General features: G+C 61.0%; 40 protein-coding genes (2 of these 40 only partly in view). 29 read left to right on the top strand and 11 right to left on the bottom strand.

From position 1 onward, the window contains the following. The 14 genes from glgA to ACA055_RS13930 form a co-directional block, all read left to right on the top strand. A protein-coding gene (gene glgA, locus ACA055_RS13995; RefSeq protein ID WP_497684178.1) for a glycogen synthase GlgA crosses the window boundary here: on the top strand, positions 1–1,468 show its 3' portion. Its footprint begins 119 nt before the window's first position; only the last 1,468 of its 1,587 coding nucleotides appear in the window; its start codon lies beyond the left edge, outside the window; its stop codon occupies positions 1,466–1,468. A gap of 20 nt (positions 1,469–1,488) precedes the next feature. Next, positions 1,489–3,285, top strand: a complete 1,797-nt coding sequence (gene treZ / locus ACA055_RS13990; protein ID WP_497684177.1) for a malto-oligosyltrehalose trehalohydrolase — start codon at positions 1,489–1,491, stop codon at positions 3,283–3,285. Beyond that, positions 3,282–5,360 carry a 4-alpha-glucanotransferase gene (gene malQ, locus ACA055_RS13985; protein WP_497684176.1) on the top strand — a complete coding sequence of 693 codons (2,079 nt, stop codon included), beginning with the start codon at positions 3,282–3,284 and terminating at the stop codon, positions 5,358–5,360. Before treZ ends, malQ begins: the two co-directional genes overlap by 4 nt. Then, positions 5,357–8,152: a malto-oligosyltrehalose synthase gene (locus ACA055_RS13980; protein WP_497684175.1), complete on the top strand. Its 2,796-nt coding sequence runs from the start codon at positions 5,357–5,359 to the stop codon at positions 8,150–8,152. The genes malQ and ACA055_RS13980 overlap by 4 nt, the downstream gene beginning before the upstream one ends. A 21-nt stretch (positions 8,153–8,173) precedes the next feature. Continuing rightward, positions 8,174–8,521 carry a DUF2934 domain-containing protein gene (locus tag ACA055_RS13975; RefSeq protein WP_497684174.1) on the top strand — a complete coding sequence of 116 codons (348 nt, stop codon included), beginning with the start codon at positions 8,174–8,176 and terminating at the stop codon, positions 8,519–8,521. Between the two features lie 115 nt (positions 8,522–8,636). Continuing rightward, on the top strand, positions 8,637–10,796 hold the full coding sequence (gene glgX / locus ACA055_RS13970; RefSeq protein ID WP_497684173.1) for a glycogen debranching protein GlgX: 2,160 nt from the start codon (positions 8,637–8,639) through the stop codon (positions 10,794–10,796). Between the two features lies 1 nt (position 10,797). Then, complete coding sequence (locus ACA055_RS13965) at positions 10,798–11,787, top strand: acyl-CoA dehydrogenase family protein (protein WP_497684172.1); 990 nt, start codon at positions 10,798–10,800, stop codon at positions 11,785–11,787. Further along, positions 11,784–12,542, top strand: a complete 759-nt coding sequence (locus ACA055_RS13960; RefSeq protein ID WP_497684171.1) for a PIG-L deacetylase family protein — start codon at positions 11,784–11,786, stop codon at positions 12,540–12,542. The genes ACA055_RS13965 and ACA055_RS13960 overlap by 4 nt, the downstream gene beginning before the upstream one ends. After that, positions 12,539–13,138, top strand: coding sequence for an SAM-dependent methyltransferase (locus ACA055_RS13955; protein WP_497684170.1), 600 nt, complete (start codon positions 12,539–12,541; stop codon positions 13,136–13,138). Before ACA055_RS13960 ends, ACA055_RS13955 begins: the two co-directional genes overlap by 4 nt. Continuing rightward, positions 13,135–13,794 carry a glycosyltransferase family 2 protein gene (locus ACA055_RS13950; protein WP_497684169.1) on the top strand — a complete coding sequence of 220 codons (660 nt, stop codon included), beginning with the start codon at positions 13,135–13,137 and terminating at the stop codon, positions 13,792–13,794. The genes ACA055_RS13955 and ACA055_RS13950 overlap by 4 nt, the downstream gene beginning before the upstream one ends. A 122-nt stretch (positions 13,795–13,916) precedes the next feature. Continuing rightward, positions 13,917–14,675 carry a PIG-L deacetylase family protein gene (locus ACA055_RS13945; RefSeq protein WP_497684168.1) on the top strand — a complete coding sequence of 253 codons (759 nt, stop codon included), beginning with the start codon at positions 13,917–13,919 and terminating at the stop codon, positions 14,673–14,675. Positions 14,676–14,863: 188 nt separating this feature from the next. Further along, positions 14,864–15,664, top strand: a complete 801-nt coding sequence (locus ACA055_RS13940) for an endonuclease/exonuclease/phosphatase family protein (protein WP_497684167.1) — start codon at positions 14,864–14,866, stop codon at positions 15,662–15,664. A gap of 241 nt (positions 15,665–15,905) precedes the next feature. Then, on the top strand, positions 15,906–18,455 hold the full coding sequence (locus ACA055_RS13935) for an autotransporter family protein (protein WP_497684166.1): 2,550 nt from the start codon (positions 15,906–15,908) through the stop codon (positions 18,453–18,455). 323 nt (positions 18,456–18,778) lie between these two features. Continuing rightward, a complete protein-coding gene (locus tag ACA055_RS13930) occupies positions 18,779–19,852 on the top strand; it encodes an autotransporter domain-containing protein (RefSeq protein WP_497684165.1) in 1,074 nt (357 codons plus the stop codon). A 126-nt stretch (positions 19,853–19,978) separates the two neighbouring features. Here the strand turns inward: ACA055_RS13930 and glgB are convergent, their stop codons facing one another. The 3 genes from glgB to ACA055_RS13915 all read right to left on the bottom strand — a co-directional run bounded on the left by glgB (position 19,979) and on the right by ACA055_RS13915 (position 27,714). Continuing rightward, positions 19,979–22,210 (bottom strand): 1,4-alpha-glucan branching protein GlgB, encoded by a 2,232-nt coding sequence (gene glgB / locus ACA055_RS13925; protein WP_497684164.1) that lies wholly within the window; start codon positions 22,208–22,210, stop codon positions 19,979–19,981. Positions 22,211–22,212: 2 nt separating this feature from the next. Continuing rightward, positions 22,213–25,554: a maltose alpha-D-glucosyltransferase gene (gene treS, locus ACA055_RS13920; protein WP_497684163.1), complete on the bottom strand. Its 3,342-nt coding sequence runs from the start codon at positions 25,552–25,554 to the stop codon at positions 22,213–22,215. A gap of 165 nt (positions 25,555–25,719) precedes the next feature. Further along, the gene (locus ACA055_RS13915; RefSeq protein ID WP_497684162.1) at positions 25,720–27,714 is read right to left on the bottom strand and encodes an alpha-1,4-glucan--maltose-1-phosphate maltosyltransferase; all 1,995 of its coding nucleotides are present in this window, start codon (positions 27,712–27,714) and stop codon (positions 25,720–25,722) included. Positions 27,715–27,931: 217 nt separating this feature from the next. Between ACA055_RS13915 and ACA055_RS13910 the strand changes: the two genes are divergently transcribed. After that, positions 27,932–28,099: a hypothetical protein gene (locus tag ACA055_RS13910; protein ID WP_497684161.1), complete on the top strand. Its 168-nt coding sequence runs from the start codon at positions 27,932–27,934 to the stop codon at positions 28,097–28,099. A gap of 44 nt (positions 28,100–28,143) precedes the next feature. Here the strand turns inward: ACA055_RS13910 and ACA055_RS13905 are convergent, their stop codons facing one another. Next, positions 28,144–28,677, bottom strand: a complete 534-nt coding sequence (locus tag ACA055_RS13905) for an MgtC/SapB family protein (protein ID WP_497684160.1) — start codon at positions 28,675–28,677, stop codon at positions 28,144–28,146. Between the two features lie 124 nt (positions 28,678–28,801). On the opposite strand from ACA055_RS13905, the gene ACA055_RS13900 reads away from it, so the two are divergent. From ACA055_RS13900 to mapR, 3 genes are all read left to right on the top strand, one after another. Continuing rightward, on the top strand, positions 28,802–29,035 hold the full coding sequence (locus ACA055_RS13900; RefSeq protein WP_497684159.1) for a DUF3203 family protein: 234 nt from the start codon (positions 28,802–28,804) through the stop codon (positions 29,033–29,035). A gap of 195 nt (positions 29,036–29,230) precedes the next feature. Next, a complete protein-coding gene (ccoG, locus tag ACA055_RS13895; protein WP_497684158.1) occupies positions 29,231–30,661 on the top strand; it encodes a cytochrome c oxidase accessory protein CcoG in 1,431 nt (476 codons plus the stop codon). Positions 30,662–30,792: 131 nt separating this feature from the next. Further along, complete coding sequence (gene mapR / locus ACA055_RS13890) at positions 30,793–32,202, top strand: GntR family transcriptional regulator MpaR (protein WP_497684157.1); 1,410 nt, start codon at positions 30,793–30,795, stop codon at positions 32,200–32,202. Between the two features lie 132 nt (positions 32,203–32,334). Here mapR and ACA055_RS13885 read toward each other — a convergent pair whose 3' ends face one another. The 7 genes from ACA055_RS13885 to tpx form a co-directional block, all read right to left on the bottom strand. Continuing rightward, positions 32,335–33,081: an SDR family oxidoreductase gene (locus tag ACA055_RS13885; protein ID WP_497684156.1), complete on the bottom strand. Its 747-nt coding sequence runs from the start codon at positions 33,079–33,081 to the stop codon at positions 32,335–32,337. A 177-nt stretch (positions 33,082–33,258) separates the two neighbouring features. Next, the gene (locus tag ACA055_RS13880) at positions 33,259–35,340 is read right to left on the bottom strand and encodes a putative bifunctional diguanylate cyclase/phosphodiesterase (RefSeq protein ID WP_497684155.1); all 2,082 of its coding nucleotides are present in this window, start codon (positions 35,338–35,340) and stop codon (positions 33,259–33,261) included. Positions 35,341–35,505: 165 nt separating this feature from the next. Beyond that, the gene (locus tag ACA055_RS13875) at positions 35,506–36,987 is read right to left on the bottom strand and encodes an efflux transporter outer membrane subunit (protein ID WP_497684154.1); all 1,482 of its coding nucleotides are present in this window, start codon (positions 36,985–36,987) and stop codon (positions 35,506–35,508) included. Beyond that, the gene (locus ACA055_RS13870; protein ID WP_497684153.1) at positions 36,984–40,091 is read right to left on the bottom strand and encodes an efflux RND transporter permease subunit; all 3,108 of its coding nucleotides are present in this window, start codon (positions 40,089–40,091) and stop codon (positions 36,984–36,986) included. Before ACA055_RS13870 ends, ACA055_RS13875 begins: the two co-directional genes overlap by 4 nt. Beyond that, positions 40,088–43,192, bottom strand: coding sequence for an MdtB/MuxB family multidrug efflux RND transporter permease subunit (locus tag ACA055_RS13865; protein ID WP_497684152.1), 3,105 nt, complete (start codon positions 43,190–43,192; stop codon positions 40,088–40,090). Before ACA055_RS13865 ends, ACA055_RS13870 begins: the two co-directional genes overlap by 4 nt. Then, on the bottom strand, positions 43,189–44,505 hold the full coding sequence (locus tag ACA055_RS13860) for an MdtA/MuxA family multidrug efflux RND transporter periplasmic adaptor subunit (RefSeq protein ID WP_497684151.1): 1,317 nt from the start codon (positions 44,503–44,505) through the stop codon (positions 43,189–43,191). Before ACA055_RS13860 ends, ACA055_RS13865 begins: the two co-directional genes overlap by 4 nt. Positions 44,506–44,946: 441 nt before the next feature. Beyond that, positions 44,947–45,447 carry a thiol peroxidase gene (gene tpx, locus ACA055_RS13855; protein WP_497684150.1) on the bottom strand — a complete coding sequence of 167 codons (501 nt, stop codon included), beginning with the start codon at positions 45,445–45,447 and terminating at the stop codon, positions 44,947–44,949. Between the two features lie 327 nt (positions 45,448–45,774). Here tpx and ACA055_RS13850 point away from each other — a divergent pair, with 327 nt between their 5' ends. The 11 genes from ACA055_RS13850 to ACA055_RS13800 form a co-directional block, all read left to right on the top strand. Next, positions 45,775–46,200: a YciI family protein gene (locus tag ACA055_RS13850; RefSeq protein WP_497684149.1), complete on the top strand. Its 426-nt coding sequence runs from the start codon at positions 45,775–45,777 to the stop codon at positions 46,198–46,200. A 406-nt stretch (positions 46,201–46,606) separates the two neighbouring features. After that, the gene (locus tag ACA055_RS13845) at positions 46,607–47,398 is read left to right on the top strand and encodes a hypothetical protein (RefSeq protein ID WP_497684148.1); all 792 of its coding nucleotides are present in this window, start codon (positions 46,607–46,609) and stop codon (positions 47,396–47,398) included. Positions 47,399–47,408: 10 nt separating this feature from the next. Continuing rightward, positions 47,409–48,860 carry a DUF1254 domain-containing protein gene (locus ACA055_RS13840; RefSeq protein WP_497684147.1) on the top strand — a complete coding sequence of 484 codons (1,452 nt, stop codon included), beginning with the start codon at positions 47,409–47,411 and terminating at the stop codon, positions 48,858–48,860. 26 nt (positions 48,861–48,886) lie between these two features. Then, the gene (locus ACA055_RS13835; RefSeq protein ID WP_497684146.1) at positions 48,887–50,284 is read left to right on the top strand and encodes a DUF1254 domain-containing protein; all 1,398 of its coding nucleotides are present in this window, start codon (positions 48,887–48,889) and stop codon (positions 50,282–50,284) included. 31 nt (positions 50,285–50,315) lie between these two features. Beyond that, a complete protein-coding gene (locus ACA055_RS13830; protein ID WP_497684145.1) occupies positions 50,316–51,224 on the top strand; it encodes a transporter in 909 nt (302 codons plus the stop codon). A 140-nt stretch (positions 51,225–51,364) separates the two neighbouring features. Then, positions 51,365–52,345: an AAA family ATPase gene (locus ACA055_RS13825; RefSeq protein ID WP_497684144.1), complete on the top strand. Its 981-nt coding sequence runs from the start codon at positions 51,365–51,367 to the stop codon at positions 52,343–52,345. Between the two features lie 8 nt (positions 52,346–52,353). Further along, entirely contained in the window at positions 52,354–53,292 is a 939-nt protein-coding gene (locus ACA055_RS13820) for a DUF58 domain-containing protein (protein ID WP_497684143.1), read from the top strand. Continuing rightward, complete coding sequence (locus ACA055_RS13815) at positions 53,289–53,870, top strand: DUF4381 domain-containing protein (RefSeq protein ID WP_497684142.1); 582 nt, start codon at positions 53,289–53,291, stop codon at positions 53,868–53,870. The genes ACA055_RS13820 and ACA055_RS13815 overlap by 4 nt, the downstream gene beginning before the upstream one ends. Next, positions 53,857–54,849 (top strand): vWA domain-containing protein, encoded by a 993-nt coding sequence (locus tag ACA055_RS13810; protein ID WP_497684141.1) that lies wholly within the window; start codon positions 53,857–53,859, stop codon positions 54,847–54,849. The genes ACA055_RS13815 and ACA055_RS13810 overlap by 14 nt, the downstream gene beginning before the upstream one ends. A gap of 1 nt (position 54,850) precedes the next feature. Beyond that, positions 54,851–56,431 carry a VWA domain-containing protein gene (locus ACA055_RS13805; protein ID WP_497684140.1) on the top strand — a complete coding sequence of 527 codons (1,581 nt, stop codon included), beginning with the start codon at positions 54,851–54,853 and terminating at the stop codon, positions 56,429–56,431. Then, positions 56,428–57,671, top strand: partial view of a BatD family protein gene (locus tag ACA055_RS13800; RefSeq protein WP_497684139.1) — the 5' portion only. The gene runs 184 nt beyond the window's last position; the window shows 1,244 of its 1,428 coding nt (coding positions 1–1,244); its start codon is at positions 56,428–56,430; its stop codon lies beyond the right edge, outside the window. Before ACA055_RS13805 ends, ACA055_RS13800 begins: the two co-directional genes overlap by 4 nt.

Below are 57,671 nucleotides of genomic sequence, written 5' to 3'. Positions count from 1 at the left end.
ACCGGTAGCCAGTCAGAATCCCAACAGAAAGAAAGTGTTGTTCGTCACCTCCGAGATTGCAGACCTGGTGAAGACCGGCGGGCTGGGCGACGTCTCAGCGGCGCTGCCCCGGGCCATGGCTCAACTGCACGATGTCCGTGTGCTGATTCCCGGTTACCCGCAAGTGCTGCACAGCGAAAATCCGATTCATATTATTGGCGAGCTGGGCGGTCACGCCGCATTGCCGCCCTGCAAGGTCGGGCGCATGGACATGCCCGACGGCCTGGTCATTTACGTGTTGATCTGCCCTGAACTTTACGAGCGCGAAGGTTCGCCTTACGGCGCCAACAACGGCCGCGACTGGCCGGACAACCACATTCGTTTCGCCCGACTGGGCCTGGCGGCCGCCGATATCGCCGCCAACCTCGCACAAATTCACTGGTGCCCGGACCTGGTGCACGCCCATGACTGGCCTGCCGGTCTGGCGCCTGCCTACATGCACTGGCGTGGACAACGCACCCCGACGCTGTTCACCATCCATAACCTGGCCTACCAGGGCGTCACCAGCCTGGGCTCATGCCCGGAGCTAGGCATTCCCACTCACGCCCTGCAACAGGATGGCATGGAGTTCTACGGCAAGATGTCGTTCCTCAAGGCTGGCATGGCTTATTCGAGCCATATCACCACGGTCAGCGCGACGTACGCCCAGGAAATCACCACCCCGGCCTTCGGCTGCGGCCTCGACGGTTTTCTTGCCGCCAAGACCCAGCAAGGTCTGCTTAGCGGCATTCCCAACGGCATCGATGAAAGCTGGGACGCGGCCACTGATCCACACCTGTTCTGCCCCTTCACCATCGGCGATTGGGAGGGCAAAGCGGTCAACGCGGCCCACGTGCGTGATCTGTTCGGCCTGGAAGACTCCGAAGGCCCGCTGTTCGCGGTGGTCTCGCGGCTGGTCTATCAAAAAGGCCTGGACCTGACCGAAGCCGTTTCCGAATACATCGTCAATTCTGGCGGCCAGATCGCGATCATCGGTCGCGGTGAGCCGGAAGAAGAACAAGCCATGCGCGAGTTGGCCCTGCGCTTCCCTGGGAAGATCGGCGTGCGCATCGGCTTCAATGAAACCGACGCCCGTCGCATGTTCGCCGGCAGTGATTTCCTGCTGATGCCTTCGCGTTACGAGCCTTGCGGCCTGAGCCAGATGTACGCCCAGCGTTTCGGCTCATTGCCGGTGGCTCGCAATACCGGTGGCCTGGCCGACACCATTGAAAACGGCGTAACCGGTTTCCTGTTCGACGAATCAACGGAGGAGAGTTATCAGGAAGCGCTGAGCCGTGCGTTCAAGGTTTTTGCCTTCCCCGGCCTGCTCAATGCCATGCGTTGCCGCGCCATGGCGGCACCGTTCAACTGGTGCAAGGCGGTCGAACCCTACGCCGAACTCTACGAACAACTCGTGACCAAAGCCCTGGGCAAATCGGGCCATAAATAAAAAGTAAGAGGTTTTCAACGATGCCGTTACGGACCCTTGAGACCTGGCCCCACGGCGCAATCATGCTGGACGCAGAACACACGCGTTTTGCCTTGTGGGCGCCAGATGCGTTTTACGTCAGTGTCGAACTGGACGATGGAAAATCCTTGCCACTGTTGCCTCAGGCCGATGGCTGGTTCGTGATCAACACCCGCTGCCCTGCCGGTACGCGTTACCGCTACAACATTGATGGCGAGCTGGAGGTGCCCGACCCGGCCTCCCGCGCGCAGGCCGGTGATATCCACCTGCACAGTGTGGTGGTCGATCCCCTCGCCTATCAGTGGCAACATAGCACTTGGCTGGGCCGGCCATGGAATGAGGCGGTGATCTACGAATTGCATGTCGGTGCGCTTGGCGGCTTCAGTGAAGTCGAGCAGCACTTGGCGCGCCTCGTCGAGCTGGGCATCACCGCGATCGAACTGATGCCACTGGCGCAGTTCCCCGGCGACCGCAATTGGGGCTACGACGGGGTTCTGCCCTACGCGCCCCAGGCCTCCTACGGCACGCCCGAACAACTCAAGCACCTGATCGACACCGCCCACGGCCATGGCCTGGCGGTGATTCTCGACGTGGTCTACAACCACTTCGGCCCGGATGGCAATTACCTGCATCGTTACGCCAAGGGTTTCTTCCGCGAGGACAAGCACACCCCTTGGGGCGCGGCGATCGACTTTCGGCGTCGCGAGGTGCGGGACTTCTTCATCGAAAACGCGCTGATGTGGTTGCTGGAGTATCGTTTCGATGGTTTGCGCCTGGATGCCGTGCATGCCATCGAAAGCCCGGACTTTCTCCAAGAGCTGGCGCAAAGGGTTCGGCAACAGACCGACCCGGCGCGACATGTCTGGCTTAACCTAGAAAACGAGCACAATCAGGCCAGCCTGCTCGAAGAAGGGTTCGACGCGCAGTGGAACGACGACGGCCACAATGCCCTGCACGTACTGCTGACCGGCGAAACCGACGCCTATTACGCGGACTATGCCGATAACCCCACCGAACAACTGGCCCGATGCTTGAGCCAGGGTTTCGTGTTTCAGGGGCACATCACCCGGCATGGCGAGCACCGGGGCGAGCCCAGCGCTCACTTGCCGCCGAGCGCGTTCGTGCTGTTCCTGCAAAACCACGACCAGATCGGCAACCGCGCCTTTGGCGAGCGCCTGCACCAACTGGCCCACCCCGACGCCTTGAAAGCCGCCACGGCGCTGTTGCTGCTGTCACCGATGATCCCGCTGATGTTCATGGGCGACGAATTCGCTGCCGAAGAACCGTTCCTGTTCTTCACCAGCCATCACGGCGAACTGGCAGAGTTGGTGCGCGAAGGACGGCGTAACGAATTTGCCGCGTTCAGTGCGTTTGCTGATCCCCACAAACGCGAACAGATTCCCGACCCGAACGCGCAACAGACCTTTGAAGCGTCCCGCCCCAAACTGACCGCCACAAGGCAATCGGCCATGCAGGGCCTGTATCACCAACTGTTGCGGATTCGCCACAAGCACATCATTCCCAATGTGCCCGGCACTTTTGCCTTGGGGGCCGAGGTGCTGGCCGAAGGCGCAGTGTCGGCGCGCTGGCAGTTGGGCGATGGTAGTCAACTGCGCATTGACCTGAACCTCAGCGACACCCCTGTGGTCCACACCCCACAGGCCGACGCTTTGTTGTTGTTCGAAACCCCGCCACATTCGGCCGGCCTGTTGGAACAGGGCACGCTTGCCCCGTATTGCGCGCTAGTCAGCCTCAAGGCCGCAGCCACTTTGCTACCCCCGGATGGAGAGCGCCAATGAGCGATGCGCAATTGGAAATACTGGCCAGCCGAGCTGGCCTGGCTGTCGACTGGATCGACGCCAACGGTCGCCCACAGAAAGTCGCTCCATCAGTGTTACGCGCGGTCCTCACCGGACTCGGCCACCCGGCCGGCAGCGCTCAGGAAATCGACGCCAGCCTGCACGAATTGCAGCAGGTGCAACAGACCCGGCACCTGCCGCCGCTGCTGACCGCAGACTTCGGCGTCGGCCTCGACCTGGCCCATTACTTCGAACCGGAAACACCCTGCGAGATCCACCTCGAAGATGGCTCACGGCTCAACCTGAAGCTGGATGCCAAAGGGATTCTTCCCGGTCTGATACCGGTCGGTTATCAGCACGTCAGCATCGACGGACAATCCTTCACGTTGGCCGTTGCACCGTCGCGCTGCTACAGCGTCGGCGATGCGGTCAACAGCCCGATCCCCCGCGCCTGGGGCCTGAGTGTGCAGCTGTATTCGCTGCGCCGCCCCGGCGATGGCGGTTTCGGCGACACCCAGGCACTGGAGGACCTCGTCCGGGTAGCGGGTGAACGCGGCGCCGAAGCGCTGGCGATCAGCCCGTTGCATGCGATGTTTGCCAGCGACACCGGCCGCTACAGCCCCTATTCACCGTCCAGCCGTTTGTTCCTCAACAGCCTGTACGCCGCGCCGGGCGCCATTCTTGGCGAGCGCGCCATGCGGACTGCGATTGATGCCACCGGCCTGGCCGCGGAACTCAAGCATCTGGAAGAACAGACCTTGATTGACTGGCCGGTGGCGGCCGAAGCCAAACACCGTCTGTTGCAAGCACTGTACGAAGGGTTTGTGCTGGGCGAACACCCACTGCATGCCGACTTCAGCAGTTTTCGGCACGCCGGTGGCGAAGCCCTGGAAAACCACTGTCGCTTCGAAGCCATTCAGGAAGCCCGCGCCGCCAAGGGTGAAAGCCTCGACTGGCGCGAGTGGCCCGAGCAATGGCGCGATCCGCGCAGCGCGGCGCTGGCCGAATTCGCCGAAGAGAACGCCGGTCGCATCGGCTTCTTCGCCTTCTGCCAATGGTTGATCACACGCTGCCTGGAACGCGCACAAACCGCCGCCCGCAGCAGCGGCATGAGCATCGGTCTGATCGCCGATCTGGCGGTGGGTGCCGATGGTGGTGGCAGCCAGGCCTGGAGTCGACAGGACGAATTGCTTGCCTCACTGACCGTGGGCGCGCCACCGGACATTCTCAACCGCACGGGTCAGGGGTGGGGGATTTCCGCGTTCTCGCCCGAAGGGCTGGTACGCCACGGTTTTCGCGCCTTCATTGAAATGCTCCGGGACAACTTCGCTCACGCCGGCGGCTTGCGCATCGACCACGTCATGGGCCTGCAACGGCTTTGGGTAATCCCCAATGGCGCACCACCGGCCGACGGTGCCTACCTCTATTACCCGATCGACGACATGCTGCGGTTGCTGACCCTGGAATCCCATCGTCACCAGGCCATCGTCCTGGGCGAAGACCTCGGCACAGTGCCGGACGGCCTGCGGGAAAAACTGATCGCCCGCTCGATCCTCGGCATGCGCGTGCTGCTGTTCGAACAAGACAACGCGCGCTTCAAAACGATTCTCGACTGGTCGGACAACGCCCTGGCGACCACCAGCACCCATGACCTGCCGACCCTCAATGGCTGGTGGCATGGCCGCGATATCGACTGGAATGCGCGACTTGGTCTGGTCGACGCCACGGGCGAAATCGAATGGCGCCAGCATCGCGAACGTGAGCGCGAAGGCTTGCGCCGCGTGCTGAGTGAGGACCCGCAAAACTTCCGCGAAGAGTCCCACGAGACCGATCAAGTGTTGGATGCCGCCACGCGCTTCCTCGGCCACACCCGTGCACCGCTGGTGTTGCTGCCGCTGGAAGATGCCTTGGGTATCGAACAGCAGGCCAACCTGCCCGGCACCACGGACGCTCACCCCAACTGGTCCCGACGCCTGCCCGGCTATAGCGAAGCTTTGCTCGATGATCCCGACGCCGCCCGGCGCCTGGAACTGCTCGCCTGTGCGCGACTTCAGGCGGCCGAGCGTGACCAATGAATCAGCCGCTTATCCAACCGCTGCGGGCGACCCTGCGGCTGCAGTTTCATAAAGGTTTCACCCTGGACGATGCGGTGCCGCTGGTGCCGTATTTCGCCGGCCTCGGCATCAGCCATGTCTACGCCTCGCCGCTGCTGAGCGCTCGCGCCGGCTCCATGCACGGCTACGACGTGGTGGACCCGACCACGGTCAACCCGGAACTGGGTGGCGAAGCCGCACTGCGTCGTTTGGTCGGCGCCTTGCGCGAGCAACAGATGGGCCTGATCCTCGACATCGTCTCCAACCACATGGCGGTTGGCGGTGGCGACAATCCGTGGTGGCTGGACTTGCTGGAATGGGGACGCCTGAGCCCTTACGGCGAGTTCTTCGATATTCAGTGGCACTCGCCCGATCCGTTGATGGAAGGCCAACTGCTGCTGCCGTTCCTCGGCAGTGACTACGGCATTGCCTTGCAGGACGGCACGCTGGCCTTGCACTTCGATGCCCGGCACGGCGCGTTTTATGTCGAGCACTACGAGCATCATTTCCCGATTTGCCCGATGAGCTACGGTGAATTGCTCAAGGTGGACGACACGCTGAATGCCGATCAGGCCGAGCAGCTCAAATCACTGGCCGACCGTTTCAGCACCTTGAGCTACCAGACCGACGCACACAGCCTGGCGATGCCGCTCAAGGAAGCGCTGCGCGAGCTGACCAGCGATCCGGCGATTGTTCAAACCATTGAACAGAACCTGAAAAGTTACGACTCGCTCACCCCGGAAGGCTTTCAGCGCCTGCACAACCTGCTGGAGCGCCAGAGCTATCGCCTCGCCAGTTGGCGCACGGCGGCGGATGACATCAACTGGCGGCGCTTTTTCGACGTCAATGAACTCGGTGGCCTGCGGGTCGAACGCCCGGCGGTGTTCGAAGCGACCCACGCAAAGATCTTCGAACTGGTGGCCGAGGGGCTGGTCGACGGACTGCGCATCGACCACATCGACGGCCTTGCCGACCCTCGGGGTTATTGCCGCAAGCTGCGCCGTCGCGTCGACAGTCTGTCCCCGGAGCGGCACTTGCCGATCTACGTCGAGAAGATCCTTGGCGAAGGCGAAACCCTGCACCAGGACTGGTCGGTGGATGGCACCACCGGTTACGAATTCATGAACCAGTTGTCGCTGCTGCAACACGATCCGCAAGGCGCCCAAGCCTTGGGCGAACTCTGGAACCGACACAGCGAACGCCCCGCGGATTTCCGCCAGGAAGCGCAACTGGCCCGCCAGCAGATTCTCAACGGTTCCCTCGCCGGGGATTTCGAAAGTGTCGCCCAGGCCTTGTTGCAAGTGGCCCGGGATGACCTGATGACCCGCGACCTGACCCTCGGCGCTATTCGCCGGGCGTTGCAGGAACTGATTGTGCATTTTCCGGTGTACCGCACCTATATCAGTCCCCGTGGCCGCTCTGCCGCAGACGATGTGTTTTTCCAGCAAGCCATGGACGGCGCCAGGCAAACCCTCAGCGAAGCCGACTGGCCGGTACTCGATTGCCTGGCCGGCTGGCTGGGGGGGGAACCTTGGCGCAAACGCCCGGTGGGTCGCCCGCGCAAGATGCTCAAGCATGCCTGCGTGCGCTTTCAGCAACTGACCTCACCGGCCGCTGCCAAGGCCGTCGAGGACACCGCGTTCTATCGCTCGGCGGTGTTGCTGTCGCGCAATGATGTGGGTTTCAGCACCGAACAGTTCAGCGCGCCGGTCGCCGACTTCCACGGGGCGTGCATCAATCGCCTGGAAGAATTTCCGGACAATTTGCTGGCCACGGCTACCCACGACCACAAACGCGGCGAAGACACTCGCGCCCGCTTGGCGGTGTTGAGCGAGCGCAGCGCGTGGTATGCCGAGCAAGTTCCGTTGTGGAGGACCCTCGCCCGCCCTTTGCGCGATGACGACCAGATGCCGACGGCGGGCGATGAGTTGATCTTGTATCAAGCGATCCTCGGCAGCTGGCCGCTCGACTTGCGCAGTGACGATCAAGCGGCGCTCGAGAATTACACTCAACGAGTGTGGCAGTGGCAACAAAAGGCGTTGCGCGAAGCCAAGCTGCAAAGCAGCTGGAGCGCGCCCAACGACGCTTATGAACAAGCGGTTCAGCAATTTTTGCAACGTCTGCTGTTGGGCCCCGAAGGTGAACTGTTGCGCGCAGCCCTTGGCAAAGCGGCCACGTCCATCGCCGCACCCGGCGCTCTTAACGGATTGGCGCAAACCTTGCTGCGCATGACTGTGCCGGGCGTGCCGGACCTCTATCAGGGCAATGACTACTGGGATTTCACCCTGGTCGATCCGGACAACCGCCGGCCAGTGGATTACGCCAGCCGCCAACAGGCCCTGCGGATCTCATCGGATCTGCCCGATCTTTTGGCGAACTGGCGTGACGGGCGCATCAAGCAAACCTTGATTGCACGCACGTTGCACCTGCGAGCGGAGCATGCCGAGCTGTTTCGGCGAGGGACTTACCAGGCCCTTGAAGTCGTCGGCAGCCAGGCTCATCGCGTGCTTGGGTTTGTGCGCACACTGGCGGGCAAACGCGCCATCGTGATCGTACCGATCCGGTGTGCGGAATTGCTGAAAAACAGTGCCCAACCACAGATTGACGCGCCGCTGTGGGGCGATACGAGGGTCAAGTTACCGTTCACGACCTCCGAGGAAAATCTGAAGGGACTTTTTTCCACCGTTGCAGTCACAACCCACAGGGAGCTGTTGATCAGCGCCGCGCTGGGGGACTTCCCGGTCAATCTCTTTATCCAAACTACCGACACTTGAGTTCAGTTCAGGAGCATTGCGATGAGTACCGACGATAAACGCGTTCGCGAATTTGCCTATCAGATCTGGGAGTCAGAAGGAAAGCCTGAAGGTCAGGAAGCGCGCCATTGGGAGATGGCTCGCAAACTGGCTGAAGCTGAAGCCCTGGCGCCGAAAAAATCGCCGAAAGCAGCGGGTAGCAAAACCGCCGCAGCCAAATCTCCAGCCAGTAAGAGCGATGCCAAACCCAACGGTAAGCTTGCTGGCGAGGCTGGCGAGCCGAAAACCAAGGCCAAAGCCAAGCCAGCCGCGGCCTCAAAGGTAATTCCGCCCGGCGAAAAAGCCACCGAGAAAAAACCTCGGGCAGCGCGCAAACCGCCCACTGCCTGACGCTTCACCTCTTTGCCCTGAACGACTTTGTGGCGAGCCCCCTCGCCACCGAGGGCTCGCTCGCCCTCGAAAAAAGCCAGAGCCAAGTCATTGTCCCCCATTTGCAGGAGCATCTATGAGCAGTCCAAAGAAAGCCGCGCCAGAACCTCACGTCGAGGCCTCGCGAATCCGTGAAGGCCTGCCCTTCCCGCTGGGCGCGACCTGGGATGGCCTGGGGGTGAACTTCGCCTTGTTTTCCGCCAATGCCACCAAGGTTGAACTGTGCATCTTCGATGATGCCGGCGAGGTCGAGCTGGAGCGCATCGAGTTGCCGGAATACACCGACGAGATCTATCACGGCTATCTGCCCGACGCCCATCCAGGGCTGATCTACGGCTACCGTGTCTACGGGCCTTATGACCCGGCCAATGGTCATCGCTTCAACCACCACAAACTGCTGATCGACCCCTATGCCAAACAATTGGTTGGCCAGTTGAAGTGGTCCGAAGCTCTGTTCGGCTACACCATCGGCCACCCCGACGCCGATCTCAGTTTCGATAAACGCGACAGCGCACCGTTCGTGCCCAAATGCAAAGTGATTGACCCGGCCCACACCTGGGGCCACGACCATCGCGTCAGCGTCCCGTGGGACAAGACGATCATTTATGAGACCCACGTGCGCGGCATCAGCATGCGTCACCCTTCCGTCCCCGAGAACGTGCGCGGCACCTTCGCCGGGTTGATGGTCGATGACGTGCTCGAACATATCCGCAAGCTCGGCGTGTCGACCGTGGAATTGCTGCCCATCCACGCCTTCGTCAATGACCAGCATCTGCTGCACAAAGGCATGACCAATTATTGGGGCTACAACAGCATCGCGTTCTTTGCCCCGGACCCGCGCTACCTGGCCAGTGGCAAGATCGCCGAATTCAAAGAAATGGTCGCGCACCTGCACGAAGCCAATCTTGAAGTGATCCTCGACGTGGTCTACAACCACACCGCCGAGGGCAATGAACAAGGCCCGACCCTGTCCATGCGCGGCATCGACAACGCCTCCTACTACCGTTTGATGCCCGACGACAAGCGCTTCTACATCAACGATTCCGGCACCGGCAACACCCTGGACCTGAGTCACCCGTGCGTGCTGCAAATGGTCACCGACTCCCTGCGCTACTGGGCTTCGGAGATGCACGTGGACGGTTTCCGCTTCGACCTGGCGACCATTCTCGGGCGCTACCACGATGGTTTCGACGAACGTCACAGCTTTCTTGTGGCCTGCCGTCAGGACCCGGTGCTGCGCCAGGTGAAGATGATTGCAGAAGCCTGGGATTGCGGCCCCGGTGGCTATCAGGTCGGTAAATTTCCGCCCGGCTGGGTCGAGTGGAATGACAAGTTCCGCGACACCGTGCGTGCGTTCTGGAAAGGTGACGATGGCCAACTGGCGGACTTCGCCAGTCGCATGACCGCCTCCGGCGAGATGTTCAATCAGCGTGGCCGGCGACCGTACGCCTCGGTGAACTTCGTCACCGCCCACGACGGTTTCACCCTGAACGACCTGGTGTCGTACAACGACAAACACAACGAAGCCAACGACGAGAACAATCAGGACGGCAGCAACAACAACCTGTCCTGGAACCATGGCGTCGAAGGCCCGACCGACGATCCTGAGATCAATGAGCTGCGTCAGCGCCAGATGCGCAATTTCTTTGCCACGCTGCTGCTGTCCCAAGGCACGCCGATGCTGGTGGCCGGCGACGAATTCGCCCGCACACAGGAGGGCAACAACAACGCCTATTGCCAGGACAGCGACATCGGTTGGGTCAACTGGGACCTGAGCGACGACGGCAAGGCCCTGCTCAAGTTCGTCAAACGCTTGATCAAGTTGCGCCTGGCCTACCCAATCCTGCGTCGTGGACGGTTCCTGGTCGGTAATTACAACGAGGACATTGGCGTCAAGGACGTCACCTGGCTCGCGCCGGATGGCAGCGAAATGACCATCGAACAATGGGAAGAAGGCCATGGCCGTTGCCTGGGCATGCTGCTCGATGGCCGCGCCCAGGAAACCGGCATCCGCCGTAAAGGTGCCGACGCGACCCTGCTGTTGGTGGTCAACGCCCACCACGACATCGTCAACTTCCTGCTGCCGGAAGTCCCCGATGGCGGTTTCTGGACCTGCATGATCGACACCAATCAACCGTCGATCCGAGGTCAGGAGCGCTTCGAGTTCGGTCACGAATATTCCGTCACCGGCCGTTCGCTGCTGCTGTTCGAATTGCAGCATGAGGAAGAAGAGTGAAATGGACTTTCAGGGATTTCTCCAGGGCCAGACAGCGGACTACGCCGACACACAGGCGTTAGGCCGCTGCCTGCGGGCACTGGTGGAAGCGGGTCTCGATCAGCTTCCGCTGCCCGGCGGTGGCCAGACGCTGGAGCGTTTTCAGCGGCTGGCCGAGGTCGGTGGGCATGACTTGGGGTTGTGCAAACTGTACGAGGGCCACACCGATGCGCTGGCGATTATCCAGCAACTCGGTGGGTCGCCGACGCCCGCCAGCACCTGGGGCATGTGGGCCGCCGAACCACCCCAGGCACGAGTGCGCGTCAGCCCGCAAGGTCAGTTGGTAGCGCTCAACGGGCGCAAGGCCTGGTGCTCCGGTGCGGCGGTGTTGAGTCATGCCTTGCTTACCGCTTGGGATGAACAGGACCGGCAACAGTTGGTGGCGGTGGCACTGGATCAGCCCGGCGTGACTATCACCGATCAAGGCTGGCAAGCGGTGGGCATGGAGGCCACTGGGAGCGTCGAGGTGCTGTTCGAAGGCGCCGAGGCGCAAGCCATCGGCAACCCCGGTGACTACCTGCAGCGCCCAGGCTTCTGGCAAGGCGGGATCGGCATTGCCGCCTGCTGGTACGGCGCCGCGCAGAGTATCTCCGAGCGCCTGCGCACCCATTGCGCACACTGCGAAGAACCCCACGCCCTCGCCCACCTTGGCGCGGTAGACAGTGCGCTGCAAGCCGCTGCCGACGTGCTACGGGTCAGCGCACTGACTATCGACGCCGCACCACTGGACGATGCAGAACTGCTGGCCCGGCGTGTCCGGGCAGTCGTCGAACACTGCGCTGAACAGGTCATCCAGCACGTCGGCCATGCATTGGGTGCCGGTCCCTACTGTAGGGATCGGCAGTTCGCCCGACTGATCGCCGACCTGCCGGTGTTCCTGCGTCAAAGTCACGCCGAGCGGGACCTTGCAGCCCTCGGGCAACAGGTTCTCAGAGGGACATGGACGTTATGAAAACCAATCCGATTGTCGGCCAGGGAACGCCCCTGCACTTATGGCAAACCTCAAGCCATCTGGCGCAATTATCGGCGATCGACATCCTGACCCTGGTGCCGGAAGGCGCCCGGGCAGTGATCATCGCCCCGCACCCGGACGACGAAGTGTTGGGCTGCGGCGGCTTCCTGCAATTGCTGGCCGCCGCTGGCCGACCGCTGCAACTGATCTCGGTTACCGATGGCAGCGCCAGCCACCCCGGTTCCAGGCGCTGGCCGGTGGAACGGCTTAGCGCAGTCCGTCCACAGGAATCGGTGGAAGCCTTGCGTCGTCTCGGCCTGCCGCTGCACAGCCTGAAATGGCTGCGCGGCGGTTTTGCCGACAGTCAGGTCGCCGCACGGGAGGGTGAATTGAGCGCGTTCATCGAACGTCATCTGCGCCCCGACGATGTGGTCTTCACCACCTGGCGCGAGGACGGTCATTGCGATCACGAGGCCGTGGGCCGTGCCAGTGCCGAGGCGGTGAAACGCGTCGGGGCAACCCTGCATGAATTGCCCGTGTGGACCTGGCACTGGGCGACCCCCGAGGACAGTCAGGTGCCCTGGCACCGGGCGCGAAAGATTCTGCTGGCACCCGCGCTGGTCGCCCGCAAGCGTCATGCGATCCACGCCTTCGCCAGTCAGCTCGAGGGCGATCCGCACGTCGGCTTGCCGCCGGTGCTGGCAGGCTATGTGCTGGAGCGTTTGCTGCAACCGTTCGAAGTGGTGTTTCTATGAGCGTCGAGGATCGCTATTTCGACGGAATGTTCGCGGGCAACGATGACCCTTGGGCCTTCCGTGATCGTTGGTATGAACAACGCAAACGCGCCATCACCCTGGCCGCGTTGCCCCGCCCCCACTACCGCGCCATCTTCGAGCCCGGCTGCGCCAACGGTGAACTCAGCTTCAATCTGGCCACCCGCTGCGACCGCCTGTTGTGCTGCGACACCGCAGCCGCCGCGGTGGCATTGGCCCGCACCCGCCTGAGCCCCTTCGATCACGTCGAAGTTCGCCAAAGCCGTTTACCGGGGGATTGGCCGAACGAACAGTTCGACCTGATCATCCTCAGCGAACTCGGCTATTACCTGGACGCCGAAGACCTCAAACGCCTGATCGAGCAGGCCGCACAGTCGCTGACCGCCGACGGCCAGCTCCTGGCCTGCCACTGGCGCCCTCCGATCGATGGCTGCCCATTGAATGCCCGACAGGTCCATGACCTGCTGCACGAGCATTTGCACTTGCCGCGCCTGGTCCTGCATCAGGAGGCCGATTTCCTGTTGGAACTCTGGAGCCGCGAACCGCGCTCCGTGGCCGCGCTGGAGGGGTTGCGATGATCGGCATTTTGATCCCGGCGCATAACGAAGAAGACTTGCTCGAAGAGTGCCTGCAAGCCGCTCTGCTCGCGGCGCAACATGATTTGCTGAACGGTGAATCCGTCGAGGTACTGGTGGTGCTCGACAGTTGCACCGATCGCTCGTCAGAGATCGTTGGCGCCTACCCGGTGCACAGCCTGGCCATAGAGGCGCGTAACGTCGGCCAGGCGCGCGCCACCGGTGCGCGGTTTCTGCTGGAGCGAGGGGTGCGCTGGATTTCCTGTTCCGATGCCGATAGCCGCGTGGCGCACGATTGGCTGGTGGCGCAACTGGCCCTCGGTGCCGACGCCGTCTGCGGCACTGTCACCGTGGACGCGTGGCACGAGTCATTCGACGCGTCGGCACAGATTCGCTACCACCAGCGTTATCAGGCCCGCGAAGGTCACCGGCATATCCACGGCGCCAACCTGGGGATCAGCGCTGAGGCTTACCGGCGCGCCGGTGGTTTCAAACCGCTGGCCTGCGATGAAGACGTGCAACTGGTGCGGCAACTCGAACGCTGCGGTGCGACGATCGCCTGGAGTCAACGGCCGCAGGTAGTCACCAGCGCCCGACTGGACAGCCGCGCCCGGGGAGGTTTTGGTGACTTTCTGCGGGACATGGCACAGAACGGATAAAAAAACGGACCAGATGGAACATCAACGCGACGAATAGCATTACATGAGCAATACTCTTGCTCGCGGCAATCCAGGGTTTGGAGCGCAGCACATTGCTATCACGAGAACAAGGACGTAGACCTATGAAACCAGTCACCCTCAGCGAAAGCAGCCTGCCAGCACAGATCTGGAACAGCGCCCCGCAACTGGACAACATCCCCGTCATCAGCACTCAGACACTGGTCCCCACCGGCGCACGCGCCGTGGTGATCGCCCCGCATCCCGGCGATGAGGTCGTGACCTGCGGCGGCCTGCTGCAGTTGCTCAGCGCCCAGGGCCACCCCCTGCAATTGATCTCGATTACCGACGGCAGCGCCAGCCATCCGGGGTCGCAACAGTGGTCGGAGAAACGCCTGAGTGTGTTTCGCCCCCAGGAAAGCGTCGAAGCCTTGCGCCGGCTCGGGTTGCCCATGCACAGTCTGAAATGGATTCGCGGAGGCTTCACCGACAACGCCCTGGCTGAACGGGAGCTTCAATTGACGCAATTCATTGCCCGGTATTTGCGCCCCGGCGATGTGGTGTTCAGCACCTGGTGCGAGGACGGTAACGTCGACCACGACACCGTCGGCCGGGCCAGCGCCAAGGCCGCGGTCATGGTGGGCGCAGCATTCAACGAAATGCCGGTCTGGGCGTGGCATTGGCCGACGCGGGATAGAGGACTGATCCCGTGGCATCGTGCGCGCAAGGTGCGCCTCGACACCTGGACTGTCGCGCGCAAAAGCCATGCGACCCACGCCTATGCCAGCCAGCTCGACGGCGAACCGGCCATCGGCCTCGCCCCGCTGCTGCCACCGGTGCTGCTGGAGCGGATGCGGTTGCCGTATGAAGTTGTATTTGTCTGAACCCGACACGGACTCAGTGTGGGAGCGGGCTTGCTCGCGAAAGCGGTAGTACATTCAACCTGTATGTTGACTGACACACCGCCTTCGCGAGCAAGCCCGCTCCCACAATGGATTGAAGGCGTTCGGACTGAACTGCCCGCCCCCGCATCAGTCGCATACATAAGCAGCCCTGATCCAGAGGAGTGAAAGTGACCAGCGATTCCAAGCAGCAAGCTGTCGAGTCAGTCCCCTTGAACACGCCCCCGGCGATTCATCGACTCAGAGTGCTGACGGTCAACACCCACAAGGGTTTCACCGCACTCAACCGACGCTTCATTCTCCCGGAACTGCGCGAGGCGGTGCGCAGTACCTCGGCAGAACTGGTGTTTCTGCAAGAAGTGGTCGGGGAACACGAGCGCCATTCGTCTCGTTACAACGATTGGCCACAGACTTCGCAATACGAGTTCCTGGCCGACAGCATGTGGAGCGATTTCGCCTACGGCCGCAACGCGGTCTACCCCAACGGTCATCACGGCAATGCCTTGCTGTCGAAATACCCGATCCGCGAATACCGCAATCTCGATGTTTCCATCACCGGTCCTGAACGACGCGGGCTGCTGCATTGCGTGCTGGACGTACCGGGTCACGCTGAAGTCCACGCCATCTGCGTGCATCTGAGCCTGCTGGAAAGCCATCGCCAGTTGCAGCTCCAGCTCCTCTGCCAATTGCTCGAATCCTTGCCTGACGATGCACCGGTGATCATCGCCGGGGACTTCAACGACTGGCAGCTCCAGGGCAATGCCGCCCTCGCCCGACGCGACTACTTGCACGAAGCCTTCGAACGCCACCACGGCCGCCCGGCGAAGACCTATCCGGCGCGGTTTCCGTTGCTGCGCCTGGACCGGATCTACCTGCGCAATGCCAGCAGCCATGACCCGCGGATACTCGGCAACAAGCCCTGGACGCATCTGTCGGATCACTTGCCGCTGGCGGTGGAAGTGCATCTTTGAAGCATCGCTTCAGGGGCACGAAATCCCGTAAATTGAAGACATCCATGATCGCTACCTGTTATTTCTGACAGTAGCGACGTTAAAAAACTATTGCTACGGTGCAGGCACTGTAGCCGTCGTTGCCGAAGGTTGGTTGCCTTCCCCCGATGTCGTCTCGCAACTCCGCGCTGCTCAAAGCGTTCGATACCTGGCCACTCATGACGAGTGGGGGTGGGACGCTGGTCCCTATGCGGAGACGAGCATGAACTTACCGAGCAATCTGCCCAAGTACCGTTTCAGCGCCTGCGTTGTTTCAGTCTGGCTGTGTGTGGGTTGGTCCCAGGCGAGCCAGGCAGCTTGTACTTTTACCCCGACTGTCGGCGATGACAGCCATCTGTGTGACAGTGGCAGCGGCGGGCCGTTGACCGATCTGGCAGGCAACAACAGCCTGACCTTTCCCGCCAATGGAACCGGCACGATCAATGGCAACGTGACCTTCGGCATCGGCAACGACACCGTGGACATGAATTCCGGCACCCTCGCCGGTACTGTCGTCCTGGGTGACGGTGCCGACACTTTCACCATCAGCGCTGGAGTGGTCACCGGAGCGGTCAACCAAGGCAATGGCGTCGACAGATTCGTCATGAGGGGCGGCACTATCGCGGCCCTCGCCCAAGGAGACAACCGAGACTTCTTCGAGATGACCGGAGGCTGGATCACGGGTGCTTTCGAGGATGGCGACACCGCCCTGATGACGGGAGGCAGAATCGGCCGGGTCGACATGAAGCTCGATAACAACCTGTTCGACATGGTCGACGGGCTGATCGACGGCAATCTGGTCACCGGTTTCGGTACCGACACCATCATTATTCGCGGCGGCAAAGTTGGCGGGAACATCAGCGTCAGCGGCGGCAACGACAGCATCACAGTGACCGGTGGCGAGATCGTTGGCGAGATCCGCGCCAGTGCCGGTGATGACTTCTTTGAATGGATTAGCGGCGGGATCATCCGCTCGCCCGTTCTGATGGCCGAAGGCAACGACCGCGCCACCTTGCGCAATCTGACCGAAAGCACCCTCGCCCCCACCCCGACCATCGATGGCGGCACAGGCAACGACCTGCTGACGTTCGATCAGACCACCTCGGCTGGTGCCGGCCGCTACATCAACTGGGAAACGGTGAATCTCAACAACAGTTCTCGCTTTGACGTGGACGGCATCTTCACGTTGGGGGACAGCACCAGCGGCACCGGCGTATTCAGCATCGATGGCAGCAGCACATTGACCTCGACTCAGGGCAGCATCGCGCCGTTCACCGCAGGTCAACTTGCCACCTTGAATAACGCCGGGGTGATCGACCTGAGCAGCGGCAATACCCGCACCAACGACACCCTGACGGTTCAGGGCAACTACGCGGGTAACGGCGGCCAGCTGCTTTTAAACAGTGAGTTGGGCGATGACAGCGCCCCCAGCGACAAACTGGTGGTCAATAACGGGACGTTGACCGGCAACACCTTGATTACCGTCAACAACGTTGGCGGTGTTGGCGCATTGACCCAGCAGAACGGTATCCAGTTGATAGAGGCTCAGGGCACGGCGGTCAGCGACAACAGTGCCTTTGCCCTCAATGCGCCGGTGTCTGCTGGCGCCTACGATTACTACCTGTTCAAGGGGGGTGTCACTACCGGTAGCGAAAACAGTTGGTTCCTGCGCTCGTCCGTGGTGGCGGCACCGCTGGTCGCGGTCCCCAACCCTGATCCTGCGTTGCCACCGATTCTGGTTCCGCTGGTGGCGACACCCGTGGCCGCCCCTGGCACCCCGACATTACCTGCCGCCGTTGCCGGTGCCGCACCGATTCCCTTGTACCGCCCGGAAGTCCCGACCTGGTCGGTGTTGCCGCCCGCTGCGGCGCAGTTGACCATGACCGCCCTCGGCGCTTTCCATGACCGTCAGGGCGACCAGCGCCTGCTCACCGAAACCGGTGCCTTCGCGGCGGGATGGGGCCGGGTCTATGGCAAAAATCTCGACCAGACCTGGGCCGGCACCGTGAACCCGCGACTGGATGGCTCGCTCAACGGTTTTCAAGTCGGCAACGACCTGTTCAGTTCACACATGGCGGGCGAGCAAACCCAGCGCACCGGTTTCTTCGTCGGTCACACCCGCTTGAAGGGCGATGTCGACGGTTTCAATCAGGGTTTCGAGGGAAAACGCGCCGGTAAGGTGGAACTGCAAGGTGACAGTCTCGGCCTGTACTGGACGTTGACCGATCCCAGCGGCGGATACGTTGATACGGTGGCGATGTACACGTGGCTCAAGGGTGACAACCATTCCGACCGCGGCCTCAAGCTCGACAACGATGGCCATGCCTACACCCTCTCGGCCGAAGCCGGTTACCCGTTTGCCGTGGCGAAAAATTGGGTGGTGGAACCTCAGGCGCAAGTGATCTTTCAGAAAATCTCCCTCGACAGCCAGGACGACGGCATTTCACGGGTGTCATTCGATTCCGACGGCGCCTGGACCGGCCGGCTCGGCGCTCGACTCAAGGGACGATACGAGGTGAGCGGACTGCCGCTGGAACCTTACCTGCGCGCCAACCTGTGGCACACCTTTTCGGGCATCGACACGGTGACCTTCGATGGCGTCGATCAGATCGAAACGGAACAAAAAACCTCATCGGTTGATCTCGGCGTCGGGGCGATACTGAGTCTCGCACCGTCCGTCAGCGTGTACGCCGGCACTGATTACAGCCGCAATATCGACAGTAATCCTTTGCGTGGGATGGTCGGGAATGTCGGTGTGCGGATGAGTTGGTAAGCCGATAGGTGGCTACCAAAAGCGGTCTGGACCGGGGGTTTTTTGACGATTTTTCGTACAAACAACCACTTAGATCAGCGTCACAAATCAGACACTTGCAATCACTAAAATAGCCATACCACTTATCGGCCATTTTCTTGACGCGAGGGCGTGGGTCTTCTTAGCTTCACCGTACTACCCCCGGAAATACCACCAGGGGCAAACCCCAGACACCCGTTAAAACGGGCGGCCAGAGGCTTGCCCCAATTCATTCGGTCGCCCCTCATTCGGGGTAGGAGAGACGCCAGAGCGAGATACGGCATGCGCTTGCAAGGTAGACCCCCATGAAAACTTCATTCACCCCACAAGAGATCAAAGTCACTTTTTGCACTGTCTCGAGTTCACTTCTGCTGTGCTCGTCCATGGAAGTGCAAGCCGCAAGTGCAGAGGATGAAATCACACCTTGGTATCGCCAGGACGTGCCGGCAATGACCTTGCCCGCCATCACTATCACCGCCCCCTACCCCGGCCACTCCAGTGCCGCTGCCGATTCAATGAGTTCGCACCTGACCACCGAGGACGCCGCGCCTTCGGCCTGGGATCAGCTCTATGGGAAAGCTTCGCGGCAGGCCCAGACCGACGTAATGGCCCAGGGGTTTTCCGGTCCTGGCGCACAAGAATTCAAAGGCCCGGCGATCCTGACCCTGCAAAGTGGTAGCGGCCATACCCAGCGTGTCGGTCTGGTCGGCGGCATGAACCAGATCCAAGGCAACAACAACGGTTTGCTGACCAGTCGTGCGCTTGCCGACCCCAACACCGACACGCTCAACCTCCAGGGCCAGAGCCTCGGCGCCTATTGGAGCCTGACCGGCCCGCAAGGCTGGCACGTGGACCTGACAGCCAGCGGCGGTCGGGTCAATGGCTACAGCCGCAACAGCCAGGGCGCCCGGCAAATCACTGAGGGCAGCGCGGTGACCCTTTCGGTAGAAGGTGGTTTTCCCATTGGTATCAGCGAAAACTGGGTGGTCGAACCCCAGGCGCAGTTGATCAATCAGCGGATTACCCTGGACACGCCTTACGCGGGGTCGAGCAATGCGTCGTCCAGTGATCTGACGTCCTGGAGCGGTCGGGTCGGTGCCCGGTTGAAAGGTAGTTACGCCATCAACGGCCTGCCGGTCGAACCTTATGTGCGCACTAACGTGTGGCACACGGTGTACACCGGTAATTCCGTGTCCCTCGATCAGGTCGACAAGATCAGCAGCAGCCGCAATTCATCGACCGTCGAACTGGGGTTGGGGTTGGTGGCCAGAGTGACGCCCGCCCTGAGTCTGTACGTCAGCGCCGACTACAGCAGTGATGTGGATGACAATGATTTGAATGGCTTGATTGGCAGTCTGGGTGTGCGGATGCGTTGGTGATTGGTTGAAATTTCAAGAGGTGTGTTAACCGGGCTGACGCTTTCGCGAGCAAGCCCGCTCCCACAGGGATCACACTAATCCTGTGGGAGCGGGCTTGCTCGCGAATGGCAGCAACACGGTTCTAGATCAACCCTCCGGCCGCAACATCAACACCGCCAGTGGCGGCAAATTCAGCACCAGTGACAACGCCTGCCCATGGCTCGGTTCATCCTCGGTGAACGCACCGCCGTTGTTACCGTAATTGGAACCGGCATAGGTCGCCGCATCGCTGTTGATGACTTCAGTCCAACGCCCGGCGAACGGCACACCAATACGGTAACCCTCACGCGGCACCGGGGTGAAATTGGCCACCACCAGCACCGGCCGCCCATCCTTGCTCCAGCGCATGAAGGCGTAGACGCTGTTGATCGCGTCATCCCCGATCAACCACTGGAAGCCCTGTGGTGCGTCGTCCTGATCGTGCAGCGCCGGCTCTTCGCGGTACACGCGATTGAGGTCGCCCACCAGTTTCTGCACGCCTTTGTGTTCCGAGTACTGCAACAAGTACCAGTCCAATTGCTGATCGTGGTTCCACTCGCGCCACTGGCCGAACTCGCAGCCCATGAACAACAGCTTCTTGCCCGGATGCGCCCACATAAAGCTGAGGTAGGCGCGCAGGTTGGCGAATTTCTGCCAGCGGTCGCCCGGCATCTTGTCGATCAGCGAATGCTTGCCGTGCACCACTTCGTCGTGGGAAATCGGCAGGATGAACCGCTCGGACCAGGCATACACCAGGCCGAAACTCAGTTCATTGTGGTGATGGGCGCGGTAGACCGGGTCCTGCTGAATGTAGTGCAGCGAATCGTGCATCCAGCCCATGTTCCACTTGTAATCGAAGCCCAATCCGCCCTGTTGGGTGGTTTGGCTGACACCGGGCCATGCGGTGGACTCTTCGGCGATCACCAGCGCGCCGGGGGCTTCCAGGTCGACGACATCGTTGAGATGGCGCAGGAAGTCGATGGCTTCAAGGTTCTCGCGACCACCATGGCGGTTAGGCACCCATTCGCCGGCCTTGCGCGAATAGTCGCGATACAGCATCGAAGCCACCGCATCGACGCGCAGGCCATCGACGTGGAAATGCTTGAGCCAGTGCAGCGCCGAGGCCAGCATGTAGCCGTGCACTTCGGTACGGCCCAGGTTGTAGATCAGCGTGTCCCAGTCCTGGTGGAAACCTTCCTGCGGGTTGCCGTATTCGTATAGCGCGGTACCGTCGAACTGCGCCAGGCCGTGGGTATCGGTCGGAAAATGCGCCGGTACCCAATCAAGGATCACGCCGATGTCAGCCTGGTGGCAGGCATTGACGAATGCGCCGAAGTCTTCCGGCGAACCGTATCGGGCGCTGGGGGCGAATTGTGAGAGCAGTTGATAACCCCAGGAGCCGCCGAACGGATGCTCCATGATCGGCATCAGCTCGATGTGGGTGAAACCCAACTCCTTCACATACGGAATCAGTCGTTCAGCCAACTCGTGCCAGGTGTACTGACGGGCGACTTCGCCCAGATCGTCCAGCTCGCATTGCCAGGAGCCGGCATGCAATTCGTAGATCGACAGCGGCGCACTCGGCTGATGACGATCGCCACGGGATTGCATCCACTCATGATCCTGCCAGTCGATGTTCAGCGGCGAGGCGACTTTCGAGGCCGTGTCCGGCGGCAGCGCGGTGGCCAGGGCCATCGGGTCAGCCTTGAGCGGCAAAATACCGTGGGTACCCAGGATTTCGTACTTGTAGGCCTCCCCCGGTTGCAGGCGCGGGATGAACACCTCCCAGACTCCGGTGGGATGACGCAGGCGCATCGGATGACGGCGACCGTCCCAATTGTTGAAGTCACCGACCACCGACACCCGTTTGGCGTTCGGTGCCCACACGGCGAAACGCACGCCGTCGACATCATCGATCGTCTTCAACTGCGCGCCGAGGCAGCTGCTCAGGTCTCGGTGATTGCCTTCGGCGAACAGGTACAAGTCCATTTCGCCGAGCAACGGGCCGAAACTGTAGGGGTCCTCGGAGAGTTGTTCGCCGCCGGCCCACCGGGTCCGCAGCAGATACGCCTGGGCCCGATCGAAGTGTCCGACGAACAACCCCGGTGTCTGGGTGGCCTCAAGGTTGCCGAGTTCTTCCCCGGAATCCTTGGCCACCACCTGCACGCTCAAGGCGTCTGGCAGATAGGCCCGAATGAATTGCCCGCCGGCACCATCACCGTGGGGACCGAGAATTGCAAAAGGGTCGTGGTGTTCGGCGCGCACCAGCGCGTCAATGTCCCGCGTTCTGGGTAGTAACGCTTCTTTAGCGTGACCCTGTTCCTTGTTCGAGAAACTCATAACTACTCTCCACCAAGATCGGAAAAGGGTTTAAGCCCACTCAATAGCCCATACAAACCATGCAACGGCACCGGCAGCCAAGTGGGACGATTTTCCGCCTCATACGCCACTTCGTAGGCTGCCTTCTCCAGACCGAACAACGCCAACGCAGCGTCCTCTCCTTCCGGATCTTGCCACGCATGAGCAAGACTAGCTGCCGCCAGCCGATAAGCGTCGACAAATGCTTGTCTTGCTTCATTTAAATAGCGATCGGCAACGCGCTGACGAGCGGCCTGGGCTTCGGCGGTGTTGTCGACGTTGTGCACGTTGATCGTCATCGCAGCCGCGTAGTCGAAGGAACGCAATACACCGCTGACGTCTTTGTACGGGCTGTGCTTGCCCCGGCGTTCGTGCAGCGGACGCGCAGGTTCGCCTTCGAAGTCGATCAGGTACGCATCACCCTTGATCACCAGCACCTGACCCAGGTGCAAGTCGCCGTGCACGCGGATGCGCAGACCACCGGCGGCTTTTTTGCCCAACTCTTGAACATGGCCGAGGATGACTTTTTTGTTGTCCAGTAAACGAGTGACCAAGGCTTTGTCTGCCGGGTTCAGTTCGTTTTGATGTTGCTTGAGCAACTTGAGCGCATGCTCCAGTTGCGCCGCCACATCCTTGGCCGAGGCCAGGGCATCTTTTTGCGTGGTGACCTGGGGCGCGAAGTCCGGGTTACTGCTGGGCGCTGCCAGGATCTGATGCATTTCACCCAGACGCTGACCGAGCATGCCAGCAAAGTCTCGCAGCTCGGCGAGGGCGTTGTAGTGCTGCTCCTGCTCGGACATGGCGTCGGCCAGCTCATCGCGCAGCGCACGTTCGAGGTTGTTCTGCGTCCATTCCCAAGCGTCGCCCTGATTGCTCAAGTAGCCCTGGGCAATCATCAGCAGATTGTCCTCGCCTGCTGCGTCACGGCGAATCACCGAACCCAGCAGCGGCGAAATATTGCGGAAACCGGCGTCGGTCAGATACGCGCTCATCTCCAGCTCCGGGTGCACGCCCGAGGCGACTTTGCGGATCAGTTTCAACACCAGGCTGTTGCCGATCACCACCGAACTGTTCGATTGCTCGGCGGACAAGTAACGCACCTCCGATTCGGCGGTCAGGCCCAGTTTCGCCAGTTCATCAGTAGGCTCGAAACGGATCTCGCCACCATCGGAAGGCAACAGGAGGCTGTTCTGCATGCTCTGCAACACAGTGTGGACAAAGTTCTCGAGGCTGAACGCATCGGTGATCAAACCGACCTGAGGCCCGCGTCGCACCCGAGATAGCGCCAGTTGCTGCGGCAACGCGGCACCGACCTGATCTTCGGCAATGAAGCCGAACGGCAATTGGTAACGGTTGGTCTGGCCGCCGCTGGTGACTTCGATTTCACTCAATAACACCGGATGCCGCGCATCACCGAAGCGCACACCATAGGCCAGGTTGACCTTGTCGATGGCGGCATCCTTGCCGGCAAACCAGCGGCGATTCTGCAGCCAGTTCGGCAGGATGCCCTGTTCCAGCGTGTTCCGGGACGGCGCTTCGAGCAGTTCTTCCATGCGTTTTTTCAATACCAGCGTGGTGAAGTCCGGCAGGCTTTGCGCCGGTTCCACGTGCCAGCTCGGCATCTGGTTTTCTGCCGCCAGGCCGAACCAGTAGAAACCGTAAGGTGCCAGGGTCAGAAGGAAATTCAACTGGCCGATCGGCGGGAAGGCGTTACCGCCGAGCATTTCCACCGGCACCATGCCGGCGTAAGCGGACAGATCCAGCTCTGCCGCTTGCGCACTGCGCGAGACGTTGGCCACGCACAGGATGATTTCGTACTTGCCATCCGGCCCGGTGAATTCACGGGTGTAGGCCAGAATCCGTCGGTTGCTCGGCGACAGCATCTTCAACGTGCCGCGCCCGAAGGCCTTGGACTGCTTGCGCACGGCGAGCATGCGCCGGGTCCAGTTCAGCAGCGAATGCGGATCGCCAGCCTGGGTTTCGACGTTGACCGACAGGTAGCCGTATTGCGGGTCCATGATCGGTGGCAGCACCAGGCTTGCCGGATCGGCGCGGGAGAAACCGCCGTTGCGGTCGATGGACCATTGCATCGGCGTGCGCACACCGTCGCGGTCGCCGAGATAAATATTGTCACCCATGCCGATTTCATCGCCGTAATACAACGTCGGCGTGCCGGGCATCGACAGCAGCAGGCTGTTGAGCAACTCCACGCGGCGGCGATCACGCTCCATCAGCGGTGCGAGGCGACGGCGAATGCCCAGGTTGATCCGCGCCCGACGGTCGGCCGCGTAGTAATTCCACAGGTAATCGCGCTCCTTGTCGGTGACCATTTCCAGGGTCAGCTCATCGTGGTTGCGCAGGAAAATCGCCCATTGGCAGTTGGCCGGGATTTCCGGGGTCTGACGCAGAATGTCGGTGATCGGGAAACGGTCTTCCTGGGCCAGCGCCATGTACATGCGCGGCATCAACGGGAAGTGGAACGCCATGTGGCATTCGTCGCCATTGAGGCCCTTGGCGTCGGTGTCGCCGAAGTACAGCTGGGTGTCTTCCGGCCATTGATTGGCCTCGGCCAGCAGCATGCGGTCCGGGTAGTTGGCGTCGATTTCGGCACGGATCTGCTTGAGGACGTCGTGGGTCTCGGGCAGGTTTTCGTTGTTGGTGCCGTCGCGCTCGATCAGGTACGGAATCGCGTCCAGCCGCAGACCATCGATGCCCATGTCCAGCCAGTAGCGCATCACCGAGATCACCGCTTTCATCACTTGCGGGTTATCGAAGTTCAGGTCTGGCTGGTGAGAATAGAAGCGGTGCCAGAAGTACTGACCCGCGACCGGGTCCCAGGTCCAGTTGGACTTTTCGGTATCGAGGAAGATGATGCGCGTGCCGTCGTACTTTTGATCGTCATCGGACCACACGTAGAAATCCCGCGCCGCCGAGCCAGGCTTGGCTTTACGCGCGCGCTGGAACCAGGCGTGCTGGTCTGATGTGTGGTTGATGACCAATTCGGTGATCACCCGCAGACCGCGTTTGTGGGCCTCGGAGATAAAGCGTTTGGCATCGGCCATGGTGCCGTAGTCGGAGTGGACGCCGCGGTATTCGGCGATGTCGTAACCATCGTCCCGACGTGGCGACGGATAGAAGGGCAACAGCCAGATGGTGTTGACGCCAAGGTCGGCAATGTAATCGAGTTTGGCGATAAGGCCGGGAAAGTCGCCGATCCCGTCATTGTTGGAGTCGAAAAAAGACTTAACGTGTACCTGGTAGATTACCGCGTCCTTGTACCAGAGCGGGTCCTTGATAAAGGTGGCAGCCTTGGGTTTCTTCGCCATTTGAAACTCCTGTTGAATTCGAAAAAGCCTGAGCCGATGACCTGCCTCAAACGCGATGATTCAAATGTGGGAGCGAGCTTGCTCGCGATAGCGATTGAACATTCAACACATGTGTTGCCTGCCATATTGCTATCGCGAGTAAGCTCGCTCCGACGGGTTCCGCGTTTACACAGTGATCCGCCAAATACCAAACGGCTGATGCCACGGCTCGATCCGCATGAACTGGTACTTGCCGTGCCAGCTCCAGCGATGGCCGTTCATCAAGTCTTCGCCCTGGGTGCTGGCGTCGTCCGGCAGCCCCATTTCCCACAGCGGCAACTCGAAATTGGCTTCCTGGGCGTTATGCGGGTCGAGGCTGACGGCCACCAGAATGAAGTTGCTGCCATCGGCACTGCGTTTGCCGAAATACAGAATGTTGTCGTTCCAGGCGTTGTAGACCTTCAACCCCAGATGCGTTTGCAACGCCGGGTTCTGCCGGCGAATGCGGTTGAGCTGGGCGATCTCGGCAATGATGTTGCCCGGCGCATTGAAGTCCCGTGGGCGAATCTCGTACTTCTCGGAATTGAGGTATTCCTCCTTGCCCGGCACGGGTGTGCCTTCACACAGTTCGAAGCCCGAATACATGCCCCACAGCCCGGAACCCATGGTCGCCAGCGCCGCACGAATGAGAAAACCGGCACGGCCGGATTCATGCAGAAACGCCGGATTGATGTCCGGTGTATTCACGAAGAAATTCGGCCGGTAGCACTCGCGCCACGGCGATTCGTTCAACTCGGTGAAATAGGTCGCCAGTTCGGTCTTGGTGTTGCGCCAGGTGAAGTAGGTGTAGCTCTGGGCGTAACCGACCTTGCCCAACCGCGCCATCATCGCCGGGGTGGTGAAGGCTTCGGCAAGAAAGATCACTTCCGGGTACAGCGCCCGCACATCGGCAATCAGCCATTGCCAGAACGGCAGCGGTTTGGTGTGAGGGTTGTCGACGCGGAAGATCTTCACGCCCTCCTCGACCCAGCCGACCACGATGTCGCGCAATTCGACCCAGAGACTGGGGATCGCGTCCGTGGCATAGAAATCGACGTTGACGATGTCCTGGTATTTCTTCGGCGGGTTCTCGGCGTATTTGATCGAGCCGTCGGGCCGCCAGTTGAACCAGCCCGGGTGCTGTTTCAGCCACGGGTGATCCTGGGAACACTGGATGGCGAAATCGAGGGCGATTTCCATCCCATGCTCCGCCGCTGCGGCAACGAGGCGGCGGAAGTCTTCGCGGGTGCCGAGTTCCGAATGAATCGCCTCATGCCCGCCCTCCTCGCTGCCGATGGCATACGGGCTGCCCGGATCGTCAGGGCCGGCCGTCAGGGAGTTGTTCGGGCCTTTGCGGTAACTGCGACCGATCGGGTGGATCGGTGGGAAGTACAGCACGTCAAAGCCCATGTCCTGGATCATCGGCAGCCGCGAATGCACATCGTTGAATGTACCGTGACGGGCCGGATCGTCAGTGATCGAGCGTGGAAACAATTCATACCAACTGGCGAACTGCGCCAGTTCCCGTTCGACGTCCAGCGGGAATTCGGGACTCACGCTCAGATACGCGCGGTGATCGGCCTGAGCCATCAGGTCGGCGCTACGCGGGTGCATAAACAACGCGACTTGCTCGATTTCGAGCAGACCGGACAGTTCATGGTGCAGTTGTGCCAGTTGTTCGCTCAACTGACCTTCGGCGCGCTCGGCGGCCTGTTGCACCAGCGTGCGGCCTTCCTGCAGTTCCAGGCTGATCAGTACACCGGCCATGTGCTTTTTTTCCAGCTCATAGCGGAAGCTGGCGAACTGATCGATCCAGGCTTCGATGCAGAACACATAGCGGCCCTGCTCCTCTACCCGAAACTGGCCTTGCCAACCGTTGTTACCCAGCTCAGCCATGACTTCGGTCTGCCAGGCGTCCTCGCCGTCTGCACGCCAGCTCACGCGCACGGCCAGTTTGTCGTGACCGTCGGCAAAGACCTTGCTGGTCACTACCACGTCCTGGCCCACCACGGCTTTGACGGCAAACTGCCCGCCATCGAGGGTCGGCATGGTGTTTTCAATCGCGATGCGCGGCAGCAGTAAGGCCTGCGACAGCGGCATGTGAGGGTTGTAGTTGAGCTCTGTCGGTTTTTCAGCAGTCATCGAGCATCTCTCCTTTACGCCCCATGGACGCTCTTGTACCTGGTGCTCATCCCCGCAGCATCGGCTGCCCGGGAATGAACTCACTTAGGTTCCGAGCGACAGGCGTCGGTAAAAGTTCACGGGGATTTGCCTGAGTTTTCGGTGGAATCAATTCCTGCACGCAGTGGTCAACCAACTTAAGCACGACTTACGCCATGTGCCACTGGAGGCATCAACGATGAGTATTCCAATCCCGGCTGAAACGCCTGATCCGAACATCGACAACCCGACGATTCCGCCGACCGAGCCGGAACCGGTGCCCGAGCAGGAGCCGCCAGGCACCACCCCGCCACCTCGGGAAGATCCGCCGGAAACCATGCCGCCGGTGATAGTTACGCCCGAGTAAAAGATGCCTGAACGATCGTTCCTACTGTGTGGGAACGATCGGACCTACGGCTTTTCATTTTGCTTTTCATCCCGTTTGTCTTCCTGATCGTCCTTCTCGATCATTTTCACGATTTTCGGCATCACACTCAGAATCCCCAACGCCAGTAATGTACTGAGCAGCGCCGTCGCCTCGCGGCCCAATCCGGCCGAGACACCGATGGCGGCCGTCATCCACAACCCGGCGGCGGTGGTCAGGCCCTTGACGTGACCTTCGTCGCCCTCGGTGTTTTTCAGAATAGTCCCGGCGCCGAGAAAGCCGATCCCGGCGATCACACCCTGCACCACCCGGCTCATGGCATCGGCTTGGGAGCCGGACATCTGCGGCACCAGCACAAACAGCGCCGCGCCGAGCGCCACCAGCATGTGCGTGCGCACCCCGGCTGCCTTGCCCTTTTGCTCGCGTTCGAAACCGAGAATCCCGCCCAGAATCGCGGCCATCAGTAGGCGCACGGTTATGCGTGTCAGCTGAGACGCATCGCCGATGTCGGCGAACTCCGATTGCAGCGTCACCCAAACTTCATGCCACCAGGCGCTCATGGTGCTGTCCTTGAAAGTGCTCGATAGAGGATGGACCACGTCGACCATTAATCGGTTGCACAGGAACGATGATCTCCGCGCGCGCCCTAATACTGTAGAACCCCGCTGAAAAAAGGACTCATCCATGACCGTGCGCATCGAAAACCAGACCTGCTTTTTCACCACCGAAAACGGCGAAGAGATCCGCCTGTGTCCCGACGTCACGATCGTCACCGACTCGGAAAAATCCATGTCAGCAGTGGATCTCAACGGCCAGCGCGTCTACATCACCGAAGCAGAAGCCGACGCATTGACCGTAGCAGGTGCGGTGGACGGGCGTCGCCATTTGAAGGCCACCGACAGTGATTCGGTGATTTGACTGACCCGCATCAATAAGACTCGCGGGCGTCTGAGATAGGCGCCCGCGCCTCGTTGTGGCAGGTGCATCAACTTGTCGCAGGCTGCGGCACGACGCCTATCTGATCCGCTTTTTATTGCAATACCTGAGTCTGTTATGCAAACAGATCGCCGCTCATAGTGCTCACGCCTGATGGAGGCTGATGAGCGAAAGACCATGAGCGATAGAATCCCCGTCCGAACCGTAGAAAGCGCCCCGTTAGTCAGTACTTATGAGCCTTCGCGTCCAAAGATGAAGGCCAAGTCCAGCGACACCCTGATCCACACCCGCAGCTTCACCGGTCTGTTCCGCACCCTGCGCCTTGGTGGCGCGGGGTTTCTGTTCTTGCTGTTCTTCGGCACGGTGTGGTTGAACTGGGGCGGGCGCCAGGCGGTGCTCTGGGACCTTTCCGAAAGCAAGTTCCACATCTTCGGCGCGACCTTCTGGCCACAGGACTTCATCCTGTTGTCGGCGCTGCTGATCATCGCCGCGTTTGGCCTGTTTGCGATCACCGTGTTTGCTGGGCGGGTCTGGTGCGGCTACACCTGCCCACAGAGTTCCTGGACCTGGATCTTCATGTGGTGCGAGAAGATCACCGAGGGCGAACGCAACCAGCGCATCAAACTGCAAGCCGCTCCCTGGGGCGTAAATAAACTGATGCGCCGTTCGGCCAAGCACACGCTGTGGTTGGCCATCAGCCTGCTGACCGGCTTGACCTTCGTCGGTTATTTCACCCCGATCCGGCCACTGGCCGAAGAGCTGCTGACCTTGCAGATGGGCGGGGTCAGTCTGTTCTGGGTGCTGTTTTTCACCGGCGCCACTTACATCAATGCCGGCTGGCTGCGCGAAGCGGTGTGCATGCACATGTGCCCGTATGCGCGGTTCCAGAGCGTGATGTTCGATAAAGACACCCTGACCATTTCCTACGACGTAGCTCGCGGCGAAAACCGTGGCCCGCGTAAACGTGACGTAGCACCGGCTGAAGTCGGCCTCGGTGATTGCATCGACTGCCAACTCTGCGTGCAGGTCTGCCCGACCGGCATCGACATCCGCGACGGCCTGCAGATGGAATGCATCGGGTGCGCCGCGTGCATCGATGCCTGTGATTCGATCATGGACAAAATGGACTATGCCCGCGGGCTGATCAGCTACACCTCGGAGCGCGAGTTGCAGGGCGGCAAGACCCACCTGCTGCGCCCGCGCCTGATCGGCTACACCGCGGTGCTGCTGGTGATGATCGCCGCGCTAGTGCTGGCACTGGTTGAACGGCCGATGGTTTCGCTGGACGTGAGCAAGGACCGTGGGCTGTTCCGCGAAAACAGCCAGGGGCAGATCGAAAACATCTACAGTCTGAAAGTCATCAACAAAACCCAGCAACGCCAGGACTACCGCCTGACCCTGGTCGATGGCGACGGCTTCCAGTTGCAGGGCAAGATCGAACTGAGCCTGGCCCCGGGTGAGATTGTCGACGTGCCGGTGTCGGTGGCGATGACCACCGAAGGGCCGAGCAGCAGTTCCCAGAGCATCAGTTTCAAGCTTGTCGACAGCGATGAACCTGGCATCTACAGCGTGGCCAAGAGCCGGTTTGTTGCGCCGATGAATCGTTGATCCCTTAGACTGCGGTGCTGCAATTCGCGAGCAAGCCCGCTCCCACAAGGACACCGCAATACCTGTGGGAGCGGGCTTGCTCGCGAAGAAGTCACCCCGATTTTCCAGAATGACTCCAATCCGGGCACTCGATGAAACGCTACGAAAAATTCGCCGACGACATCGCTGAACTGATCCGCTCCGGCGTCCTCGGCCCCGGCCAGCGCGTGCCTTCGGTGCGCTATGCCAGCCAGACCTACGGGGTCAGCCCGTCAACCGTCTTCCAGGCCTATTACCTGCTTGAGCGCCGCGGGCTGATCCGCGCGCGTCCGCGTTCCGGCTACTTCGTCAACACCCATGCGCCGAGCCCGTTTTCCGAGCCGGTGATCAGCAGCCAGGTCAACGAATCCACTGAAGTCGACGTCAGCGAACTGGTGTTCTCGGTGCTCGACTCGATCAAGGACCCCAACACCGTACCCTTCGGCTCGGCGTTCCCCAGCCCGACCCTGTTTCCGCTGCAACGGCTGTCGCGCTCCCTGGCCAGTGCCGCCCGGGAGATGGACCCGCGCATGGTCGTCACCGACATGTCGCCAGGCAACCCGCAACTGCGCCGCCAGATCGCCCTGCGCTACATGGTCGGCGGGCTGATGCTGCCCATGGAAGAGCTGTTGATCACCAACGGCGCCCTGGAAGCGCTGAACCTGTGCCTGCAAGCCGTCACCGAACCCGGCGACCTGGTGGCCATCGAAGCTCCGGCGTTCTACGCCTGCCTGCAAGTGCTGGAGCGTTTGAAGCTCAAGGCCGTGGAAATTCCCGTGCACCCGCGCGATGGCATCGATCTGGGCGTGCTCGCACAAACCCTGGAACGGCACCCGATCAAGGCCTGCTGGTGCATGACCAGCTTCCAGAACCCCATGGGCGCGACCATGCCGGAGGCGAAAAAACGCGAATTGGTGGAGCTGCTGCGCAGCCATCAGGTGCCATTGATCGAGGACGATGTCTACGCCGAGCTGTATTACGGTCAACAGGCGCCAAAACCGGCCAAAGCCTTCGACACTGAAGGGTTGGTAATGCATTGCGGCTCCTTCGCCAAGAGTCTCGCCCCCGGCTATCGCATCGGCTGGGTCGCCGCCGGACGCTACGCGCAGAAAATCGAACGACTGAAACTCATGACCTCGCTCTGCGCCTCGATGCCGGCCCAGGCCGCCATCGCCGATTACCTGCAACACGGCGGCTACGACCGCCACTTGCGCAAACTGCGTTACGCGCTGGAAGAACAGCAAAGCGCCATGCTCGCGGCCATTGCCCGCTATTTTCCGGCGCAGACACGCGTCAGCCAGCCCGCCGGCGGGTACTTTCTGTGGCTGGAACTGCCCGCGCAGATGGATTCGTTGAAGTTGTTTCAGATGGCGCTGGCCCAAGGCATCAGCATCGCGCCGGGGCCGATTTTTTCACCGGCCCAGCGCTTCAGGAATTGTATTCGCTTGAACTACGGGAGCCCTTGGGACGAGACTTGCGAGAAGGCGATGGAGACGTTGGGGCGGATTGTGCGGTCATTCTGAAATTTGATGGTGTCTCGACTGGCGCCTTCGCGAGCAAGCCCGCTCCCACATTGAATTGATGTGCACTCACATTCAATGTGGGAGCGGGCTTGCTCGCGAAGAGGCCAGACCCCGCAATACAAATTTAAAGCCTTAGCGCCCACCACCAAGATCAACAAACGTCCCCGTCGCGTACGAAGCCTTGTCCGACAGCAACCAGATAATCGCCTCGGCCACTTCATCCGGTCGTCCGCCCCGGGCCATGGGAATCGCCGATTCCAGTTTGCTGACCCGATCCGGATCGCCGCTCAGCGCGTGAAAATCGGTGTAGATGTAACCGGGACGCACGGCGTTGACGCGAATACCTTCCCCGGCCACTTCCTTGGACAGGCCGATGGTGAAGGTATCGAGCGCGCCTTTGGAGGCGGCGTAATCAACGTATTCACTGGGCGCCCCCAGTCGTGCGGCGACCGAGGACACGTTGACGATGCTGCCACCCTGCCCGCCGTGCTTGGGCGACATGCGCATGACCGCGTGCTTGGCGCAGAGGATGGGAGCCAGGATGTTGGTTTTAAGGGTTCTGAGAATACGGAATTCGGACATTTCGTCGACCCGGGACTTTTGTCCGACGGTGCCGGCGTTGTTCACCAGCGCCGTGACACGGCCGAGTTCGGTGTCTACGCGATGGAACAAAGCGATCACTTCGTCTTCGATGCTGACGTCGGCGCGTACCGCAATGGCTTGAGCACCGAGGGCGCGGACTTGCTCCAGCACACTGAGCGCGGCCTGTTCATCAGCCTGATAGTTGATGCAGATCCGATAGCCCTGTTCGGCCGCCAGCAGCGCTGTGGCGGCACCGATGCCGCGGCTGCCGCCGGTGATGACGATGACTTTATCCATGTGAGCTTTCCCCCTATCCAGCGTAAGCAGTCGGGGCCAAGAATAACCGTCATTGGCGGTTTTTGCATGAAGTCTATGGTGCCTTGGCCGACGCCATCGCGGGCAAGCCCTGCGCCCACAAGTCATGCAAAACCTGTGGGAGCGTGTCTTACCCGCGATGAACGATAACGCGGTGCGTCAGCCCACCGCCAATTGCTCCCCGCGGAGAATATCCACCATGAAGCGCTCCGCCGGCAGCGGATGGCCGAGCAGATACCCTTGCAACGAGTCGCAACCCAGCTTCGTCAGGAAGTCCTGCTGCACCCCGGTTTCCACCCCTTCGGCAACGATGCGCAGGCCCAGCGCCTGGCCGAGGGCGACGATGGCCGAAACGATGGCGGCATCATCGCTGTCGTGTTCCAGATCGCGGACGAAACCCCGATCGATCTTCAGTTCGTTGGCCGGCAGGCGCTTGAGGTACATCAAGCTCGAATAGCCGGTGCCGAAGTCATCGATGGACAGGTCGACACCCATTGCCGACAGTTCCCGCAGTACGGTCATGCTTGCATCGGCATCGCTCATGGCGGTGGTTTCAGTGATTTCCAGGGTCAGGCTGTTGGCCGGCAAGTGGTGCGTGGCCAAGGCTTTGGCGACGCTTTGGACCAGGCCGACGTGGCAGAACTGCAAGGCCGAGAGGTTCACCGCGATGCGCCAGTCGGTGTAACCGAGCACGTACCACTCGCGCATCTGGCGGCAGGCTTCATTGAGCACCCAGTCGCCGATCGGAATGATCAACCCGGTCTTCTCCGCCAGATCGATGAACTTGTCCGGCAACAGCATGCCCTGGGTCGGATGCTCCCAGCGCAGCAACGCCTCGGCGCCAACCGGCCGGCCATTGCTGGCGTCGAACTTGGGTTGGTAATAGAGGCTGAACTGTTGCTGGTCCAGTGCGTTGCGCAGGTCTTGCAGCAGTTGCAGCTGTTTGCGCGCGTTGCTGTTCATCGAGGCGTCGAAGAAGCTGTAGCCGTTTTTCCCGGCCCCCTTGGCGTGATACATCGCCGCGTCGGCGTTCATCAGCAACTCTTCCGCCGTGCTGCCGTTACCCGGATACACCGCGATGCCCACACTGGCGGAAATCTGCAAAACATGTTCGGCAACGCGGAACGAGCGTGCGATCAACCCGACCTGACGGGCCGCCAGGCTCAATGCGTCATTCTCCTCGCCGAGTTGCACCAGCAACACAAACTCATCGCCGCCGATTCGCGCCAAGGTGTCCTGGCTACGCAGATCCTCGCGCAGTCGCAGGCCGACTTCACGCAACAACAAGTCGCCCATGTGGTGGCCGAAGGCATCATTGACCGGTTTGAAGCCGTCCAGATCGATGAACATCAACGCAAAACACCCGCCCTGCTCCTGCACTTTCGACATCGCCTGATCGATGCGGTCTGCCAGCAGCACCCGATTCGGCAGGCCAGTCAGGGTATCGTGCAGGGCCAGTTGGGTCAGTTCACGGTTGGCCTCGGTCAGCGAGTGCGCAAGGCTGGCGGTGCGGGCCTCCAGGCGCGCATCGAGAATCGACGTCAGCAAGGCAATGCTCAACACCGCCAGGGTGGTGATCAACACCAGGTTATCCAGGCCGTTTCCGCTCAAACCGCTGGCCGCCGCGCCACAGAAACTGCCATCCGGGAAACGCGCCGCGGCCATGCCGGTGTAATGCATGCCGACAATGGCGAACCCCATTATCACCGCGGCACCACCACGGATCAGCCCCACGTACGGGGTGTGTTGGCGCAGACGAAAAGCGATCCATAGCGCCGCGCCCGACGCGCCGACGGCGATGAACAGCGACGCGCCGAACAGCGTCGGATCGTAATCGATGCCCGGCTGCATGCGCATGGCGGCCATGCCGGTGTAGTGCATGGCGCTGATCCCGGCGCCCATGACCAGCGCACCGAATGCCAGTTGCCAGGCCGGCAATCGTGGCTGGCTGACCAGCCACAGGGCAAAACCACAGGACAGAATCCCGATCAGCAGCGACAGCAACGTGATGCCCATGTCGTAACCGAGATCGATGGGCAACTTGAACGCGAGCATGCCGATAAAATGCATCGACCAGACACCCACGCCCATGGCAAAGGCACCGCCCGCCGTCCACAGATGCACGGCCCGGCCCTTGGCGGTGGCAATGCGTTCAGTCAGGTCGAGCGCGGTGTAAGAGGCGAGTATCGCTACGCAGAGCGAAATGATAACCAGCGTGGGTGAATAGCTACCGATGAGCATGGGGCTTCTCGCAACCGCCCCTTCGTATTGCTTCCGTTCTCGGAGGGGCAAATCGGGCGATTGTACTGATTGCACAAAAGAACGCACTGACAAAATAAGCAAAGGGCCATCAAGCCGATGAAACGCTTGTTTGACCTGTCGAGAGCCAGTCCGCCCGCGGGATCGCTATTGCTTTTCGCTCACCTGCAACGCCCCATCCCAACCGCCCCCCAGTGCCGCAATCAGCTGCACGCTGGCGATCAACCGGCTTTGCATCAGGCTGAGCACGCTGCGCTCATTGCTCAGTGCCGTGGCCTGGACCACCACCACGTCGAGATAGGCAATCAAGCCGGCCTTGTACTGGTTCTGGGTCAGGCGCAGGGATTCGCGCGCAGCATCGAGTGCTTCCTGACGTACGCCCGCTTCGTTTTCCAGGACCTTGAGCTGGACCAGATAATTTTCCACTTCACGGAAACCGTCGAGCACGGTCTGGCGGTAGTTGGCCACCGTCTCGTCATAGGCTGCTTCGCTGCGATCGACTTCCGCCGAGCGCTGGCCGCCGTCGAACAAGGTCATCGCCAGTTGCGGCCCGACCGACCAGAAGCGGTTCGGCAGGCTGATCCAGTTGGCGTAGGTGCTGCTGCTATAGCCACCGTTCAGGCTCAACGTCAGGTCCGGGTAGTAGGCAGCCTTGGCCACGCCGATGTTGGCGTTGGCGGCCATTACAGAACGCTCGGCGGCGGCAATGTCCGGGCGGCGTTCCAGCAACTGCGAAGGCAGATTCAACGGCACCTCGGGCAAAACCGGGATGTCCTTGGTTTCAGCCAGTTTGAACTCGGCCGGCGGCAACCCGATCAGCACTGCAATGGCGTTCTCGAACTGGGCACGCTGCCAGATCAAATCGACCAGATCAGCTTCGGTGCTCTTGAGCTGAGTCCGCGCCTGGGCCACTGCGTCCTTGCCGGAAACACCCGCGCGGTATTGGTTTTCGGTCATTGTCAGCGAGCGCTGATAGGCCTCGACCGTCGCTTCCAGCAGGCGTTTCTGCTCATCGATCACCCGCAGTTGCAGGTAGTTCTGCACCAGTTCCGATTGCTGGCTCAGGCGCATCGCCGCCAGATCGGCAAAGCTCGCCTCGGCGTTGGCTTCGTCGGCTTGCAGCCCGCGACGCAACTTGCCCCAGATATCGGCTTCCCAACTGACCCCGGCCTGAGCGGTGTAAGTGTCGCGAATACCGCTGGAAGAACTGGTCAAACTTGAGCTGCTGCTGCCGGTGCCCTGGCTCGAACGGTTTTTCCCGACGGTCAAATCCACGGTCGGGAAAAACGCGCCACGGGCACTGCGCACCAAGGCCTGAGCCTGACGGTACTGGGCTTCGGACTGGGCAACCGTCTGGTTGGCACTGTTGAGCTTGTCGATCAGGCCGTTGAGCTGCTGGTCGCCATACAGCTCCCACCACGCGCCGCGGGCCAGGGAATCGCTCGGATTGGCCTGACGCCAGCCCGCCGCTTCCTTGTACTGCACCGGCGCGGCGGTTTGCGGGCGCTGGTAATCCGGGCCGATGGCGCAGGCGCTGAGCATCGCGACGCACAGCGACAGGCCGAGCAAACGCGAGCCTCGGGCCGTAACCAGGGGTGCAGCCAGGTTGAAAAGCGAACGGTCAGTCATAGCGGAGTTTCCAGAGCAGCATCGGTACGCACCCCACGCCAGTGGTTGAAGCGATGGCGCAGTTTGTCGAGATAGAGGTAAACCACCGGGGTGGTGTAGAGGGTCAGCACCTGACTGAAGATCAGCCCGCCGATGATGGTCAAGCCCAGGGGCTGACGCATTTCCGCCCCTTCGGCGCGGCTCAGCAGCAACGGCAAGGCGCCGAGGATCGCCGCCAGGGTGGTCATCAGAATCGGCCGCAGACGTTGCAGGCAAGCGCTGCGTATCGACTCCAGCGGCTCCATGCCCTGATGGCGTTCGAGCTGCAACGCCAGGTCGATCATCAGAATGGCGTTTTTCTTCACCACGCCAATCAGCAGGAACAGCCCGAGCAACGAGATCAGGCTGAATTCACCCCCCAGCGCGTAGATCGACAGCAACGCACCGACCCCGGCCGACGGCAACGTCGAAAGAATCGTCAGCGGATGGATGTAGCTTTCATACAGCACGCCCAGCACCAGATATACCGCCACCAGCGCGCCGAGAATCATCCACGGCTGGCTCTTTTGGGTCGCGGCGAAGGCGTCGGCGGTGCCGGCCATTTTCGCGATGACGTCTTCCGGCAGACCGACCTTGGCAACCGCCCGTTCGATGGCGGCCGTACCCTGCTCCACCGTCACCCCGTCGGCCATGTCGAAGGCAATGCTTTCGGAAGCGAACTGGCCTTCGTGGCTGACCCGATCGTCTTCCAGGCTGTTTTCGTAATGGGCGATGGTCGACAGCGGAATCCGCGCGCCATCGGCGGTGATCACCTGAACCTGCTTGAGGGTGATCGGGTCCTGGGCGTATTTCGGGTTGACCTCCATCACCACCTGATATTGGTTGAGGCTGTCGTAGATCGTCGAAATCTGCCGCTGGCTGTAGGCGTTGTTCAGCACCGCGGTGACCATGTCCATGTCCACTCCCAGGCGTTTGGCCTGATCGCGGTCCACGATCAACGTCACTTGCTGGGCGCCGCGACCTTCGCGGGCGTCAATCGCCGTCAACTCCGGCAAGGCCTTGAGGGCGGTGACGACTTTCGGATACCACTCGCGCAACGCTCCCAGGTCACCGCTTTGCAGGATGTAGGAATACTGCGATGTGCTCTGTTCCCGACCGCCACCGAATTGCAGGTCCTGGTCGGCCATCAGCATCAACTGTGCACCGGCGACCTTGGGCATTTCCTTGCGCAGGCGTTCGATGACTTTCTGCGCGGACAGGTTGCGTTCCTTGATCGGCTTCAGGCGCACCAGCATGAAGGCGTTGTTGGTGCCATTGGTGCCGCCAATGAAACCGGCGACGCTTTCCACGGCTGCGTCCTTGAGCACGGCGCGACGAAAGATTTCCATCTTCGGCTGCATCACGCTGAACGACAGACCGTCGTCGCCGCGCACGAAACCGATCAACTGGCCCGTGTCTTGCTGAGGCATAAAAGTCTTAGGAACAACAACATACAGAGCAACGTTCACGCCAATTGTCACGAGCAGACTGAACAACGTCAGACGACGGTGACGCAATACCCAGTCGAGGCTGGTGGCGTATTTGCCGACCATCCACGCGTTGGCGCTCTGGCTCCAGCGTTGCAGACGGTTTTCCTGACCCGGTGTATGGGGCTTGAGCCAACGGGCACAAAGCATCGGCGTCAGCGTCAGCGAGACCACCAGCGAGACCACGATGGATGCCGCCAGGGTGATGGAAAACTCGCGGAACAGGCTTTCGACGATCCCGCCCATGAACAGGATCGACAGGAATACCGCCACCAGCGAGACGTTCATCGACAGCAAGGTGAAACCGACTTCCTGAGCCCCAAGGTACGCCGCTTTCATCGGCGGCACGCCTTCGTCGATGTGCCGGGAGATGTTCTCCAGCACCACGATGGCATCGTCCACCACCAGCCCGGTAGCCAGGATCAGCGCCATCAGCGACAGGTTGTTCAGGGAGAACCCGTAGAGGTACATCACCGCGAACGTGCCCACCAGGGACACCGGTACCGCGAGGGTCGGAATCAATGAGGCGCGGAAGTTTCCGAGAAACAGGAACACCACCAGAATCACCAGCGCCACGGCGATCAGCAGGGTCATTTCCGCTTCGTGCAGCGTGGCCTTGATCACCGGCGAACGGTCCATGGCCAGGTTCAGTTTGACGCTGGCGGGCAGCACGGCCTGCAACGCCGGCAGCTGCGCCTTGATAGCGTTGACCGTCTCGATGATGTTGGCGCCCGCCTGACGGTTGATCACCAGCAGTACCGCCGCGTCATTGTTGAAGAAACCGCTGTTGTAGCGGTCTTCGACGCCGTCGCTGACCTTGGCCACATCCTTGAGGCGCAGGGCCGCGCCGTCCGCGTAGTGGATGATCAGCGACTCGTAATCCTTGGCTTTTTCCAGTTGATCGTTGGCCTGGACCTGCCACAACCGCTGACCGTCTTCGACCGACCCTTTTGGCCGGCGCACGTTGGCATTGGCGATGGTGTTGCGCACATCGTCCAGGGCCACGCCGTACTGGTTGAGCGCCTGCGGTTCGAGTTCGATGCGCACGGCCGGCAGGGAGCTGCCGCCGATCTGCACTTCGCCGACGCCCTGCACCTGGGACAGGCTCTGGGACAAAATCGTCGAGGCCAAATCGTAGAGCTGGCCTTTTTCCAGCACGTCCGAGGTCAACGACAGCACCATGATCGGTGCCTGGGACGGGTTGACCTTCTTGTAGGTCGGCATGCTGCGCATCCCGCTGGGCAGCAGGTTGCGCGAGGCGTTGATCGCCGCTTGCACTTCCCGCGCAGCGCCGTTGATGTCGCGGTCCAGGTCGAATTGCAGAATCACCCGGGTCGAGCCCTGGCTGGAGCGGCTGCTCATGGTGTTGACCCCGGCGATGGCGCCGAAGGAACGCTCCAGCGGCGTGGCCACGGTCGATGCCATCACTTCCGGGCTCGCACCGGGCAGGCTGGCCTGAACCACGATCACCGGGAAGTCCATTTGCGGCAGCGGCGCCACCGGCAACAAGCCGAAGCTCACACCGCCCAGCAACATGATCGCCAGGCTCAGCAACATGGTCGCCACGGGACGTTTGATGAACGGTCCAGAGAGGTTCATGGCTGTTCTACCGCTTCCACGGATTCAGACTTGCGCCCCCAGCGCCGGCCAAGACGGTCGAAGTACAAGTAGATCACCGGCGTGGTGAACAAGGTCAGCACCTGGCTCAACAACAAGCCGCCGACCATTACCAGACCCAGCGGCTGACGCAACTCAGCGCCCGAACCGGTGGCCAGCATCAACGGCACCGCACCAAACAGGGCTGCCAGGGTGGTCATCAGAATCGGCCGGAAGCGCAGCAGCGCCGCCTGATAGATCGCCGTTTCCGGGTCCATGCCCTGATTGCGTTCAGCATCGAGAGCGAAGTCGATCATCATGATCGCGTTCTTTTTCACGATACCGATCAGCAGGATGATGCCGATGATCGCGATCATCCCCAGGTCATTGCCACTCAGCAGCAACGCCAGCAAGGCCCCGACCGCCGCCGAGGGCAAGGTCGAGAGAATGGTGATCGGATGGATGTAGCTCTCGTAAAGCACGCCGAGCACGATGTACATGGTCACCACCGCCGCCAGAATCAGCAGCAAGGTGCTCGACAACGAGGCCTGGAATGCCTCGGCCGCCCCCTGGAACTGGGTCTGCACGCCAATCGGCATGCCGATATCCTTCTGCACCTGCTCGATGATCTCCACCGCATGCCCCAGCGCTACGCCGGGCGCGAGGTTGAAGGACATCATTACCGCCGGGAACTGGCCAATGTGGGTGATCGCCAGTTGCGCCTGACGTTCCTCTATGTGGGCCAGGCTGGACAAGCGAACCTGACCGCCATCGGTGGTCTTGACGTGAATCTGGTTCAGCGCATCCGGGCCGATTTTCTCGCCGGACTGCGATTGCAGCACCACGCGGTACTGGCTGGCCTGGGTGTAGATGGTAGAAATCTGCCGCTGACCGAAGGCGTCGTACAGCGCATCGGTAATGTTCGACACCGACACACCCACCCGTGACGCCGCGTCGCGGTCGATCACCAGATAGACCTGCAACCCCTTGTCCTGCAAATCGCTGGCAACGTCGGTCAGCTCTGGCCGATCCGCCAGGGCATCCACCAGGCGCCCGCTCCACAGGCTCAGCAACTCCGAGTCCGGTGACGACATGCTGAACTGGTACTGGGTGCGGCTGACCCGGTCTTCGATGGTCAAATCCTGCACTGGCTGCATGAACAGACGGATGCCGATCAGCTTGTCCAGCTCCGGTTGCAGACGGGCAATCACTTCCGTCGCGCTCAGGTCGCGATTGCTGTGGGATTTGAGGTTGATCAGCAGACGACCGCTGTTGAGCGTCGAGTTGTCACCGTCCACGCCGATGTAGGACGACAGGCTCTCTACCGCGGGGTCAGCCAGGATCACCTTGGCGAGCCCCTGCTGTCGCTCGCTCATGGCGGCGAAGGAAATCGACTGCGGCGCTTCGGAAATCCCCTGGATCACCCCGGTGTCCTGCACCGGAAAGAAGCCCTTGGGCACCACCATGTACAGGAACACGGTGAGCGCCAAGGTGCCGACGGCCACCAACAGCGTCAGCGGTTGATGCTTGAGAACCCACTTTAACTTTCGCCCGTAAGCCGCGATCATCCAATCAATTGCAGCGCCACTGGCCCGGTAGAAACGGCCCTGCTCTTCTTCCTTGGGTTCACGCTTGAGCAACCGCGCGCACATCATCGGCGTCAGGGTCAGGGACACCACCAGGGAGATCAGGATCGCCACTGCCAGGGTGATGGCAAATTCTCGGAACAACCGCCCCACCACGTCCGCCATGAACAGCAGCGGAATCAATACGGCAATCAGCGACAGGGTCAGGGAAATCAGTGTGAAGCCGATCTGTTTGGCGCCCTTGAGCGCCGCATTCAGCGGGCTGTCGCCCTCTTCGATATAGCGAGAAATGTTCTCCAGCATGACGATCGCATCGTCCACCACGAAACCGGTGGCGATGGTCAGGGCCATCAGGGTCAGGTTGTTGACCGAAAAGCCGGCGAGGTACATCACGCCGAAGGTGCCGATCAGCGACAACGGCACGGCCACGGACGGAATGATGGTGGCGCTGGCCCGGCGCAGGAACAGGAACGTGACCATGACCACCAGGGCGATGGCGATCAGCAGTTCATGCTGCACGTCAGTGACGGAGGCGCGGATGGTTTGGGTGCGGTCGGTGAGCACGACGACATCGAGGCCGGCCGGAAGGTTGTCGGTGATGCTCGGCAGCAAAGCCTTGATCCGGTCGACCACCTCAATCACGTTGGCACCCGGTTGGCGCTGGATATTCAGCAACACCGCCTGGTTTTCATTGGCCCACGCGGCCAGGCGCTCGTTCTCGGCGCCGTCGACGATCTCTGCCACATCCTTGAGCCGCAACGGCGCGCCGTTGGCGTAGGCCAGGATCAGGTTGGCGTAGTCCTTGGGCGAGGTCAGTTGGTCGTTGGCGTCGAGCATCGAGACCCGGGTCGGGCCGTCGAAGTTGCCCTTGGGCTGGTTGACGTTGGATGCACCGATCAGGGTGCGCACGTCCGACAAGTTCAGACCGTTGGCCGCCAAGGCCTCGGGATTGACCTTGATCCGCACCGCCTGACGCTGGCCACCGGCAATGCTGACCATGCCGACCCCGCTGATCTGGGCGATTTTCTGCGCCATGCGCGTATCGACCAGATCGTTGAGTTTGGGCAGCAACATGGTTTTGGAGGTGATGGCCAGGGTCAGCACCGGGGTGTCCGCCGGGTTGACCTTGTTGTACACCGGCGGCGCCGGCAGGTCCTTGGGCAGCAAATTGGTCGCGGCGTTGATCGCAGCCTGCACCTGCTGCTCGGCGACATCCATGTTGACGTCGAGGCTGAATCGCAGGGTCAGCACCGAGGCGCCACCGGAACTGGTCGAGGCCATTTGGGTCAGGCCGGGCATTTGCCCGAATTGACGCTCAAGGGGCGCGGTCACGGCGCTGGTCATGACATCCGGGCTGGCGCCGGGATAGAGCGTCATGACGCGAATGGTCGGGTAATCGACCTGAGGCAACGCTGACACCGGCAACAGCCGATAGGCGATCACGCCAGCCAGAATGATGGCCAGCATGCTCAGGGTGGTGGCTACCGGGCGAAGGATGAACAGCCGCGAGATGTTCATGCGCCGCCCTTTTTCGCCTTGTCAGTGGCTGTTGCGTCAGGCGCGGTGGCAGCCGACTTGCCTTGCAAGTGCTCGGTCGGCGTGGTCGGTACGTCTTTGCTGTCATTGACCACTTCCACTTCGCTGCCTTCCTTCAGGCGGTCGGTGCCTTCCAGGACGACGCGATCCCCCGCGACCAGGCCTTCGGTGATCACGGTGTTGTCACCGTCGCTGGCGCCGACTTTCAACTGACGGATCGTGACTTTCTTGTCGCCATCCAGGGCGTAGACGAACGTGCCGTTGGTGCCGAACTGGATCGCTGCCGAGGGCGCAAGCACGACGTCCTTGAGGGTGTCGGCCAACAAGTGGACGTTGACGAACTGGTTGGGGAACAGCGCTTGATCGCGGTTCTCGTAGCGTGCCTTGAATTTCAAGGTGCCGGTGGTGACGTCGATCTGGTTATCCAGGCTCTGCAAGACGCCCGTGGCTTGTAACTTGGTGTCGCCACGATCCCAGGCTTCTGCCGGCAGCTTGGCGCCGGTGCGATAGCGGGCCAGCACGATGTCGAGGCTGTTTTCCGGCAAGGTGAAGGCCACGCTGATCGGTTGGGTCTGGGTAATGATCGCCAGCGCGGTGGTGTCGTTCGCCGCCACGAGGTTACCGACGTCCAGTTGACGCAGGCCCACACGCCCGGTGATCGGCGCGCGGATCTTGGTGAATTCGAGATTGAGCTTGGCGTCGTTGACCGCCGCCTGATTGGTCTTGACCGTGCCCTGGTATTGGCCGACCAGCGCTTCGGCGGTGTCCAGGGTCTGCTTGGCGATGCTGTCTTCGCGATAGAGGCCGCGGTAGCGTTCGACATCGACCTGGGCGTTTTTCAATTGCGCCTGATTCTGCAGCAAGGTGCCTTCGGCCTGAAGCAAGGCGTTCTGGTAAGGACGCGGGTCGATTTCAGCCAGCAGATCGCCGGCCTTGACCATCTGCCCTTCTTCAAACGCAATCTTGATCAGCTCACCACCGACACGGCTGCGCACATTAATGGTGTTCAGCGCCGTCACCGTGCCCAACGCCTTGTAGTAGAGCGGAAAATCGCCCTTGACCGCCGACGCCACTCGCACCGGCACCGGGCCGGTCGCGCCGCCGAAACCGGGACGCATCGCCCCTGACCGGCCAGTGTGCCCGGCCGTGGCTTTCTGCCCCGCACCCTCTTGTGGCGCAGCACCGCCGGGCCAGAATTTCCAGCACAGCCCTGCGATAACCAACAGGACAAGCAGGCCAAACAGCCAGCGACGGGGACTACGGGAAGCGGAGGATTGCATTGAATGATCAACCATTGGGCGCGTGGGCTTCTTCTACGGGAGGCTGAACGATAAGCACTGGAGGGGTTTTAGCAAAGCGCCTTTACCGGCAATTTACCTTCGGCTTACGTAACAGGAGATTTATCTAAGACACTGAAGCACAAATGAAAACGGCCTGGACAGAGGGGGCGTTCTCACTGAATTTCCCCGCCGCGCCAGGTCTGCTGTTGTGCAGGGCAAGGCGCGAGAAGCGTGGTTGGTCATTCCAAATAAGCTTCGAGCAACCCAGCCCTGCACAACAGCGGGTCCGGCCCTTCGGGTTGTGCCTTAAAGCGGGCCAGCCTGCGTTGCAGGCCTTGCAAAGGGAGCAACCATTTCCAGCGGCCTGCGCCTTGCCTGGCCCGCTTTAAGGCGACAACGCGACGGGGAAATTCAGTGAGAACGCCCCCTAGGCCGTTAACAATTGTAATGGTTCGCTTATTTCAGAACGGCAAGGGCCGCTTCGTAGTTCGGTTCTTGACCGATTTCGCTAACCAGTTCGCTGTGCAGCACGTTGTCGTTTTCGTCCAGCACCACGACGGCACGGGCCGTCAGGCCTTTGAGCGGGCCGTCAGCAATGGCAACGCCGTAGTTCTCGATGAACTCGGCACCGCGCAGGGTCGACAGGTTCTGCACGTTTTCCAGACCTTCGGCGCCGCAGAAACGGGCTTGGGCGAACGGCAGGTCAGCGGAGATGCACAGCACGACGGTGTTGGCGACGTCATTGGCCTGGGCGTTGAACTTACGAACCGAAGTCGCGCAGGTCGGGGTGTCGACGCTTGGGAAGATGTTCAGCACTTTGCGCTTGCCGGCGAAGCTCGCCAGGGTCACGTCGGACAGATTGCCGGCAACCAGGGAAAAGGCTGGCGCCTTGGAACCGGCTTGTGGCAGTTGGCCGTTGACTTGAACCGGGTTGCCTTTAAGAGTGACTTGAGCCATGAACGGAGTCCTTCTGACGTTGTTGTGGAGAATATTTGAAGAGGCCGAAGTTAACCACGAAATGGGCCGGTGACCTATGGTCAGATACAAATTGTGATGAGCCTGCACCAAAACTGGATACAAACGACTTGAAACACTGCAAAACCCTGTGGGATCGGGCTTGCTCTGACCGGTCAGTCGACATCGATGTTGAATGCAAGGCCCTTTTCGCGAGCAAGCCCGCTCCCACAGGATTGAGTTCGTCTACTCCTCCAGCGGTCGTTGTCGATTTACGGCACCGCCATTCGACTAGGCAATGAATCACTCAAATCCAGTGGAGATAACACCATGCGATTCATGATCATTGTAAAAGCCAGCCCGGATTCCGAGGCCGGTGTGCTGCCCAGCGAAGAACTGATGACCGCGATGGGAAACTACAACGAAGAGCTGGTCAAGGCCGGCATCCTCCTCGACTGCGATGGCCTGCAACCGAGCAGCAAAGGTGCCCGCGTGCGTTTCTCGGGCGAGAAACGCACGGTGATCGACGGTCCGTTCGCCGAAACCAAGGAGCTGATTGCCGGCTACTGGTTGTGGCAGGTGAAGTCGAAGCAGGAAGCGATCGACTGGGTCAAGCGCTGCCCAAACCCGATGCCAGGCACCGACGCCGAGATCGAGATCCGCCCGGTGTACGAGGCCGAAGATCTTGGGGCCGAGTTCACACCGAAATTGCAGGAGCAAGAAGAACGTCTGAGGGCGCAGATGAAGAAGCGTTGAATGCTTCAGTAATGTTAGGTGAGTAGTCAGCCAGTACTACCGAGTCATCTTTCTTCGCGAGCAAGCCCACTCCCACAATGGATCTTCAGCAAACACAGAATCTGTGTACGACAGCGATCAAATGTGGGAGCGGGCTTGCTCGCGAATGCGGTGTGTCCGGCAACACCTCCCTCGACTGGATAGTAGATATAGCGGGCAACCCACTGATCTGCATTAACTTTTTAGTTCATAAAAATTTACGAAAACCTATACACAAAATCACAGAATCGCCCCTTTCGACTGGCGAACCCGACGTTAGCTGCTAAGTTCAACAGACGCGTCCTACAGGCTTTATGGGAAAAAGATTACGCAGTAACGGCCGCCAAGTGCCGAGTCGTCCAATGAGCCACCAAGGAACCGGGGAATCATGTCGAAAAAAATGGGGATGCACGCCTTTCTCTTGGCGACTTCGCTTGCGCCTTTCGTTTGCGCTCAGGCGGATAACGCCGACACCGCCAATAAAAGCAACAACCCGCTGAACCTGGCCCCGGGGATGAACCTGCAGGATTACTACACCCCGAAGTACTACGATTCCAATATCCATACCAACGACCTGCTGGTGCGCGGCACGCTGCCGATTGCACCCGGCGAGTTCATTGGTGTACCGCAATTGCTGCGTGCCACCGCGCCGATCAGCACCCGCCCCGATCCCAGCGGCGGCTACAGCACCGGCGAAGGCGATCTGAACCTGTTCGATATCTTCCTGCTCAAGACCGACGGCGTGCAGCTGGGCATCGGCCCGCAGATCACCGCGCCCACCGCCGATCAGGACGAGCTCGGTACCGGCAAATGGCAGGCGGGGCTTGCCGCCGTGGCCATCGACTCTTCACCTCGCGGCCTGCTGGGTGCGCTGGTGCAGTACCAGAGTTCGTTCGCCGGCGATCATGACCGCGCCCACGTCGAAACCGCGACCATGCAACCCTTCATCATTCATAACCTGGAAAAAGGCTGGTACCTGCGCTCGACAGGCACTTGGACCTTCGACCTCAAGAATGACACCCATTACATCCCCATCGGTTTCGGTGGCGGCAAGGTCTGGAAATCCGGGACCAATATTCTCAACGCATTCATCGAACCGCAGTGGACCGTGGAGCACAAGGGCGCTGGCGTGCCGAAATTCACACTGTTCGCCGGGCTCAACGTCACCTTCGGTAAATAAGGATTTCGCTATGCACGGTGCTATTCGCGCAGCCGGTTTCAGTCTGATGACGCTGTTCGTCAGTTGCGGCGTCGGGGCTCAACCACTCGATACCCGCATCGGCAACATCGCCATGGAGGGCGAACTGCCCGCCCATGAATCCATCGCCAAACTTTACGCCGAGCTGGACTTCCAACAAGCCACCCAGAGTTACCTGTGGGCCTTGCCGTTGGTGTCCTACGCCCAATGGCAGGAAGAGTTCCGCGACAAACTCGGCGCCCACAGCGGCGACCTGATGGTGCTTAACAGTTACGAAGACAAGCTCGGCGTGATCACCGCCAACGCCACCACGCCGTACATTCTCGGGTTTGTCGACCTCAATGAAACCGGCCCGCTGGTGATCGAACTGCCGCCCGGACCGACCGCTGGCGGCATCGGTGATTTCTGGCAGCGGGCGATTATCGACATGGGCCAGACCGGCCCGGACAAAGGCAAGGGCGGCAAGTACCTGGTGCTGCCACCGGGCGCCGAGCCACCGCCCGATGCCGGCAAGTATTACCTGGCCAAATCGGAAACGATGAACGCGCTGGTCGGTTTTCGCGTGCTCGACCCGGACCCGGCCAAGGGCAAGGCGCTGGTCGAGCAGTTCAAGATGTACCCGTACGACAAGCGTGCCGAACCGGCCAAGACCAAACTGCTCTCCCCCGGCGGCAAAGCCTGGTCCGGCACCCAGCCCCGTGGCCTGGCGTACTGGCAGCGATTGCACCAGATCATCCAGAAAGAACCGGTCAACGAACGTGACCGCTTTTACATGGCGATGCTCGCGAGCCTGGGCATCGAGAAGGACAAACCCTTCAACCCCAACGACAACCAGCGCAAGGCGCTGGAACAAGGTGCCCAAGTCGGCGAGCTGATTGCCAAGGCCAACACCTTCGCCAAGCGTTTCCCCGATGCGCAGTACTGGCGGGATCGCCAGTGGGACACCGTGCTCAACATCGCCGAGCCCTCGCAACGGGTGGCTTATTACGACCAGTTGTGGGAACGCAGCGCCTGGTTCTACGAAGCGGTGACCAACACCAAAGGCATGGTTTCCAAGACCCCGGGCCTGGGCCAGACGTATCTCGGCGCCTACACCGACGCCAAGGGTAACTGGCTCGACGGCGGTAAAAGCTATCGCCTGCATGTCGGCGCCAACCCGCCGGCCAAGCAGTTCTGGTCGATGACCGTATACGACATCGACAGCCGTTGCCTGATCGACAACCCGCAACGCAAGGCCGACCTGTCGTCTCGTCAGGACCTGACAAAGAACGCCGACGGTTCGGTGGACTTGTACTTCGGCCCGACCGCGCCCAAGGGTTTTGAAAACAATTGGGTGCAAACCGTCCCGGGCAAACACTGGTTCAGCTACTTCCGCCTGTATGCCCCGACCGAAGCCTACTTCGACAAAAGTTGGAAACTCGACGACATCACGGCCGTGGAATGACGCCCAAGGGTTCAATAAGGAATTTTATGAATAACCGCCTGTTGCTCACCGCACTCTCCCTCACCCTGAGCACCAGCGTCTGGGCCGATTTCACGGCTACTCCGGAAGAGGCTCGCGGCATCGCCAAGGAGGCCTATCTGTATGGTTTTCCGGTGGTGGAGATGTACAAGACCCTCTACACCCAAGCCGTGGACAAGAAAGGCCCGAACTTCAAGGCACCGTTCAACAAGATCGGCAACACCGCCAAGGCCTTCACGGCCAAGGACACCGCGTTCGTCACGCCCAACGCCGACACCCCCTACTCCTTCATCTGGATGGACCTGCGCGCCGAACCGGTAGTGCTGACCCTGCCGCCCATCGAAGAGCACCGCTACTACTCGGTGCAACTGATCGACGCCTACACGCAGAACTTTGCGTATCTGGGCACTCGCAGCACGGGTAACAACGGCGGGCATTTCATGATCGCCGGTCCCGACTGGCAGGGTCAGCAACCGGTAAAAATCGACCGGTTGCTGCGCAGTGAAAGCAACATCGCCTATGCGCTGTATCGCACGCAGCTGTTCGATGAAAAGGACCTGACCAAGGTCAAGCAGATCCAGAAGGGCTACAAAGTCGAGCCCCTGAGCCGTTATGTCGGGCAAAAAGCCCCGCCGGCGGCGCCACAGATCGCCTGGCCGAAACCTGCGCCCACCATGAGCGACACCCCGGATCTGTTCCGCTACCTGAACTTCATGCTGTCGTTCGCCCCGCCCCAGGAAGTCGAGAAAGGCTTGCTGGCGCGCTTCGCGAAAATCGGCATCGAAGCCGGCAAGCCTTTCAACCTCACCCAGCTCAGCGGTGATCAACGCCAGGCCCTGGAAGACGGCATCGCTGACGCCAAGGCCGAGTTCGCCCGGTTTAAAAAAGACCAAGTCGATACCCACCAGGTCACCAGTGGCGACTTGTTCGGCACCCGCAATCACCTTAATGGCAACTACTTGTACCGCTACGCTGGCGCCAACATGGGGATTTTTGGCAACTCCGCCGAAGAGGCCAATTACATCGGCTACTTTGTCGACAAGGACGGCAAACCGGTCGATGCCTCGAAGCGCGACTACACCCTGCATTTCAACAAGGGTGCCCTGCCCCCGGCTGACGCGTTCTGGTCCCTGACGATGTACGACGGCAAGAACAAATTGTTGGTGGCCAACCCGCTCAATCGCTACCTGATCAACTCGCGCATGCTGCCCGGCCTCAAGCTCGACGCCGACGGTGGCCTGACCCTTTACGTGCAAAACAAGGCACCGGCCAAAAACCTGCAAAGCAACTGGCTCCCGGCGCCGAACGGGCCGTTCTACGGCGTCTTGCGCTTGTACCTGCCAAAACCGGAAGTTGCCAATGGGCAGTGGAAAATGCCGCTGCTGACGCCTGTGCCTAAGCCATGAATGTCCACATCTATACCGCAGGAGCACCGCGATGGCCTCGAAGACCTCTAGAAATGCCGCATTGACGGCGCTCACTTTGACCATAGCGCCACTGTTGAGCCATGCGGACAACGCTCGCGACTGGCAGAACCTGCCGACCGACCTGAACATGGTTTTCGGCTACTACAACAAAATCGATACCAACACCCCGATCGATACTTCATTGCCTCTTGATGGGTTGTCGCTCAACGCAGACCTGTACATCGCCCGTTATGCCCGCTCGTTTTCTGTCGACGGGCGCAACAGCGCGATCCAGATCCTGCAGCCTTACGCCGACATTTCCGCATCGTTCGACAATGCCCAGTTCTTCGACGGCACCAAACACAACGGCGGCATGGCCGATACGCAAGTGGTGCTGGTGCACAACATCTTTGGCGGCCCGGCGCTGACCAAAGAAGAGTTCGCCAACTGGACGCCGGAAACGTTCCTGACCGGTGCAATCTGGATCACTGCACCTACCGGCGATTACGACAAAGATCGCATCATCAACATCGGCTCCAACCGTTGGGCGTTCAAGCCAGAACTCGGTTTTGGCACACCGTTCGGGCCAACATGGCTGGAGATCAATACCTGGGTCTCGCTGTTTGGCGACAACGACGATTACCACGGCAATGACACCCTTGAGCAAAAACCGCTGTACGCCATTGAGGGTCACTACAGCTACACCATTAACCGCGCGCTGTGGGCCTCGCTCGATGCCACTTACAGCCGCGGCGGCGAAACCAAAATCAATGGTGACTGGCAAGACAACAAACAGGAAAACGGGCTGCTCGGCGCGAGTATGGGCTTTATGCTGACACCACAGTTCGGAGGACTTATCGCTTACTCGGACACGGTTTCGGAACGCACCGGTTCGCCGGATGTGAACACTTGGACACTGCGTCTGCAGTACGCCTGGTGATGGAGCCCTGACTGCGGATTTCCGGGGAGATCCAGTACTCGGCGATTCACCCGGACGACCTGATCAGCAGCCGCTGGAATTTCCGTTTGTCTTTCATCCCGGTCATTCCGACCTTCATGTTTTAAGCGAGTGCCTGCTCCATGACTGCACGCGATGACCTCAACGCACTGCAAGCCAGCATCGCCGAAGCGGTGCTTGGCCAGGATCAGGTGATCCGGCAGATTCTGCTCGGCCTGTTGGCCAACGGGCACCTGTTGCTGGAAAGCCTTCCCGGCCTGGCCAAGACCCGTACCGTAAAAGCCTTGGCCAAACACCTGGACGCGAAGATGAGCCGCATCCAGTTCACCCCGGACTTGCTGCCGTCGGACATCACCGGCGCCGAAGTGCTGCATCAGGCGGAAGGCAAAAACGAAATCCGTTTCCAGCCAGGCCCTCTGTTTGGCAACCTGATTTTGGCGGACGAAATCAACCGTGCCCCGGCCAAAGTCCAGGCGGCGTTGCTCGAAGCCATGGAAGAGCGGCAGATCACCGTGGCCGGCAACAGCCATGTGCTGCCGGAATTGTTCATCGTGGTCGCGACCCAGAACCCGATCGAACAGGAAGGCACGTATCCGCTGCCGGAAGCGCAGATGGACCGGTTTTTGATGAAGGTTTTGCTGGATTATCCGAGCGCGGAAAACGAAAGCCAGGTGCTGCGTCTGTTGCGCGACGAGGAGCAGGCACTCGGTGCCAAAACCGCCCCTGTTCAAGGTTTCACGCTGTCTCAGGAAGTGATCTTCGCCGCGCGTCGGGAAGTCAGCGCCGTGCACGTGTCCCCGGCCATCGACCACTATCTGATCGACCTGATCAAAGCTACCCGCCACCCCGCCGATTACGATGCCGACCTTGGGCGCTGGATCGCCATCGGCGCCAGTCCTCGGGGCGGTATCGGCCTGGACCGTTGCGCCCGGGCTGATGCCTGGTTGCAGGGCCAGGATTTCGTCTCACCGGACAACGTGCGCGCCGTGGTGCATCCGGTGCTGCGTCATCGTTTGCAACTGAGCTACGACGCGGTGGCCGACGGAGTGAACGCCGATCAGGTGCTGGATCGTATCCTCGACAAAGTCGCGATTCCGGCCTGAGGTTGAAAATGGAGAGTGTCGACGGTCTGGCGTATGTCTCTCTGGCGCAGTTGATGGCCCTGGAGTTCAAGGCCCGTGACCTGAGTTTCCTCGCACGCCAACCCAAGGGCAGCCTCCTCGCCGGCAACCATGCCTCGCGCTTGCGCGGCCGTGGTTTGAACTTCGATGAACTGCGCCGTTATCAGCCGGGGGACGACTTGCGTCACCTCGATTGGCGCGCCTCGCTGCGCACCGGCAAACCGGTGGTGCGCACCTTTACCGAAGAACGCGACCGCCCGGCGTTGATTCTGGTGGACCAGCGCATGTCGATGTTTTTCGGTTCGCAACGCAGCTTCAAATCCGCCCTCGCCGCCGAACTCGGTGCGCTGGCGGCGTGGATGGTGTTCAACGCGGGCGACCGGGTCGGTGGCCTGGTGTTCAACGATGTATGCATCGAGGCGATTGCTCCGCTGCGCAGCCGCAAGCGGATCGAAGCGCTGTGCTCCCGCATCGTCCAGCAGAACCAGGCATTGAACGCCGCCAACCCGGACGCCGAAGGCGAAGACCAGCTCGACAAGGTGTTGCAGCATTGCCTGGCGGTGGCAGGTCACGATCACCTGATCTGCATCGTCAGCGATTTTGCCGGCGCAGGCCCGAGCACCTTGCAACTGATGCGGCAACTGGCGGCGCACAACGATGTGATCGCCATGCAGGTCTACGACCCGTTGGCACTGAACCTGCCGAAAAATGGCCGATTGTTGATCACCCAAGGCCAGTTGCAGGTGGAACTGGCCGTTGAGCATCGTCGCGTTCATCAGCCATTGGGAGATTTTCTCAGTGGTCGGCTCAAGGACGTCGCCACGCTGCTGCGGCGCAGTCAGGTGCCGTTGATGATGTTCAGCACCGCCACCGACGCCCAGGAACAACTGCGCACCGAACTGGGGAAACTCGGCGGGGGGCGGCGATGAACCCTGATATTCCGAGCATTGAGCAACTCAAGGAGCTGGCACTACCGGCGCCGGTCAGTTACGCGCCGCAGACGTGGGGTTGGTGGGTGTTGCTGGCCGCATTGGTGATTGTGGTGCTTTTAGTCAGTGCCCGGCGATATTGGCAGTGGCGGCGGGATCGTTATCGGCGTGAGGCGTTGGTGCGGCTGGCGCAGTTGCAAAGCCGTAGTGATGACCTTAATGCCTTGCGTGAGCTTCCGGAGCTACTCAAGCGCGTGGCCCTCTCCATGCCTGCCGCGAACCCTGTAGGTGCGGGCTTGCTCGCGAAGAGGGCCTTGCATTCAACATTGATGTCGACTGACCGGACGCCTTCGCGAGCAAGCCCGCGCCCACAGGGTCCTGCGGCGTTAGGTAAAGAGGATTGGCAAGCCTTTTTGCAGCGGCACAGTACGCAGCCCCTCCCCGTCGACTTCAGCGCACAACTGGCACAACTGGCCTACGCCCCGGACGCAACCCTGCGAGCCCTACCCAACGAACAACGTCAGCAACTGTTCGACACCTGCAAACACTGGGTGGAGCATCATCATGTGGCAGCTTGATTACCCCTGGCTGTTACTGCTGCTGCCGTTGCCGTGGTTCGGCTACCGCTACCTGCCCGATTACCGCGAGGCCCGCAGCGCGGTGCGCGTGCCGTTTTTTGCTGCCATGAGCCGCGCGGTCGGCCAGGCGCCGAGTCAGGCCGGGACCCGCAACAATCACTGGCAGCTGTTGCTCAACCTGGTGGTCTGGGCGTTGTTGCTGCTGGCGGCTGCTCGCCCGGTGTACGTGGAAAAACCCATCGAGCGCCAGCAACCGGTGCGCGACCTGATGTTGGCCATCGACATTTCCCAATCGATGGAAACCACCGACTTCACCGACCGCAACGGCCAGAAGATCAATCGTCTGGCGGCGGTCAAGGACGTGGTGCATGGCTTTATCGACAAGCGCAAAGAAGATCGCCTCGGCCTGATCGTGTTTGGCAGCGGCGCCTATCCGCAGGCGCCGCTGACCCTCGATCACGCCAGCCTGTCGCTGTTGCTGGACGACACCGGCATTGGCATGGCCGGCCCCAATACCGCCATCGGTGACGCCATCGGCCTGAGCCTGAAACTGCTCGATCAGGCTCACGAACAGGAAAAAGTTCTAGTCCTGCTCACCGACGGCAATGACACCAGCAGCGCCATCACCCCGGACCACGCGGCTTCCATGGCTGCCGCCAAAGGGGTGGTGATTCACACCATCGGCATTGGCGACTCGACGGCTGAAGGCGAAGCCAGGGTCAATCTGCAAGGCTTGCAGCAAATCGCCGAGGCCACCGGCGGAAAGTTCTTCCGCGCGGAAGACCGAACTGCGCTGGATCAGGTCTACAGCACCCTCGACCAGCTGACCCCGCATCAAGTGAAAACCCTCAGCCATCAGCCGAAACGGGATTTGTTCTGGTGGCCGCTGGGGGCGGCGATCGGTCTGCTCGCGTTTTATCACCTGTGCGCCCTGCTCCGTCCACGCTTGGCCATTGCGCGCCAGCGCCAGGAGGCCTGAGATGGAGATCAATCTCAGCGACTTCCATTTCCTGCGTCCGCTGTGGCTGTTGCTGATGCCGTTCGGCGCTCTGCTGCCACTGCTCTGGCGCCGTAGCCGCGACGTGCAACGGCGCTTGCGCGGCACTATCGCCGAGCACTTGCTGCCGCATCTGCTGATCACGCCACAGGACCGACAGCGGCTGCGACCGGTGCATCTGGTGTGCGCGCTGTTGATGCTGGGCGCCTTCGCCGCAGCCGGGCCAACCTGGGAACAGGACCGTCCGGACTTCCTGGAGAACCGTGCGCCGCTGATCATTGCCATCGACCTGTCACCGTCCATGGACGCCAACGATGTTCAGCCAAGTCGCCTGGAAGCGGCCAAGCACAAGCTGCATGACCTGATCCAGCGCCGAGCCGGCGCCCGCAATGCGCTGATCGCCTATGCCGGCAGCGCCCATCTGGTATTGCCGCCGACTGACGATCCGGCGCTGCTCGACACTTTCATCCAGGCCCTCGGCACCGAGCTGATCGACAAACCGGGGAAAAATGTCAGCGCCGTGATCGAGCAAGCCAAACGCCTGCTCGCCGCGGAAAAAACGCCCGGCACCTTATTGCTGATCACCGACGGCGCGGACACCTCGGCGCTGGCCGGTCTGGATAAACAACTCAATGACAGCGCGCTGCAAGTGCTGATCCTCGCCGTCGGCAGCGAGGATGGCGGGGTCATCCACGATGCTAATGGCCAGCCGCGCACCGACAACAACGGTCGTCCGGTACTCGGGAGTTTTGACGAGGCAGCACTCAAACAACTGGCCTCGGCAGTGGATGCGCCGCTGGGTAGCCTGACACTCAATGATGACGACCTGGACTGGATCGAACTGCACGCCCAACAGCATTTCCAGAGTGCCAGTGAGGAACAGCACGAACTGCACTGGAAGGACGCCGGTTACTGGTTGTGCTGGCCGCTGCTGTTGATCGCGTTCTTCAGCGTGCGCAAGGGCTGGAGCCTGAACTGGATGGTCGCCTTGGCACTGGCGGTGGGCTTGGGATTGCAACCGTTACCGGCACACGCCAACGCGCTGACCGATGCCTTTTTCACCCCGGACCAGCAAGGTCGCTGGGCCTTCGAACATGAGCACTTTCCGCAGGCGGCCGCGCACTTCGTTGACCCGTACTGGAAAGGCATCGCCGCCTACAACGCGGCTGACTTTGACCTGGCACTGGCCAGTTTCGCGCGCCTGCAAACACCCCAGGCGTATTTTTATCTGGGCAACATTTACGTGCGTCTTTTCAAGTTTGACCAGGCCATTGCGGCCTACACCCAGGCGCTGAAGTTGCAACCACAATTTCCGGAAGCCACGGCCAATCTGGCCCTGGCCATCGCCTTGCAGAAAGACACCGAAAGCGCCGAGCAGAACGCCCCCGAGGTCAAACCCGACGAAATCAAAATGGACAAGGCGCCGGGCAAGGGCCAGAACAAAGCGCTAGAGACTGAGCAAGCGACGTCGGATGAGCTGTGGTTGCAGAACCTGACGACTTCGCCGGCGAAGTTTCTCAAGCAGAAGTTCAGTTTGCAGGATCGGGCGGGCGAACGGCCATGAACTGTCTGGTGGACCGCGTCGCGGCTTTCGCGAGCATGCCCGCTCCCACACTTGATCTGTGTGCACCGCTAATCCCCTGTGGGAGCGGGCTTGCTCGCGAAGGCGTCAGTTCATTCACCACAAAAGTCGGGGCCCTGCTGCTCTGCCTGATCAGCACAAGCTCCCTCGCCGCCGAGCCCGAAATAAGAGTTCAGGCTCATCTGCAACCCACCGACTCGATCATGGTCGGTGGCATCGTCGAACTGCAACTCGACATCCTCACCGACACCTGGTTCACCAGCGCCCCCACCCTGCCCGACCTGAAGCTGCCCGGCGCGCTGGTCATGCCGCCGGACGGCCACGCCGAACACCTGAACCAAACGCTCGACGGCAAATCCTTCAACGGCATGCGTTACAGCTACCTGATCATGCCCAATATGCCTCAGGGTTTCGACATCCCGGCACTGACCGTGCGCGCCACGCCTGGCCAGGCCACTGGCGAACTCAGCACCCAGATCCAGCCGCTGCACTTCACGGCAGCGCAACCGCCGGGGTTCAAGCCCGGCGAACCAGTGTTGGTGGCCCAAGGGCTGCGTTTCACGCAACAGACCTTCGACTCGGCCACCCCGCTGAAGGTTGGTGACAGCATCACCCGACAACTGACGCTACAGGCCGATGGCGCCTTGGCAATGTCATTACCCGGACCCTCCATGGGCGAAATCACCGGCCTAAGCCGTTACCCGAAAAGCCCGAAAATCAGCAATCTGGACGACGGTCGCGGCAACTTCAGCGGCGGCCAGCGTATCGATACCGCGACCTACCGGGTCGACACCGCAGGCCACTACACCCTGCCGGCAATCGAGTTGAAATGGTGGGACGCCAGCACCCGGCAAACCCGCACCGCGCAGGTCCCGGCCGTGAGCTTCGACGCTGTTGCCTACAGTGCTTATCGACCTGTGTTCTCGATCACCGAAGACCTGAAAAATCTCGGCCAGCAAAGCCGTCTGCACCTCTCAAGGCATTGGCTGGGTTCAGGCGCGTTGCTGTTGTTGGTGGTGCTGCTCGCCTGGTTTGCGCGTCCGCTCATCCGCCGTGCGTACCTTGGCTGGCAGGCACGGCGCCGTACCCGACAGGCGATGTGGCAGGAGTCCGCCGACTGCGCCTGGCGGCAGATTCCGGCGCAGATCGACGCCCGCCCCGCACAGTTGAGCGCTCTGTATCTGTGGACCAGACGCCGGCGCATGGGCCTGAAACTGATCAA

This window comes from Pseudomonas sp. LBUM1657 (assembly GCF_059716075.1).
Note: the sequence above shows the minus strand (reverse complement) of the source record. Positions and strands in the feature narration are given on the sequence as shown.

Bases quoted from the DNA above. Each gene is read 5' to 3' on its own strand.
- ACA055_RS13965 (WP_497684172.1), top strand. From the start codon at position 10,798: ATGGACTTTCAGGGATTTCTCCAGGGCCAGACAGCGGACTACGCCGAC.
- ACA055_RS13915 (WP_497684162.1), bottom strand. From the start codon at position 27,714: ATGACTGCTGAAAAACCGACAGAGCTCAACTACAACCCTCACATGCCG.
- ACA055_RS13840 (WP_497684147.1), top strand. From the start codon at position 47,409: ATGCACGGTGCTATTCGCGCAGCCGGTTTCAGTCTGATGACGCTGTTC.
- ACA055_RS13830 (WP_497684145.1), top strand. From the start codon at position 50,316: ATGGCCTCGAAGACCTCTAGAAATGCCGCATTGACGGCGCTCACTTTG.
- glgX (WP_497684173.1), top strand. From the start codon at position 8,637: ATGAGCAGTCCAAAGAAAGCCGCGCCAGAACCTCACGTCGAGGCCTCG.
- ACA055_RS13810 (WP_497684141.1), top strand. From the start codon at position 53,857: ATGTGGCAGCTTGATTACCCCTGGCTGTTACTGCTGCTGCCGTTGCCG.
- ACA055_RS13850 (WP_497684149.1), top strand. From the start codon at position 45,775: ATGCGATTCATGATCATTGTAAAAGCCAGCCCGGATTCCGAGGCCGGT.
- ACA055_RS13875 (WP_497684154.1), bottom strand. From the start codon at position 36,987: ATGACTGACCGTTCGCTTTTCAACCTGGCTGCACCCCTGGTTACGGCC.
- ACA055_RS13805 (WP_497684140.1), top strand. From the start codon at position 54,851: ATGGAGATCAATCTCAGCGACTTCCATTTCCTGCGTCCGCTGTGGCTG.
- ACA055_RS13845 (WP_497684148.1), top strand. From the start codon at position 46,607: ATGTCGAAAAAAATGGGGATGCACGCCTTTCTCTTGGCGACTTCGCTT.
- ccoG (WP_497684158.1), top strand. From the start codon at position 29,231: ATGAGCGATAGAATCCCCGTCCGAACCGTAGAAAGCGCCCCGTTAGTC.
- ACA055_RS13815 (WP_497684142.1), top strand. From the start codon at position 53,289: ATGAACCCTGATATTCCGAGCATTGAGCAACTCAAGGAGCTGGCACTA.
- mapR (WP_497684157.1), top strand. From the start codon at position 30,793: ATGAAACGCTACGAAAAATTCGCCGACGACATCGCTGAACTGATCCGC.
- ACA055_RS13955 (WP_497684170.1), top strand. From the start codon at position 12,539: ATGAGCGTCGAGGATCGCTATTTCGACGGAATGTTCGCGGGCAACGAT.
- ACA055_RS13950 (WP_497684169.1), top strand. From the start codon at position 13,135: ATGATCGGCATTTTGATCCCGGCGCATAACGAAGAAGACTTGCTCGAA.
- ACA055_RS13905 (WP_497684160.1), bottom strand. From the start codon at position 28,677: ATGAGCGCCTGGTGGCATGAAGTTTGGGTGACGCTGCAATCGGAGTTC.
- ACA055_RS13825 (WP_497684144.1), top strand. From the start codon at position 51,365: ATGACTGCACGCGATGACCTCAACGCACTGCAAGCCAGCATCGCCGAA.
- ACA055_RS13935 (WP_497684166.1), top strand. From the start codon at position 15,906: ATGAACTTACCGAGCAATCTGCCCAAGTACCGTTTCAGCGCCTGCGTT.
- ACA055_RS13930 (WP_497684165.1), top strand. From the start codon at position 18,779: ATGAAAACTTCATTCACCCCACAAGAGATCAAAGTCACTTTTTGCACT.
- ACA055_RS13870 (WP_497684153.1), bottom strand. From the start codon at position 40,091: ATGAACCTCTCTGGACCGTTCATCAAACGTCCCGTGGCGACCATGTTG.
- ACA055_RS13885 (WP_497684156.1), bottom strand. From the start codon at position 33,081: ATGGATAAAGTCATCGTCATCACCGGCGGCAGCCGCGGCATCGGTGCC.
- ACA055_RS13980 (WP_497684175.1), top strand. From the start codon at position 5,357: ATGAATCAGCCGCTTATCCAACCGCTGCGGGCGACCCTGCGGCTGCAG.
- ACA055_RS13865 (WP_497684152.1), bottom strand. From the start codon at position 43,192: ATGAACATCTCGCGGCTGTTCATCCTTCGCCCGGTAGCCACCACCCTG.
- ACA055_RS13960 (WP_497684171.1), top strand. From the start codon at position 11,784: ATGAAAACCAATCCGATTGTCGGCCAGGGAACGCCCCTGCACTTATGG.
- ACA055_RS13860 (WP_497684151.1), bottom strand. From the start codon at position 44,505: ATGGTTGATCATTCAATGCAATCCTCCGCTTCCCGTAGTCCCCGTCGC.
- ACA055_RS13880 (WP_497684155.1), bottom strand. From the start codon at position 35,340: ATGCTCATCGGTAGCTATTCACCCACGCTGGTTATCATTTCGCTCTGC.
- tpx (WP_497684150.1), bottom strand. From the start codon at position 45,447: ATGGCTCAAGTCACTCTTAAAGGCAACCCGGTTCAAGTCAACGGCCAA.
- ACA055_RS13910 (WP_497684161.1), top strand. From the start codon at position 27,932: ATGAGTATTCCAATCCCGGCTGAAACGCCTGATCCGAACATCGACAAC.
- ACA055_RS13900 (WP_497684159.1), top strand. From the start codon at position 28,802: ATGACCGTGCGCATCGAAAACCAGACCTGCTTTTTCACCACCGAAAAC.
- glgB (WP_497684164.1), bottom strand. From the start codon at position 22,210: ATGAGTTTCTCGAACAAGGAACAGGGTCACGCTAAAGAAGCGTTACTA.
- ACA055_RS13820 (WP_497684143.1), top strand. From the start codon at position 52,354: ATGGAGAGTGTCGACGGTCTGGCGTATGTCTCTCTGGCGCAGTTGATG.
- ACA055_RS13945 (WP_497684168.1), top strand. From the start codon at position 13,917: ATGAAACCAGTCACCCTCAGCGAAAGCAGCCTGCCAGCACAGATCTGG.
- ACA055_RS13835 (WP_497684146.1), top strand. From the start codon at position 48,887: ATGAATAACCGCCTGTTGCTCACCGCACTCTCCCTCACCCTGAGCACC.
- malQ (WP_497684176.1), top strand. From the start codon at position 3,282: ATGAGCGATGCGCAATTGGAAATACTGGCCAGCCGAGCTGGCCTGGCT.
- treZ (WP_497684177.1), top strand. From the start codon at position 1,489: ATGCCGTTACGGACCCTTGAGACCTGGCCCCACGGCGCAATCATGCTG.
- treS (WP_497684163.1), bottom strand. From the start codon at position 25,554: ATGGCGAAGAAACCCAAGGCTGCCACCTTTATCAAGGACCCGCTCTGG.
- ACA055_RS13975 (WP_497684174.1), top strand. From the start codon at position 8,174: ATGAGTACCGACGATAAACGCGTTCGCGAATTTGCCTATCAGATCTGG.